43 protein-coding genes (2 of these 43 running past the window's edge) are annotated in these 57,671 nt (G+C 65.5%); 33 read left to right on the top strand and 10 right to left on the bottom strand.

Annotated elements, in window-relative coordinates; all coding sequences use genetic code 11:
* Positions 1 to 325, bottom strand: partial view of a tyrosine recombinase XerC gene (locus HY019_RS00900; protein ID WP_290687603.1) — the 5' end (the start) only. 683 nt of this gene lie to the left of the window's left edge; the window shows 325 of its 1,008 coding nt (coding positions 1-325); the start codon lies at positions 323 to 325; its stop codon lies beyond the left edge, outside the window.
* Between the two features lie 7 nt (positions 326 to 332).
* On the bottom strand, positions 333 to 863 hold the full coding sequence (locus HY019_RS00895; RefSeq protein WP_290687602.1) for a serine acetyltransferase: 531 nt from the start codon (positions 861 to 863) through the stop codon (positions 333 to 335).
* Positions 864 to 1,082: 219 nt separating this feature from the next.
* Here HY019_RS00895 and HY019_RS00890 point away from each other — a divergent pair, with 219 nt between their 5' ends.
* Positions 1,083 to 2,738, top strand: a complete 1,656-nt coding sequence (locus HY019_RS00890; protein WP_290687601.1) for a pyrrolo-quinoline quinone — start codon at positions 1,083 to 1,085, stop codon at positions 2,736 to 2,738.
* Here the strand turns inward: HY019_RS00890 and HY019_RS00885 are convergent, their stop codons facing one another.
* Both HY019_RS00885 and dapF read right to left on the bottom strand, forming a co-directional pair.
* The gene (locus HY019_RS00885; protein ID WP_290687599.1) at positions 2,739 to 3,419 is read right to left on the bottom strand and encodes a DUF484 family protein; all 681 of its coding nucleotides are present in this window, start codon (positions 3,417 to 3,419) and stop codon (positions 2,739 to 2,741) included.
* Between the two features lie 14 nt (positions 3,420 to 3,433).
* Positions 3,434 to 4,297, bottom strand: a complete 864-nt coding sequence (gene dapF / locus HY019_RS00880) for a diaminopimelate epimerase (RefSeq protein WP_290687598.1) — start codon at positions 4,295 to 4,297, stop codon at positions 3,434 to 3,436.
* A 45-nt stretch (positions 4,298 to 4,342) separates the two neighbouring features.
* Here dapF and HY019_RS00875 point away from each other — a divergent pair, with 45 nt between their 5' ends.
* A complete protein-coding gene (locus HY019_RS00875) occupies positions 4,343 to 5,779 on the top strand; it encodes a hypothetical protein (RefSeq protein WP_290687597.1) in 1,437 nt (478 codons plus the stop codon).
* Positions 5,780 to 5,797: 18 nt separating this feature from the next.
* Here HY019_RS00875 and HY019_RS00870 read toward each other — a convergent pair whose 3' ends face one another.
* The 4 genes from HY019_RS00870 to HY019_RS00855 all read right to left on the bottom strand — a co-directional run bounded on the left by HY019_RS00870 (position 5,798) and on the right by HY019_RS00855 (position 10,428).
* The gene (locus tag HY019_RS00870) at positions 5,798 to 7,366 is read right to left on the bottom strand and encodes a methyl-accepting chemotaxis protein (protein ID WP_290687596.1); all 1,569 of its coding nucleotides are present in this window, start codon (positions 7,364 to 7,366) and stop codon (positions 5,798 to 5,800) included.
* Positions 7,367 to 7,469: 103 nt separating this feature from the next.
* Entirely contained in the window at positions 7,470 to 8,384 is a 915-nt protein-coding gene (locus tag HY019_RS00865) for a lipid A biosynthesis acyltransferase (RefSeq protein WP_290687595.1), read from the bottom strand.
* A complete protein-coding gene (locus HY019_RS00860; protein WP_290687593.1) occupies positions 8,384 to 9,292 on the bottom strand; it encodes a lysophospholipid acyltransferase family protein in 909 nt (302 codons plus the stop codon). Before HY019_RS00860 ends, HY019_RS00865 begins: the two co-directional genes overlap by 1 nt.
* A 104-nt stretch (positions 9,293 to 9,396) precedes the next feature.
* Entirely contained in the window at positions 9,397 to 10,428 is a 1,032-nt protein-coding gene (locus HY019_RS00855; protein ID WP_290687592.1) for a cellulose binding domain-containing protein, read from the bottom strand.
* A gap of 457 nt (positions 10,429 to 10,885) precedes the next feature.
* Between HY019_RS00855 and metK the strand changes: the two genes are divergently transcribed.
* Both metK and HY019_RS00845 read left to right on the top strand, forming a co-directional pair.
* Complete coding sequence (metK, locus tag HY019_RS00850) at positions 10,886 to 12,073, top strand: methionine adenosyltransferase (protein ID WP_290687591.1); 1,188 nt, start codon at positions 10,886 to 10,888, stop codon at positions 12,071 to 12,073.
* 76 nt (positions 12,074 to 12,149) lie between these two features.
* On the top strand, positions 12,150 to 12,770 hold the full coding sequence (locus HY019_RS00845) for a DUF2238 domain-containing protein (protein ID WP_290687589.1): 621 nt from the start codon (positions 12,150 to 12,152) through the stop codon (positions 12,768 to 12,770).
* A 12-nt stretch (positions 12,771 to 12,782) separates the two neighbouring features.
* Here HY019_RS00845 and HY019_RS00840 read toward each other — a convergent pair whose 3' ends face one another.
* The gene (locus tag HY019_RS00840) at positions 12,783 to 14,336 is read right to left on the bottom strand and encodes a methyl-accepting chemotaxis protein (protein WP_290687588.1); all 1,554 of its coding nucleotides are present in this window, start codon (positions 14,334 to 14,336) and stop codon (positions 12,783 to 12,785) included.
* Positions 14,337 to 14,605: 269 nt separating this feature from the next.
* Here HY019_RS00840 and HY019_RS00835 point away from each other — a divergent pair, with 269 nt between their 5' ends.
* The 3 genes from HY019_RS00835 to HY019_RS00825 all read left to right on the top strand — a co-directional run bounded on the left by HY019_RS00835 (position 14,606) and on the right by HY019_RS00825 (position 19,143).
* A complete protein-coding gene (locus tag HY019_RS00835; protein ID WP_290687586.1) occupies positions 14,606 to 15,847 on the top strand; it encodes an HD-GYP domain-containing protein in 1,242 nt (413 codons plus the stop codon).
* 81 nt (positions 15,848 to 15,928) lie between these two features.
* The gene (locus HY019_RS00830) at positions 15,929 to 16,345 is read left to right on the top strand and encodes a YidB family protein (RefSeq protein WP_290687584.1); all 417 of its coding nucleotides are present in this window, start codon (positions 15,929 to 15,931) and stop codon (positions 16,343 to 16,345) included.
* A gap of 128 nt (positions 16,346 to 16,473) precedes the next feature.
* On the top strand, positions 16,474 to 19,143 hold the full coding sequence (locus tag HY019_RS00825) for a calcium-binding protein (RefSeq protein ID WP_290687582.1): 2,670 nt from the start codon (positions 16,474 to 16,476) through the stop codon (positions 19,141 to 19,143).
* Between the two features lie 77 nt (positions 19,144 to 19,220).
* Here HY019_RS00825 and HY019_RS00820 read toward each other — a convergent pair whose 3' ends face one another.
* Positions 19,221 to 20,867, bottom strand: coding sequence for a peptide chain release factor 3 (locus HY019_RS00820; RefSeq protein ID WP_290687580.1), 1,647 nt, complete (start codon positions 20,865 to 20,867; stop codon positions 19,221 to 19,223).
* 201 nt (positions 20,868 to 21,068) lie between these two features.
* Here HY019_RS00820 and HY019_RS00815 point away from each other — a divergent pair, with 201 nt between their 5' ends.
* The 26 genes from HY019_RS00815 to HY019_RS00690 all read left to right on the top strand — a co-directional run.
* Complete coding sequence (locus HY019_RS00815; RefSeq protein WP_290687578.1) at positions 21,069 to 21,734, top strand: response regulator transcription factor; 666 nt, start codon at positions 21,069 to 21,071, stop codon at positions 21,732 to 21,734.
* A gap of 38 nt (positions 21,735 to 21,772) precedes the next feature.
* Positions 21,773 to 23,560 (top strand): hybrid sensor histidine kinase/response regulator, encoded by a 1,788-nt coding sequence (locus HY019_RS00810; RefSeq protein ID WP_290687576.1) that lies wholly within the window; start codon positions 21,773 to 21,775, stop codon positions 23,558 to 23,560.
* A gap of 152 nt (positions 23,561 to 23,712) precedes the next feature.
* Positions 23,713 to 25,854, top strand: a complete 2,142-nt coding sequence (locus tag HY019_RS00805) for a CHAT domain-containing protein (RefSeq protein WP_290687574.1) — start codon at positions 23,713 to 23,715, stop codon at positions 25,852 to 25,854.
* Position 25,855: 1 nt separating this feature from the next.
* Complete coding sequence (locus HY019_RS00800; RefSeq protein ID WP_290687573.1) at positions 25,856 to 27,568, top strand: ShlB/FhaC/HecB family hemolysin secretion/activation protein; 1,713 nt, start codon at positions 25,856 to 25,858, stop codon at positions 27,566 to 27,568.
* Between the two features lie 15 nt (positions 27,569 to 27,583).
* Positions 27,584 to 31,276, top strand: coding sequence for a filamentous hemagglutinin N-terminal domain-containing protein (locus tag HY019_RS00795; RefSeq protein ID WP_290687572.1), 3,693 nt, complete (start codon positions 27,584 to 27,586; stop codon positions 31,274 to 31,276).
* Between the two features lie 162 nt (positions 31,277 to 31,438).
* Entirely contained in the window at positions 31,439 to 32,470 is a 1,032-nt protein-coding gene (gene tssA / locus HY019_RS00790; protein WP_290687571.1) for a type VI secretion system protein TssA, read from the top strand.
* Between the two features lie 40 nt (positions 32,471 to 32,510).
* Positions 32,511 to 33,017 (top strand): type VI secretion system contractile sheath small subunit, encoded by a 507-nt coding sequence (tssB, locus tag HY019_RS00785; protein ID WP_035037307.1) that lies wholly within the window; start codon positions 32,511 to 32,513, stop codon positions 33,015 to 33,017.
* A 26-nt stretch (positions 33,018 to 33,043) separates the two neighbouring features.
* Positions 33,044 to 34,537: a type VI secretion system contractile sheath large subunit gene (tssC, locus tag HY019_RS00780; protein ID WP_290687569.1), complete on the top strand. Its 1,494-nt coding sequence runs from the start codon at positions 33,044 to 33,046 to the stop codon at positions 34,535 to 34,537.
* Positions 34,538 to 34,707: 170 nt separating this feature from the next.
* Positions 34,708 to 35,193 carry a type VI secretion system tube protein Hcp gene (locus HY019_RS00775; RefSeq protein WP_290687568.1) on the top strand — a complete coding sequence of 162 codons (486 nt, stop codon included), beginning with the start codon at positions 34,708 to 34,710 and terminating at the stop codon, positions 35,191 to 35,193.
* A 42-nt stretch (positions 35,194 to 35,235) separates the two neighbouring features.
* Positions 35,236 to 35,724, top strand: coding sequence for a type VI secretion system tube protein Hcp (locus HY019_RS00770; protein WP_290687566.1), 489 nt, complete (start codon positions 35,236 to 35,238; stop codon positions 35,722 to 35,724).
* A 20-nt stretch (positions 35,725 to 35,744) separates the two neighbouring features.
* A complete protein-coding gene (locus HY019_RS00765; RefSeq protein WP_290687564.1) occupies positions 35,745 to 36,596 on the top strand; it encodes a type VI secretion system accessory protein TagJ in 852 nt (283 codons plus the stop codon).
* Positions 36,597 to 36,626: 30 nt separating this feature from the next.
* The gene (gene tssE, locus HY019_RS00760) at positions 36,627 to 37,154 is read left to right on the top strand and encodes a type VI secretion system baseplate subunit TssE (protein WP_290687562.1); all 528 of its coding nucleotides are present in this window, start codon (positions 36,627 to 36,629) and stop codon (positions 37,152 to 37,154) included.
* The gene (gene tssF / locus HY019_RS00755) at positions 37,154 to 39,043 is read left to right on the top strand and encodes a type VI secretion system baseplate subunit TssF (RefSeq protein WP_290687560.1); all 1,890 of its coding nucleotides are present in this window, start codon (positions 37,154 to 37,156) and stop codon (positions 39,041 to 39,043) included. Before tssE ends, tssF begins: the two co-directional genes overlap by 1 nt.
* 12 nt (positions 39,044 to 39,055) lie before the next feature.
* Positions 39,056 to 40,231: a type VI secretion system baseplate subunit TssG gene (gene tssG / locus HY019_RS00750; protein WP_290687558.1), complete on the top strand. Its 1,176-nt coding sequence runs from the start codon at positions 39,056 to 39,058 to the stop codon at positions 40,229 to 40,231.
* Between the two features lie 16 nt (positions 40,232 to 40,247).
* Positions 40,248 to 42,977, top strand: coding sequence for a type VI secretion system ATPase TssH (tssH, locus tag HY019_RS00745; protein ID WP_290687556.1), 2,730 nt, complete (start codon positions 40,248 to 40,250; stop codon positions 42,975 to 42,977).
* A gap of 23 nt (positions 42,978 to 43,000) precedes the next feature.
* Positions 43,001 to 44,302, top strand: coding sequence for a hypothetical protein (locus HY019_RS00740; protein ID WP_290687555.1), 1,302 nt, complete (start codon positions 43,001 to 43,003; stop codon positions 44,300 to 44,302).
* Positions 44,303 to 44,330: 28 nt separating this feature from the next.
* Positions 44,331 to 45,485, top strand: a complete 1,155-nt coding sequence (locus HY019_RS00735; RefSeq protein WP_290687554.1) for a hypothetical protein — start codon at positions 44,331 to 44,333, stop codon at positions 45,483 to 45,485.
* A 111-nt stretch (positions 45,486 to 45,596) separates the two neighbouring features.
* A complete protein-coding gene (locus tag HY019_RS00730; RefSeq protein WP_290687553.1) occupies positions 45,597 to 46,973 on the top strand; it encodes a tetratricopeptide repeat protein in 1,377 nt (458 codons plus the stop codon).
* Positions 46,974 to 47,052: 79 nt separating this feature from the next.
* Positions 47,053 to 49,341 (top strand): type VI secretion system tip protein TssI/VgrG, encoded by a 2,289-nt coding sequence (gene tssI, locus HY019_RS00725; protein WP_290687552.1) that lies wholly within the window; start codon positions 47,053 to 47,055, stop codon positions 49,339 to 49,341.
* Positions 49,342 to 49,361: 20 nt separating this feature from the next.
* Positions 49,362 to 49,943: a DUF6484 domain-containing protein gene (locus HY019_RS00720; RefSeq protein ID WP_290687551.1), complete on the top strand. Its 582-nt coding sequence runs from the start codon at positions 49,362 to 49,364 to the stop codon at positions 49,941 to 49,943.
* An 18-nt stretch (positions 49,944 to 49,961) separates the two neighbouring features.
* Positions 49,962 to 51,017, top strand: coding sequence for a DUF2169 domain-containing protein (locus tag HY019_RS00715; RefSeq protein ID WP_290687549.1), 1,056 nt, complete (start codon positions 49,962 to 49,964; stop codon positions 51,015 to 51,017).
* Between the two features lie 2 nt (positions 51,018 to 51,019).
* Positions 51,020 to 52,090, top strand: coding sequence for a beta-ketoacyl synthase N-terminal-like domain-containing protein (locus HY019_RS00710; RefSeq protein WP_290687547.1), 1,071 nt, complete (start codon positions 51,020 to 51,022; stop codon positions 52,088 to 52,090).
* Positions 52,091 to 52,112: 22 nt separating this feature from the next.
* Positions 52,113 to 53,009, top strand: coding sequence for a DUF4150 domain-containing protein (locus tag HY019_RS00705; protein ID WP_290687546.1), 897 nt, complete (start codon positions 52,113 to 52,115; stop codon positions 53,007 to 53,009).
* 38 nt (positions 53,010 to 53,047) lie between these two features.
* Positions 53,048 to 53,977: a type VI immunity family protein gene (locus tag HY019_RS00700; protein ID WP_290687544.1), complete on the top strand. Its 930-nt coding sequence runs from the start codon at positions 53,048 to 53,050 to the stop codon at positions 53,975 to 53,977.
* Positions 53,974 to 54,714: a hypothetical protein gene (locus HY019_RS00695; RefSeq protein ID WP_290687542.1), complete on the top strand. Its 741-nt coding sequence runs from the start codon at positions 53,974 to 53,976 to the stop codon at positions 54,712 to 54,714. The genes HY019_RS00700 and HY019_RS00695 overlap by 4 nt, the downstream gene beginning before the upstream one ends.
* Positions 54,715 to 54,847: 133 nt before the next feature.
* Positions 54,848 to 57,671, top strand: the 5' portion of a protein-coding gene (locus tag HY019_RS00690) for a PAAR-like domain-containing protein (RefSeq protein WP_290687541.1). It continues 884 nt past the right edge of the window; the window shows 2,824 of its 3,708 coding nt (coding positions 1-2,824); its start codon is at positions 54,848 to 54,850; its stop codon lies off the right edge, out of view.

Here is a 57,671-nt window from a genome sequence, read left to right as displayed (position 1 = left end):
GCAGCGGCTTGGGGCCTTTCGGGGGCTTGATGCCGTCCACCGGGTTGAGCTGCACCAGGCCCTCGCGGCCCATCCACTTGAACAGGCCTCGCCAGGCGGCCAGCGTGATGGCGATGCTGCGGGGCCCCAGGCCTTGCGCATGCAGCCGTGCCGTCCAGCCGCGGACATGGTGGGGGCGCACACCGGGCAGCAGCACTTGTTCTTTTTCGCACAGCGTGATCAGCCGCTTGAAGGCCTCGCCGTACATGGCCAGCGTGCGGTCGGCCAGGCGCCGTTGCACGCGCAGATAGTCCAGGTGGCGGTCTATCGTCGGGGAGGTGGGCACAGTGGGGTCAGGGCATGGTGTGATCAGCGCTATTGTCAACCGCCTGGCTGGCCTTGGGCGCCAGGACACGGGCGGGGATACCCACAGCCGTGCAGCCTGCCGGCACATCGGTCAGCACCACGGACAGGCTGCCAATGCGTGCCCTGTTGCCGACCGTGACGGCACCGAGCACCTGGGAATGGGCACCCAGATCCACGTCATCGCCCAGAACCGGAGACGGCCCGTCGTCATAGCGGCTGCCCAGTGTCACCCCTTGTCGCAGGGTGCAGTTGCTGCCGATGACCGTCTGGCGGTTCACGAAGATGTTGCCGAAGTGCCAGATGCGCAGGCCACCGCCAACCTGCAGGCCCAGCGGCAGGCTGATGCCCAGCACCGATTCAAGCAGCTTGAAGACCGCATACCAGGGGATGAGAAACAGCCGCCTCAGCAGCCTGGGCTGGATGCGCAGCAGGGCGCAACCCAGGCGGAACCACAACACGGCCCACAGGGACTGCTCATGCAGCAGGGCGCCCCAACCACCATAGCGTGCAACGTCCATGCGAACGCAAGGCCATATGCCATGTTTGATGTTGTGCTCCACGACCTACTGCCCACCACGTACTGCTTTTCAAGACGCTGGAGATCATGCCCAACAAACCCGGGATCACCTAGGAAGAACGGCATACATTACACAGCGCAAAGCAACTTTACAAAGAGGCGCTGGCACCCTTTATGCTGGCCGCTCTTCACAAAACGAAATCCATATCAGGAGGAAAACATGACTGACTCAAGTCGGGGTCTGCTGGCGCGTGGGCGCTTGCTGGCCTGTGTGGTGGCGCTGGGCCTGTCGGCCTCGGCCCATGCCGTTGATGTGCTGACCCAGCATTACGACAACGCCCGCAGCGGGCTCAACGCGGGTGAAACCCGCCTGACCACGGCCAATGTCTCGGCCAAGGGCTTTGGCAAATTGTTCACGCATCAGGTGGACGGGCAGGTCTACGCCCAGCCGCTGTATGTGGCCCGGCTGAGCGTGGCGGGCAAGGGCACGCGCAACGTGGTGTTCGTGGCCACGCAGGCTGACACCGTGTACGCCTTTGATGCCGACAACGCGCGCGGCAGTAACGCCCAGCCGCTGTGGCAGGCCAGCCTGGTGGATGCCGCCCACGGCGCCGCGCCCGGTGCGACGGCCGTGCCCGTCACCGAGCTGGGTGTCAACGCGCAAGGGCAGGCCCTGTGCACCGACATCGCCCCGCAGATCGGCGTGACCGGCACCCCCGTCATCGACCGGGCTTCGGGCACCTTGTACGTGGAGGCCAAGTCCAAGGAGGGCGGGGCGATCGTGCACCGCCTGCATGCGCTGGACATCAGCACCGGCCTGGAAAAGCCCGGCAGCCCGGTGGCCATCCCCGGGGCTTTGCCCATGCCCCAGCCCTTCGACCCGCTCTGGCACATGAACCGGCCGGCCTTGTTGCTGGATCACCAGACCGTGTACGTGGCCTTCGGCACGCATTGCGACGGGCTGGAGCAGCACCCCTACCGCGGCTGGATGTTCTCGTTTGACGCCAGAACCCTGGCGGCCAAGGCCTTTATCCCCATGACCACGGGCCAGGCCAATGCCGGCAGCATCTGGATGTCTGGCGCAGGCCCGGCGGCCGATGCACAAGGCCAGGTCTATGCTGTCACCGGCGATGGTGATTTCGATGGCGTGCATAACCTGGGCGACAGCGTCGTCAAGCTCAATGGCAGCACCCTCGCTTTGACCGACCTGTTCAGCCCGGCCGACAACGCCGCACTGGATGCGGTGGACTCGGATCTGGGTTCAGGCGGCACCTTGCTGCTGCCCGACCAACCCGGCGCCAACCCGCGTCTGCTGGTGCAGGCCACCAAGGACGGGCGCATCTACCTGCTCAACCGCGATCACCTGGGGGGCTTCTGTGCCACCTGCACGCCGGTGCAGGCCCTGCCCAAAGGCACGCTGGGCGCGGCCACGCCACCCGGCTTCCCGCAAGACTGGTCTGGCTTGTTCGGCCTGCCCAGCTACTGGAACCAGAAGCTGTACTTCTGGGGCGTGAAGGACGTGCTCAAGGTCTTCACCCTGAACAATGGCCTGCTGGACCCGACCCCGCAAAAGGGCACGACCACCTATGGCTACCCTGGCGCCAACCTCAGCATCTCGGCCAATGGGCGCAGCAACGGCATCGTGTGGGCGATCAAACCCGCGTTCGGCAGCGATGGGGCCTTGCAGGCCTGGGATGCCACCACGCTCAACCTGCTCTACAGCAGTGACCAGCAGGCGGGTGACGAGATGGGCCCCTCGGTCAAGTTCAGCACCCCCGTGGTGGCCAATGGCAAGGTCTTCGTGGGCGGCGGCGACCGGTTGACCGTCTATGGCCGCCGCTTCAAGCTCTTCGGGGTCTGGTACCCGCTGTATTGATCAGTCCAGCAAGCGCGCCAGCGCCGCGCTGGCGATGTCGCTGACCTGGTGCAGGAAGTCCACGCCCATCTCGGCGGTGTAGCGCGTCGGGTCGGGCGAGCCCAGCACCAGCAGGCCGAAGGTTTCGCCCTGGTGGTGCAGGGGCAGCAGGGCCAGCGAGGTGATGGTGGCGCTGTCGTCCAGCCATTTGCTGGCTTCAAAGCCGGCGTTCAGGCCGCAATAAGGTACGTTGAGGCTGCCGGCAAAGCTGCGGGCGTCGTCGCTCACAGGCTGGGCGATGGGCAACTCGTTCAAGCCCTCGCGCAAGGCCTGGCTGGGCGTGCCCCAGATGCGCACGGCCGCTTGCGGGATCATGAACTCGTGGCGCAGGCGGTCGATCATGACGTCGGCCAGCATGGTGTCGTCGTGGGCCAGCAGCACGGCGCGCACCCAGCGGTGCAGGCGCTCGGCGATGGCCTCGTTCTCCTGGCCATGGCGGATCATGTCCATGATCCGGCGCTCCAGGCCCTTGATGCGGTCGCGCAGCATCTCCATCTGGCGCTCTTGCAGCGAGACGGCGCGCTGGCCGTGCGGGCTCGTCAGCTGGATGGAGGCCAGCACCTGGGCGTTGCGCTCGAAGAAACCGGGCGTGTGCACCAGGTAGTTGACGATCTCGTCTTCGGTGATGCCTTGCAGGGTCATGTCTTGTACTTGGTTCAGAGTTCGGGAACGTCGATTTCGCCGTCAAACACCTTGACGGCCGGGCCGGTCATCAGCACGTGTGTGCCGGGGCCTTCCCAGCTGATGCTCAGGCGGCCACCGGGCATGTCCACGTGCACGGTCTGGTCCAGCCAGCCCAGGCGGATGCCGGCGACCACGGCCGCGCAGGCGCCCGAGCCGCAGGCCAGGGTCTCGCCCGAGCCGCGCTCGAACACGCGCAGGCGGATGTGGTTGCGGGCCACCACTTCCATGAAGCCGGCGTTCACGCGGCGCGGGAAGCGGGCATGGCTTTCGATCTGGGGGCCGAGTTCTTCCACCGGGGCGTGCTCGACGCTGTCCACGCGCATCACGGCATGCGGGTTGCCCATGGACACCACGGCCACCTCCACCGGGTGGTTGGCCAGCTCGATAGGCCACAGTTCGCAGCCGTTGACCAGCTTGGGCGTCAGGCCCTGGCCATCAAAGGGCACCTCGGCGGGCACCAGGAAAGGCGCACCCATGTCCACGGTCACCCGGCCATCGGGCTGCAGGTGCGGCTCGATGATGGCTTTCATGGTCTGGACGCGGAGGGTGTCCTTGTCGCTCAGGCCCGTGTCGTGCACGAAGCGGGCGAAGCAGCGCGCGCCATTGCCGCATTGCTCGACCTCGCCGCCATCGGCGTTCATGATCCGGTAGGTGAAGTCGGTGCCATTGGCCGGGTTGCCGGGCTCGACGATCAGGATCTGGTCTGCGCCGATGCCAAAGCGGCGGTCAGCCAGAAAGCGGTACTGGGCCTCGCTCAGTGGCAGCGGCCCGCGGGTGGCGTCGAGCACAACAAAGTCGTTGCCGGCGCCGTGCATCTTGGTGAAGCGAAGCTTCATATAGAGTGGTCCTGGTGGAAAACTGATCAACTCGGAGTAGTTTGTATGGCACCAGTCGCCGCTTTATTGGCCTTGTGGGCGTTCGTGGTCACGTGCATGGGGCAGACGGGCGGCATGCTCGTGTATTCGCTGGACGACCCCTACATCCACCTGGCGCTTGCGAAAAACATCCAGCAAGGATCATACGGTATCAACCCTGGCGAGTGGGCATCCCCTTCGTCCAGCATTGCCTGGCCTTTCCTGCTCGCACTGGCGCCCGCCAGCGTGGCCGAATGGCTGCCCTTGCTCATCAACGGCGCGGCCTGTGTGCTGTCCGTGTGGTGCCTGGCGAGGGTGATCCGCCGCGCGGGGGGGCCGGTCTGGTTGCCCACGGTCGGGGCGCTGGCCGTGGCCTTCGGGCTCAACCTGTTTGGCCTGGTCATGACCGGCATGGAGCATTCGCTGCAGGTGTTGCTGGTGGTCTTTGTGGCCATGCGCCTGATCGAGCAGCGACGTGATACCTGGTTCTACGTGGCGCTGGGCCTGATGCCGCTGATCCGTTATGAATGCCTGGCCATCAGCCTGCCCGTGGGCGCCTACCTGTGGGTCACGCAGGACAAGGTCCGCCCGGCTGTGGCGCTGGGTATCTCGCTGGCCATCGTGGCGGCGTTCTCGGCCTTCCTGCATGCGGTGGGGCTGCCGCTGCTGCCCTCGTCGGTGCTGGCCAAGACCCTGGAGCCGCCGTTCATGACGAACTACACCACGCACCCCACCCTGGTGATGATGTTGGCCTGGCTGGCGTACGCCTGGCGTGATCGACTGGGGCAGTGGGCCATGTTCATCGGCTTGCCCACGCTGGCTTTCATGATGGAGGGCCGTGTGGGCTGGATGGGGCGCTACGAGGTCTTCATCCTGGCCTGGCTGGCCATGTTCGTGCTGGCCTCGGTGGGGGAGATGGTGTCCAAGGGGGCGGCGGGCGAGGGGCGTGCGGCACCGGCGCTCATCCTGAGCTGTGCGGCCTTGGCCCTGTCCTTCCCCACCTTGTGGCAGATCACGTTGCAGACCCCGGGGGGGTGCCAGAACGTGGCGCAGCAGCAGATGGTGACGGCGCGCATCGCCCGTGAACTGGGCATGCGCGTGGCGGTCAATGACATGGGCCTGGTGGCCTTGAGATCCGGGCAGTACGTGCTCGATCTGGTCGGCCTGGCTTCGCCCGAGGTGCTGGAGGTTCGCCGGCATGGCCAGATGACGGGGCCGTGGATTGACGAGCTGGCCGCACGCAAGGGCGTGGAGATCGCCTTCATCTACGACAAGTGGTTCCCGCAATGGTCCAAGGAATGGATCCTGGTGGCCAGCGTGGAGCTGCTCGGGCCCAAGGTCAGTGCGGGCGAGTCCTCCGTGCAGCTGTACGCCCGTACGCCCCAGGCGGCAGTCAGGCTGCATGCCGTGGCCCAGAGCATGGCCGCGGACCCCAATGTGCCCGCCACGATCCGGCTGTATTGAATCCGCCTTGAAGGGCGGTCAGCCCTCCAGCTGGAAGCGCTGCACGGATTTGGACAGGTCGATGGCCTGTTGACGCAGGCTGTCGGCGGCGGCGGCCGATTGCTCGACCAGCGCGGCGTTTTGCTGCGTCATGTGGTCCAGCTGGGTTACCGACTGGCTGACCTGGCCGATGCCGGCCGACTGCTGGCGCGTGGCGCCGGCGATCTCGCTCATGGCCTGGGTCACGCGGCGGATCGCGTCCACGATCTCGTTCATGACCTCGCCGGCCTCGCGCACCTTCTGCGAGCCTTGCTCCACGCGCTCGGTCGACTTGCCGATCAGCGACTTGATCTCCTTGGCGGCCTCGGCACTGCGTTGCGCCAGGGAGCGCACCTCGCCGGCCACCACCGCAAAACCGCGGCCTTGCTCGCCCGCACGGGCCGCTTCCACCGCGGCGTTCAGCGCCAGGATATTGGTCTGGAAGGCGATGCCATCGATCACGCCGATGATGTCGAAGATCTGGCGTGAGGCGGCGCTGATGTCCTGCATCTGCGTGACCACGCTTTCGACCACCTGGCCGCCTTGCTCGGCGCGCTGGCTGGCGGTGTCGGCCAGGGAGTTGGCCACATGGGCCGATTCGGCCGAGTGCTCCACCGTCTTGCTCAGCTCGTCCATGGACGAGGCCGTGTCCTGCAGGTTGGCGGCTGTTTGCTCGGTGCGTTGTGACAGGTCCTGGTTGCCGGCAGCGATCTCGGTGGACGCCGTCAGCATGCTCTCGGAGGACTCGCGCACCGAGGCCACCATCTCGCGCAGGCCGTTCTGCATGTGGGCCATGGAGGTCAGCAGGCGCCCGATCTCGTCCTGGCCCTGGGTGTCGATGTGCTGGGTCAGGTCCCCGTGGGAGATGGCCTGCGTGATCGCTTCGGCCCGGCGCAGCGGTGCCGTGATCGACAGGATGGTCAGGCCCATCAGGGGCAGGAACACGATGCCGGGCGACATCAGCAGGCCCCACAACCACATGATGGCGTGGTTGGCGGCCTTGCCCGCATTGGCGCGGCGGGCCTCGGCCACCTTGGTGACGGCGTCATTGAGCTTGGCCGTGATGGCTTCGACCGCATCGGCTTCGGCACGCGCCGGCTCGCTCGACTGGTAAGCCTCGGCCGACGAGGTGAGGGCGGACGAGGTGATCAGCTCCAGCGTGGGCTCCAGGCCCTTGCCATAGCTGTTGAGCTTGCCTTCCAGGGCCTGGGTCTGTTGCTTGATCTCAGGTGTGGGGGCGGCTTCAGCGAGCGCCTTGGTGGCCTTGAGCGTGGCGGCCAGGGCGGCTTTCCAGGCCTTGAACTGGTCGGCGGCGGTCACCGAGTCGCCCGTGGCGATGATGGTGGTTTTTTCCCGGCCGCGCAGCTCACCCAGGCTCAGTGCCAGCGTGGCCATGCGCTGCGTGGCCGCGAACTCCTGGCTGGCAAACGAGTCGAGTTCACCCTTGAGGGACAGCAACTGCCAGCTCATGGCGCCACCAATGGTGCACCCGATGCCCACGACCAGCGCCATGCAGGCCAGCAGACGCGAGCGAATAGAAAAACCGCGAAGCCATGCGATCCAAGCCATGAGCCCGAACTCCTCAAACTTATACAAGCTTCGGGTTCTATCGGTTCATGGCGTCCTCAACTTGAGGCGAGGCAGGGTAATCCTTGCGTCAGATCAGCTCGGCTCAATACAGGCTGGTTTCGCCCTCGGGCCGGGTCTTGAAACGCTTGTGCACCCAGAGGTACTGGGCCGGCTGCTTGAGGATCTCGCCCTCAATGAAGCGGTTCATGCGGGCCGTGTCGGATTCCGCATCTTTGGTGGGAAAGTCCGCCAGCGGCGCCATGAAGCGCACGCGCCAGCCGCGGCCACCCGGCAGGATTTCCGCGATCACCGGCTGCACGACCATGTTCATCATGCGGGCCATGCGCGAGGGTGCCAGCAGCGTGGCCGCCGGCACGCCAAAAAACGGCACAAAGGCCGCGTCTTTGGCGCCAAAGTCCATGTCGGGCAGGTTGAAGAAGCCGCGGCCGTCCTTGATGGCGCGCAGCAAGGGCTTGACCGAGTCGCTGCGCGGGAAGATCTCGGCATTGCCAAAACGCAGGCGGCCGCGCTTCATCAGCTTGTCCATCAGCGGGTTGCTCTGCGTCTGGTAGATCGAGGCGCCGGGGCGCTTCTGGCACAGCAGGATGGCGGCGCCGGCCACGTCCAGGCCCACAAAGTGCGGGCACAGCCACATGGTGGGGCGGCCGCTGGTCTGCATCTCGCGCTCGGCCAGCTCGATGTCGCCCTCAACCTGGATCAGCCGCTTGATGCGCGCGGGCGAGGCCCACCACAGCACGGCCCGGTCCAGCAGGCTGTGCGTCAGCCAGCCAAAGTGCGCGCGCAGCAGGGCCTCCCGCTCTGCCAGGGGCTTGTCAGGGAAACACAACTCCAGATTGCGCAGGCCGATGCGGCGGCGTGACCGGGCCAGCTTGTAGAGCAGGGCGCCCATGCCGCGCGCGATGGCAGCCAGCACGGGCAAGGGCAGCCAGTGCAGCAACCACAGGATGGCCAGGGCCAGCCGGATGCCTGTTTGAGACAGCGCTTGCTTGATCATCATCAGGTTTGCGCTTCGCCGCCCGCGGCCGAGGTCAGGATCTCGGCGCGGGGCTGTTTGTAGCGGTTGTAGCCCCACAGGTACTGCTCGGGTGCTTGCATGATCATGGTTTCCATCAGCCGGTTCACGGCGGCGGCGGATTGTGCCGCATCACCCGAGGCCAGCACTTGTTCAATGTCAGGCGCCACGCGGGTGGCGTGCACGATGTAGTCGCAGCCCTGGCGCCAGCGCGCCAGCAGCCCCAGGCGCTCGCCGCGCAGCAGCACCACGGCGCAGCGGGTCTGGGCCACCAGCTTGGCGGCCATGGTCATGGTGTAGGCGGGGCGGCCAAAGAAGTTGGTCCACACGCCCATGCCCTCGGGCGGCACCTGATCGGGCAGCAGGCCCACGGTCTCGCCCTTTTTCAGCGCACGCAGCATGTTGCGCACCCCGCTGAGCGTGGCGGGACTGGTCAGCATGCCGGGGCGGTTTCGAGAGTCGCGCATCATCTCGGCCAACCAGGCCTGCTTGGCCGGGCGATACAGGGCCGTGATGGGTTTGAGGCCACCAAAGCGCTCGGCATAGGCCTGCGCGGTGATCTCGAAGCAGCCCAGGTGAGGCGTCAGCAGCAGCAGGCCGCGGCCTTCGGCCAAAGCTTGATCCACGGCCTCGGGGTGAGCCCACTGCACCGTGTTGCCCAGGGCCTGTTCACGTGGGCGCCCCCACAGGCGCGGCAACTCGCCCACCATCTTGCCGGCGTGGGCCACGTCGGCCCAGCGCTGCCAGATGCCCATGCCCACGGCCCGCGTGTGCGCCTTCAGGCGCCGGCGGTAAGAGGGCGACAGCAGGTAAGCGAGCCAGCCCAGCAGGCTGCCCAGGGGGTGCAGCACGGCCAGCGGCCAGCGAGACAGCATGAAAAACAGGCGGGACATGGTGGGCGATTCTGCCCGATGCCGTTCGCTCAAAAAAAAGCCCGGCCGTGGTGGACCGGGCTGAGTGACGGCGTTCAGGCGCCGTCAGGGTGATGCCGGACGATTTACGGTGCGCTCACTGCACAGGTCTGCCCGTCCAGTGTGGCTGTCAGATCGCTGACAGCAGGCGCGCCACCGTTCGCATGACCGCGGAAGCTGAACGTGGTCGAGCCACCAGCGGCGATGCTGGCGTTCGTCGCGGTGGGCAGGGCCGTGTAGTTGGTCAGGTACTTGTTGGTGAGCTTGGCGTTCTTGACGTTGAGCAAGAGTGTGGGCTTGCTGTAGTGCCAGTTCACCTGCCAGCCAGTGGCGGCATTGCTGCCGGTGTTGTTGACCGTCACTTCGGTGGTGAACAGCGCGGCATTCTTGTCAGTGGTCTTGAGGCTTACCGAGCACGCCGTTTGCGGCGGCACGGCTGTCGAGGTGACGCTCATCGAGATGCTGCCAAAGTCGCTGACCGCCGCCAAAGCGGCCTGACCCAGCCTGGCCAGGCCCAGTGAGCTCACGACCTTGCTGTTGCCATCTACCGTGAGGTGCAAGCCTTGCACGGTCAGATTGAACACGCCGCTGCCGTTGGCTGGCAGGGCAATGTTGGTCGGGCCCAGGACGGTGTCAATGTCCCACAAGGGCACATTCGTCACGGTGCCCACACCATTGGCGCCGACCACGGTCGCGTAGACCTTCTTGGCATTCAGGTCCACGTTCAGGTCCGTCAGCGTGATGGAGCCGCCCGTGGAGATCGCGCGCAGAACGGGCGCTGTCACGGTGATGCCGCCGGTTGCGGCCAGTGATTGCAGGTCATCGGTCACGCCGTCCACGTTCAGCGACACCAGCGGGGCCGCCATGGTGATGCTGGTGTAGTAGCCGTCGCTGTCCTTGGTGGAGACGACGGTGCTGACGCCGCTGGATGCGACGCTGCCCTTGATGACGTCGAGCCAGGACGTGCCGTCGGGGCTGAAGGTCAGCGTTTCGCTACCCGACAGCGTGTGGCCCTTGTAGACCGTGCTGCCCAGCGTGACGGTCACGGTGGCGGCGCTGGCGGCACCTGCCGCGATGAATGCGGCAGCCGCAATGAGGCTCTTGAAAGCAACTTTCATGGTTTCTCCCTGAAAAAAAATCGATCCTTTTGGATGTCATGGCAAATCAGCAGAGGCGATCGAGGTTCCCCTTGCCGACTTGCTGATGCACCGTCCCCCAGACCTGTTTGATCGGCCTGTGGCAGACGGTCGTTCGTTATACAGCGCACGCCATTCAGAGACTTTTGCAAGCTGTAAATGGCGGCCTATCGCAAGCGGCAATTGACAAGCTGGCCGTGATGGCCGACCACGCCTGCGTGGACCAGACTCGGGATATCCCGCCCCTTTTCCTGGGTTTACGACCTTTTCAGCCTGATCGAATCCACTACACTTGCTGCCATCGCCGAGTTAACAGGACAACTTGCGGGGCGATCCACAAATGCCGCTAAAGCGTTCGCCGCTGCGAAGAGCCCCATCAGGACAACTCACCAGCCCCGGCGACGCCGAGGGTCTTTTGTCTTTTATGGAGCAATTCATCGTGTCGAACGATTTCCTTTTCACCTCTGAATCCGTATCGGAAGGTCACCCCGACAAGGTGGCTGACCAGATCTCCGATGCCATCCTGGACGCCATCCTGGCCCAGGACCCCGTCTCCCGCGTGGCCGCCGAAACCCTGACCAACACCGGTCTGGTCGTTCTCGCGGGCGAAATCACGACGCAAGCCAACGTGGATTACATCCAGGTCGCGCGTGACACCATCAAGCGCATCGGCTACGACAACACCGAGTACGGCATCGACTACAAGGGTTGCGCCGTGCTGGTCGCGTACGACAAGCAGTCCAACGACATCGCCCAGGGCGTGGACCGCGCCTCGGACGACTACCTCAACATCGGTGCTGGCGACCAGGGCCTGATGTTCGGCTACGCCTGCGACGAAACGCCCGAGCTGATGCCCGCGCCGATCTACTACGCCCACCGTCTGGTGGAGCGCCAGGCCCAGTTGCGCAAGGACGGCCGTCTGCCCTTCCTGCGCCCTGACGCCAAGAGCCAGGTCACGATGCGCTATGTGGACGGCAAGCCCCACAGCATCGACACCGTGGTGCTGTCGACCCAGCACAGCCCGGACCAGTCCGAGTCGGCCACGAAGATGAAGGCCTCGTTCACCGAAGCCATCATCGAAGAGATCATCAAGCCGGTGCTGCCCAAGGAATGGCTGAAGGAAACCCGCTACCTGATCAACCCGACCGGCCGTTTCGTGATCGGTGGCCCGCAAGGTGACTGTGGCCTGACCGGCCGCAAGATCATCGTGGACACCTACGGTGGTGCCTGCCCTCACGGCGGCGGCGCCTTCTCGGGCAAGGATCCCACAAAGGTGGACCGCTCTGCCGCCTACGCCGCCCGCTATGTGGCCAAGAACGTGGTGGCAGCCGGCCTGGCCAAGCAGTGCCAGGTGCAGGTGGCCTACGCCATCGGCGTGGCCAAGCCCATGAACGTGACGGTCTACACCGAAGGCACGGGCGTGATCCCTGACGACAAGATCGCCGAATTGGTCAATGCCCACTTCGACCTGCGTCCCAAGGGCATCATCCAGATGCTGGACCTGCTGCGCCCGATCTACCAGAAGACGGCTGCTTACGGCCACTTCGGTCGTGAAGAGCCCGAGTTCACGTGGGAGCGTACAGACAAGGCCCAGGTGCTGCGGGACGCAGCAGGCCTGAAGGGCTAAGCCCTGCGGGGAGCGGCCAGGCTCCTCACCCACCAAAGGCGTATCCTCCCCGGGTACGCCTTTTTTCTTTGCCTGCATGATCAACAAGATCTCAAAGGGAACGCAGCTGTGGCTGGCCGCCATCGTGGTCGGCCTGGTCTGGTCCTTCGTGGGTGCCTATGACCGTGGCGTGTGGGTGATGGAGGTCTTCCCCATCTTCATCGCCGTGCCCTTGCTGGCATTCACCCGTTCAAGCTTTCGGCTCACCACGCTGGTCTACGTGCTCATCGCCATCCACGCCTGGGTGCTGATGATCGGTGGCCACTACACCTACGCGCGCGTGCCCCTGGGCTTCTGGATGCAGGACGCGTTCCACTTCACCCGCAACCACTACGACCGCATCGGGCACCTGGCGCAAGGTTTCATCCCGGCCATGGTCGCGCGCGAGATCCTGCTGCGCAAGACGCCGTTGCAGCGCGGTGGCTGGTTGTTCTTTCTCGTGAGCTGCGTGTGCCTGGCCATCAGCGCCATGTACGAGTTCATCGAGTGGGGTGCGGCCGTGGCGCTGGGGCAGGGCGCCGACGAGTTCCTGGCCACCCAGGGCGACCCGTTCGACACCCAGTCCGACATGCTGATGGCCTGGATCGGTTCCTTCCTGGCCCAGCTGCTGCTGGCGCGCTGGCATGACCGGCAACTGGCCGGCCTGATGTGGCGTTGAAGTGGCGCTGATTCAGCCCCGCACACCACCCGTGCGGAACACATTGACCGCTTCGGACAGCTTCTGCGCCTGATCGCGCATGCTGGCTGCCGCGGCAGCAGACTGCTCGACCAGCGCGGCGTTCTGCTGCGTCATCTGGTCCAGGTGCACCACCGCCTGGTTGACCTGGCTGATGCCATCACTTTGCTCCGAGGCCGAGGCGCTGATGTCGCTCATCATGTCGGTCACGCGCTGGATCGCGCTGACGATCTCGCCCATGGCCTCACCGGCCTCGTTGACCAGGCGGGCGCCTGAATCCACCCGCTCACCCGAGGCGGCGATCAGGCTCTTGATCTCGCGCGCCGCATTGGCCGAGCGCTGCGCCAGGCTGCGCACCTCGCTGGCCACCACGGCAAAACCACGGCCCTGCTCACCGGCGCGAGCGGCTTCCACGGCCGCGTTCAGCGCCAGGATATTGGTCTGGAAGGCGATGCCATCGATCACGCCGATGATGTCGTTGATCTTGCGCGACGAGGCGGCGATGTCTTCCATGGTGGACACCACCTGGCCGACCACCTGGCCACCACGCTGTGCCGCATCGCTGGCCGAACTGGCCAGTTGATTGGCCTGTTGCGCGGCCTGGGCAGACTGCTGCACCGTGCCGGTCAACTGCTCCATTGACGAGGCGGTTTCCTGCAGGCTGGAGGCGGTCTGCTCCGTGCGGTTGGACAAGTCCTGGTTGCCCGTGGCGATCTCGGCCGACGCGGTTGTGATGCCCTCGGTGCTTTCGCGCACATCGTGCACCAGCGTCGACAGCGAGTGCGTCATGCCCTGCAGGGCGTGCATCAGCTCACCAAACTCATCGTGGTAGCCGGTGTTGATGCGCACGGACAGGTCACCCTGGGCGATGTGCGAGGCCACTGTCACGGCTTCCTGCAGCGGTGTCTTGATCGAGCGGATCAGGAAATGTGCCCCCACTGCGATGCCCACCAGCACGCACAGCACCATGATGGCGGCCATGGCCGTGGTGGCGCGGCGGTCTGCGGCCAGTTGCTCGCGCAGTTCAGATGCATGCTTTTCCTGCATGCCGGCAAAGGCGTTGAGCGCGTCCGCATAGCGGTTGGCGGCCGGCACGAACTCACCCAGCGCTTTGGCGCGGGCCTCGTCGATCTTGCCTTCGGCCTTGAGCGCCTTGATCTCCTTGTCGGTGCTCAACACGACCTTGCGCAACTCGGTGATCTTCTCCAGTTGCTGCTTGTCCTCGTCGGTCAGCGGCATGGCCTTGAGGCCTTTCTGGATCTCGGTGATCTGGGCGATCGCCTCCGAAATGGGCTTGGCAAAGGTTTGCGCCACGAAGGGGTCCGAGCTGAGGGCGGAGGCCACCACGCGGGTGATGGCCACGGTGCTCATCCCCGCCCAGTCGTGGGCGGCGTGCAATTTGGCGTCATTGGCCTTGAGCGCCACGTCCATGGCCTTTTGCTGCACCACGGCGCGCCACGCGGCCAAGCCTACGATGCTCGTCAGGGCCAAGATCAGGGCGATGACCGCTGCCCACAACTTACCTGCAATGCCCATTTGTCTGATCATGTCGCCAACCTCGCTGCAGCCATGACGGCCTATCCCGGTACATGAATGGAGGGGTGCAGTCAGAACCGGGTGTCATGCCTGCATCGATACCTGTGCCGGTATCGTCGATCTTTATCGTCAGGTCGCACCGAATCTGTAGGCCGCGTGTTATCGACAAAATGCCGCAACTCCGGTCTTTTTGACGGATCAACGCCACCCGGCTCGGCATAGCATCGTCAGATAAATGCCCACAAAAGGGCCCCACGTGGGGGCTCGGCCAGAACCACGTCATGCTCAGGAAGATCCCGATCCAGCAAGTGCGAATAGGCATGCATGTCCATGAGGTGTGCGGCTCGTGGCTGGACCATCCTTTCTGGCGTGCCTCCTTCAAGATCGCCGATGCCCGCCAGCTCAAGCAGCTGGCCGTGGTCAAGGAGGTGATCATCGACACCAGCAAAGGGCTGGATGTGGACGCGTCCGGCGCCCACATGGAGCTGATGGACGACATCGAGGTCTCGTCCACCGAGGCGGTGACCCAGGCCGTGGAGCTGGACGAGGACGAGACCCCGCTGGCCATGAGCGTGAGCTTCCAGCAGGAAATCGCGCGGGCCTCGCGCATCGTCGAGCAGTCGCGCGGCGCCATGAAGTCCATGTTCAGCGACGTGCGCATGGGCAAGGCCGTGGACACCGAACACTGCCTGCCCCTGGTGGACGACATCACCCAGTCGGTGTCGCGCAACCCCGGCGCCATCGTCAGCCTGGCCCGACTGAAAACCAGCGACGACTACACCTACATGCACTCGGTGGCCGTGTGCGCCCTGATGGTGGCCCTGGCCAAGCAACTGGGCCTCAATGAAGCGGACACCCGCGAGGCGGGCCTGGCCGGCCTGGTGCATGACCTGGGCAAGGCCCAGATGCCGCTGGAGGTGCTCAACAAGCCAGGCGCCCTGACCCCGGCCGAGTTCGCCATCATGAAAGGCCACCCTGAGGCCGGGCACCGCATGCTCGTCGAAGGCAATGGCGTGGGGCCCATCGCGCTGGATGTCTGCCTGCACCACCACGAGAAAATCAACGGCAAAGGCTACCCGCATGGCCTCAAGGGCGAGGAGATCAGCCTCTTCTCCCGGATGGGCGCGGTGTGTGACGTGTATGACGCCATCACCTCCAACCGGCCCTACAAGGCGGGTTGGGACCCGGCCGACTCTGTCCAGAAAATGGCGCAGTGGGCCAAGGACGGCCACTTCGACGAACGCATCTTCCAGGCCTTCGTCAAGAGCGTGGGCATCTACCCCACGGGCTCGCTGGTCAAGCTCAAGTCCGGCCGGCTGGGCGTGGTGGTGGAGCAGGGCGGCAAGTCGCTGCTCAGCCCCGTGGTGCGCGTGTTCTTCTCGACCAAGGCCAACGAGCCCATCGTGCCGCAACTGATTGACCTGGGCGATGGCAGCACCACCGACCAGATCGTGTCGCGCGAGTCACCCGCGACCTGGGGCTTCAAGAACATCGACCAGTTCTGGATGCCGCCGTCGAACTGAGGGCCAGGTTTTCTGCTTGCCCTGCGGACCGTGCTTGTGTATCTTGCAAGCCTTGTGCTGCTTGTCCGACTGGAGTCTGCCATGGGCTTGTTTGATTCAATTGCCGGTCAGGTTGCCGGTGCGCTGGGCGGCGGTGCCCCAGGCCAGCAAGGTGCTTTGCTGGAGGCCGTGATGGGCCTGATCAACAACCCGCAGACCGGTGGGCTGCAGGGCTTGATCCAGTCCTTCGAGCAGAAAGGCCTGGGTAATGTGATCTCGTCGTGGGTTGGCACCGGGCAGAACCTGCCGATCTCGGCCGAGCAACTGCAATCGGTGCTGGGCAACGCGCAGGTGCAGGCCATGGCGCAGAAGCTGGGCCTGTCCCCGGAGGCCATCACCAGCCACCTGTCGCAAGTGCTGCCTCAGGTGGTCGACAAGGTGACCCCCGATGGCACCGTGCCGCAAGGCGGTGATGCCTTGCAGTCGGCCATCGGCATGTTGGGTGGTCTTTTCAAGTAAATGCTGTAACTCACCCCGCATGTGAGGGGTGGGTCATCCCGCTTCGTTCGCGCTGTCGTCCTGCCTAGACTTGTGCCGGGCTGGCCATGAGGCCTGCCTTCATATACACAAATCAGAAGGAGGACCACATGGTCATCACAGGCGGAAGCGGCGACGACAAGCTCATTGGCACCACGGGTGACGACACGCTGGACGGCGGTGTCGGCGTGGACACACTCACTGGCGACACCGGCAACGACACCTATCTGGTCGACAACACCGGTGACGTTGTCCAGGAATACAACGGTTTGAACGACGGCGTGGACACGGTCATCAGCACCGTGGACTACACCCTGCCTGGCAGCGTCGAGAACCTGACCGTCCAGGCCATGACCAATTTGTACACCTACAGGCCCATCACCGTAGGCGGCAATGACCAGGACAATGTGTTGATCGGGCAGTCTGCCAAGCAGACAGGCCTGTACACGATCTACGGCCCCCATGGCACCTCGCAACTTGGTGGCTACTATTTCTTTGACAGCCATGCCATGAGCGGTGGCGGCGGCAACGACAAGCTGATCGCCGGCGATGGCAACGACACGCTGGACGGTGGCTCGGGCGCGGACACGATGTCGGGTGGGGCGGGCGCCGATGTGTACTACATCGACAACGCCGGCGACCGCATCGAGGGGGAAGGCGCGGCCCAGGACTGGCAGTACTCATCCTCCTTCTACACCTACAGTGACGTGGACCAGGTGTTCTCTTCGGTGGACTACAGCCTGGGCGACTACCTGGAGAACCTCACCTTGACGGGCGCCGCCTTGTCGGCCACCGGCAACGACATGGGCAACGTCCTGACGGGCACCGATCAGGGCAACACCTTGTCCGGCATGGCTGGCAATGACACCTTGTTGGCCGGCCTGGGCGACGACACCCTGGTTGGCGGCATCGGCAACGACGTGCTCAGTGGTGAGGCCGGCGCCGACACCTACCGCTTCGCCGCGGGCGACGGGCAGGACCTCATCCATGCCGATGCGGCCGACACCATCACCCTGGCTGCGGACCTCAACCGTGCCGACCTGCATGTGGCCTGGGCGGCCAACGGCGAGGCCAAGCTGGTCCTGCAGCTCAATGCCACGGGTGACAGCATCACACTGGATCAGATCGACCAATGGCAAAGTGGCCTGGCCGTGAACTGGGCCAGCGGCGGCAGCCTGAGCGGGGCCGATCTGCTGGCGCTGGCGCAACCTGCGCCCATCATCGGCACGGACGGCGCCGATTCGCTCACGGGCCTGGCTGCCAATGACCAGATCACAGCGCTGGGTGGCAATGACACGCTCAATGGTGGTTTTGGCGCTGACACCATGGCGGGCGGTCTGGGCGACGACGTGTACTACGTGGATCAAGCTGGTGACAAGGTCAACGAAGATGCGGACCAAGGCACCGACACGATCATCAGCAGCGCGGCCAACTGGGCCCTGACAGCCAACGTCGAGAACCTCACCGTGGCCACGCCTGGCAGCACGGGTACGGGCAATGACAAGGCCAATGTGCTGATCGTGCAGGACCAAGGGCCGTCGGCCAACGGTTCGACACTCTACGGACTGGAGGGCAATGACAGCCTGGAGGCGCATGGCCGTGACACGCTGTACGGTGGCGTGGGCAATGATGTGTACGACATTTACGCGGGCTACGAGGTTTATTACGACCCCTACACGGGCAGTCACCCAACACAGTTCATCCGTGAGTCGGTCATGGAGAACGCTGCGGAAGGCACGGACGAAATTCGTTTGCATGGCATCTTGAGCGCCTGGTTCACCGGCGGCAGCTATGTGCTGCCCGACAACGTCGAACACCTGACCCTGGTCAACGATGGCATGGCCTTGCCCACCGTAGAAGGCAATGACCTGGCCAACCGCATCACCGGCAATGACCTGGCCAACACCATGTACGGTGGCGCGGGCAATGACACCCTTTTCGGTGGCGCTGGTGGTGATTACCTGCGTGGTGGCCTGGGCAACGACGAACTCACAGGCGGCGACGGCGTCGACACCTTCAACTTTGCGCGCGGTGACGGCCAGGACCTCATCCATGCCGACGCCACCGACACCATCGCGCTGGACGCCAGCATCGTCCGGGGCGACCTGGTGTTTGGCAAGCTGGGGGCCTCAGGCGCCGACACGCTGACCATCGGCATCAAGGGCAGCACCGACAGCATCACGCTGGACCATGTCAGCCAGCTCGATGCGCTCGTCGTCAACTTCGGCGCCGATGGCAGCTCTGCCACACTGGGCCAATTGCGCACGTCGTTGAACCTCACCGGCACCGCAGGCAAGGACACCTTGACCGGTGGGGTGGGCGATGACACCTTGACCGGCCTGGCAGGCAACGATGTGCTGGCCGGCGGCAAGGGCAAGGACCTGCTGGTGGGCGGCAAGGGCAACGACACCTACCTGTTCAACCGCGGCGATGGGCAGGACACCATCGTCGACACCGACAGCACCTGGTTCAACGCCGACCTGCTCAAGGTGGGTGACGCCAAGTCCAATCAGCTGTGGTTCACGCGCTCGGGCAACAACCTGGACATCAGCATCATCGGCACGACCGACACGGCGACCATCCAGGATTGGTTTGTGAGCAGCGCCAACCGGGTCGAGAAGATCACGGCGCTGGGTGATGGCAAGTCCCTGAGCGCCGCCAAGGTCAACAACCTGGTCAATGCCATGGCGTCGTTCACGCCGTCGGCCATGGCCTCAACCACCCTGCCGGCCGATACGCCAGCCAGCATCACCAAGCTGATTGCGTCCAGCTGGGCGTGAGCCCTGCATAAGCGGGAAACGTCAGAAACACGTGGGGCCCCTCGGGGCCCCACTGCGTTTGTGGCGCGGCTCGCGCCTTACTGTGTCGACAGGCTCAGCCCCGCATGCTCACGCAGTGGGTGGAAGTGCACCAGCGGGTGGCGCTCGGCCGTCAGGCGCAGGTCATACGCCGAGGTCATCATGTAGGCCAGGGTGTCGGCGGCGTCCAGCGCCAGCTTGCTGGCGTTCTCGTCGGTGAACTTCTTCATGGCTTCGGGTGTGTCGGCCGTGATCCAGCGGGCGCCCACGAAGCGGCAGGGCATCAGGCGGATGTCCACGCCGTATTCGGCCTTCAGGCGGTGCTGCACCACTTCGAACTGCAGCTGGCCGACCGCACCCAGCAGCATCGAGCCGCCCACTTCGGGCCGGAAGACCTGGATCGCGCCTTCTTCACCCAGTTGCAGCAGGCCGGCTTGCAGCTGCTTGCTCTTCATGGGGTTGGCCAGCTCGACTGTCTGGAACAGCTCGGGCGCAAAGAAGGGCAGGCCGGTGTACTGCAGGGTGATGCCATCGGTGATGGTGTCGCCCAGCTGCACGCCGCCGTGCGTGGTGAAGCCGATGATGTCGCCAGCAAAGGCCTCGTCCACCGCTTCGCGGCGTTGTGACAGGAAGGTCACCACCGAGGTGGGGCGCAGCTCCTTGCCCGAGCGCTGCACCTTGAGCTTCATGCCCGGGGTGTACTTGCCCGAGCACACGCGCACAAAGGCAATGCGGTCACGGTGCGAGGGGTCCATGTTCGCCTGCACCTTGAACACCACGCCCGAGAAGTTCTCCATCTCGGGCAGGATCTCGGTGTGCGAGCCGTCCTTTTCGGTTGACAGGCGAGGGCGGGGCGAGGGGGCCAGGTCCACCAGGGCGTCCAGCACCTCCTGCACACCGAAGTTGTTCACGGCCGAGCCGAAGAACACCGGGGTCTGCTTGGCGGCCAGGAACAGGTCCAGATCGAAGGTGGGGGCGGCTTCGGCCATCAGCTCCATATTGGCCTCGGCCAGTTCCCAGTCGTGGCCAAAGCGGGCGTGCAGCTTGTCGCGCTCACTCAGGGGCACGACCTCGTCGTCGCCGCCGCGCTTGTCGGCACCGGCGTCGAACAGGCGCATGCTCTGCGTGCGCAGGTTGACGATGCCGCCAAAGGTCTTGCCCTGGCCCACCGGCCAGGTCATCGGCACGCAGGGCATGCCCAGCTCCTGCTCGACCTCATCGAGCAATTCGAGCGGGTCGCGGCCTTCGCGGTCCATCTTGTTGACGAAGGTGATGATGGGCGTGTCGCGCTGGCGGCACACCTCGATCAGGCGCTTGGTCTGCGCTTCCACACCGTTGGCCGCGTCGATCACCATCAGGGCCGAGTCCACGGCCGTCAGCACGCGGTAGGTGTCTTCCGAGAAGTCCTTGTGGCCCGGGGTGTCCAGCAGGTTGACCACGTGGTCGCGGTACAGCATCTGCATGACGGACGAGGCCACCGAGATCCCGCGCTGCTTTTCGATTTCCATCCAGTCGGATGTGGCATGGCGCGAGGCCTTGCGCCCCTTCACGGCACCCGCGATGTGGATGGCGCCCGAGAACAGCAGCAGCTTTTCCGTCAGCGTGGTCTTACCGGCGTCAGGGTGGGAAATGATGGCGAACGTGCGACGGCGGCCGGTTTCGGGCGCGAACGGCGAAGACGGCGATGGGGATGCAGAGGTAGACACGACAAGGAGCTCCGGGCGAACCCGACATGCTAGCTGATTCGGCCGAACTGAGGGCAGCCTGAGGCAGGGGGCGGGGCTGCTTCACCGGGTTGTCGTTTCCGTCATGCAAAATGGGCGTGACAAGTTAGGGATTGTTCTGCCGTGGAACATCCGTGAAACTCAAAGGCTGCCATGTCCGATCAGCGTAGTCACGACCACATCATGGGATCCGTTCAACCCCCGCCTCTGGGCACGTTCAAAGTCCTGCTTGTGGACGACCACGACCTGGTGCGGGTCGGTCTGCGGACCGTCCTCAACGAGGTCGAGGACATGAAAATCCACTGGCTGGAAGCCGACAACCTGCATGACGCCATGCGGCTGTACGGTGCCGAGCCCGATGTGGCCCTGGTCCTGCTGGACCTGAACATGGCCGACTGCAAGGGCCTGCAGGGCCTGCGCCAGTTCATCGAGGCTTACCCTCAGGCGCGCGTGGCCGTCATGAGCGGCACGCAAGATGAGTTCGTCATCGGCCAGGCCAAGGGGCTGGGCGCCGTGGGTTACCTGCCCAAGGCCTATTCCCCTTCGCTGACCCGCTCCAGCATCGTCGGCCTGCTGACCGAATACTCCTATGCCGCGGCCGTGGCCACGCCCGCCGGTGCCTCGGCCGTGCGCTTTCCGCGTGCGCCCTCGGCGTCCAGCTATGACCGCGTGGCCGAGCTGGGCCCGCGCCACCTCGAAATCCTCGAGCTGGTGCTGTCGGGCTGCTCCAACCAGGAAATCAGCAACTCCACCAAGCTGTCGCTGGGCACGGTCAAGAACTACGTCTCGACCATCCTGTTGGCACTGGACGTCAAGTCCCGCTCGCACCTGATCAGCCTTTTCCGCTGATGCCGTGCTGATGTCTTGCTGACCACGGCGGCCCGCGCGTGACCTACCGCATTGCCCAGGACACGGGCCCGAGCGCGTCCGAGCTCATTGCCGAGAGCAACAGCCAGCAGCGCAACGACCTGCTGCTGGCGCAGATCCACGCGCTCTACAGCACGAACTGGTTCACCTCGGCGGGCGCCATCGTCACGGCGATGACCTTCTGGGTGGCCTATCTGGCCTACACCGGCGACCGCCTCGTGCTGATCTGGGCGGCCATGGTGCATGCCACCCAGGCCGTGCGCATCCTCAATGGCTGGGTCTACCAGCGGGACGACCGCGCCTGGCAGCGCATGCTGGTGTGGCGTCGGCGTTTCATGGTCGGCTTGCTGGCGTCGGGGCTGGTCTGGGGTTCGGCGCCCCTGTTCGTGCTGCCCACGCCCGATCTGGCCACCGTTTGCCTGATGATGCTGGTGATGCTGGGCATGGGCTCGGGCGGCATCGGGGTCATCGTGGCCTACCGCCCCGCGATCTGGGCCTGGCTGCTGCCTTTGTTGCTGCCCTTGCCGGTCCTGCTGCTCTGGTTCGATGCGCCGCTCAAAAGCCCGCTGGCCATCTTCTCGCTGGCCTACCTGGGGGTGAACCTGGCCTTTGCCTTCGGGCAGAACGCGCTGCTGGTCAAGGCCCTGAAAGCCCAGTTCGACAACGCCGAGCTGGTGGCCCAGTTGCGCCACCAGATGACCCTGGCGGCCCAGGCCGACAAGGAAAAGAGCCGTTTCGTGGCCTCGGCCAGCCATGACCTGCGCCAGCCCATGCACGCGCTCGGCCTGTTCGCCAGCGCCCTGGAAAAGCGCCTGGCCGGCACCTCCGAGGCGCCGCTGGTCAGCAACCTCAACCGCTGCATCGAGTCGCTGGACCGCTCCTTCAATGCCATGCTGGACATCTCCAAGCTGGACGCCGGCGTAGTGGAGCCGCAGCTGCAGTCCTTCCCGATCCGCGATGTGTTCCGCCGCCTGCACATGCACTTTGCCGGCCAGGCCGAGGGGGCCGGGCTGCACCTGCGCTTCAAGCCCGGTGGCAAGCACGTCACCAGCGACCCCCAGCTGCTGGAGCGCATCCTCAGCAACCTGATCCAGAACGCCATCAAGTACACCCGTGATGGCGGCATCGTCGTGGTGGCCCGCAACTCGGGCCCCAACGTCAACATCGAAGTCTGGGACACCGGCATCGGCATCCCCGAGGCCGAGCTGCCCCGCGTGTTCGACGAGTTCTACCAGTTGCACAACCCCGAGCGTGACCGCAACCGGGGCCTGGGCATGGGCCTGGCCATCGTCAAGCGTCTGGCCTTGCTGCTCAACCACCCGCTGACCGTGGCCTCCACCGTCGGCAAGGGCACGATGATCCGCCTGGCCGTGCCGCAGACCGACCTGAACGCGCTGCATGGCATGAACCTCGAAGCCGAGACCGTGCCCTCGCCCATCGGCAATGCCCGCACGCTGCTGTTCATCGACGACGAAGAAGACATCCGCGACAGCATGGCCTTGCTGCTGCGGGAGTGGGATTACGAGGTGCTGGTGGCCAGCAACATCAACGAGGCCTGCCTGCTGGCGGCCAACCACCCCGAGCCCATCCACGCCGTGCTGTCCGACCTGAGGTTGCGCAATGGCGAGGACGGCCTGCAGGCCATCAACGCCATCCGCCATGTGCTGGGCTACCAGATCCCGGCCGTGCTGGTCACGGGGGACACCTCGCCGGACCAGGTCAAACGGGTGCACGACAGCGGGCACCGTGTGCTGTTCAAGCCCGTTTTGCCCAAGGAGCTGTTTTCCATGTTGCGGCAGCTGTCCTGAGCCGGGCCCCCGTGGTCCAGGGGTAACCCACCCCTAGCCCTTGGGGGATCGTCACCTAGGTCACTTGCCTGAGTGTGAACTAGTTCATAGTCTGCGGCCTTGTGCCTGCAATTTTGTCTGCACCTTTTGCTGTGCTTTTGAGGGGAGCCCGGATGCCGCGGCGAACACTGTTTGAATCAGCCAGGCGGCCTGCGGGCCTCCTGTCCACCTTGACCTTGGCCGTGCTGACGCTCGCCAGCGGGGCAGCCATGGCCCAGGCCAATGTCGGCGGGGATGCCGAAGGCCGCCAGACGGCCCAGGCCTTGCTGCGTGTGCGCGAGGCCACCCAGCCGCGCACCCTGGTCAACGAAGGTCAGGCCCTGCTGGACCGCGATGTCATCAAGCTCGACGGCTACGCGTATTGCGGGCAGGCCACCAGCCTGGCCGAGCAAGGGGACTTCCGCCAGAGCATCCGCGCGGCCAGCAAGGCCCTGTTCCTGGGCGAGCGCGACAAGAAGCCCGACTTGCAGGCCCTGGCCCACCGTGACCTGGCCATGGCCTACCTGTACGCCGGCAAGATCGACGAGGCCGAGCAGTACGCTCGCAGCGCCCTGCTGTTCCCTGGTGCCAGCCCCGAGCAGGTGCTGGCGCCCGCGCACAAGATCCTGGGTGACGTGGCCGCCCGCCGTGGCAACCAGGCCGTCGCCATCACCGAGTACAACGATGCCTTGAAAACAGCCAGCGAGCGCTACCGCCCGCAGATCTTGGTGTCTCTGGCCAATGCGCTCAACGCCTCGGGTCAGCCCAAGCAGGCCCTGCAACAGCTTGATGCCATCGGCCCCGAGGCCCGCGCCGCGCTCGCCAACTTCTACCTGCGCAGCCGCGCTGCCGCCCTGCTGGCCGATGACCAGCCCGAAGCCGCCCTGGCCGTGTACGACCAGATCGCCACCGGTGACCAGACCGCCGACTCCGAATACCAGCGCCTGTGGGCCCTGGTGGGTGTGGGCAAGGTGCACCTCAAGCGCAACGACAAGCCGCAAGCCCTGGCCGCCTTCCTGAAGGCCACCACCCTGGCCAACGGCCTGCGCGCCAAGTTCCGCAGCGAGGAATTCCGCACTGGCCTGTTCGGTGACCTGCAAGCCGTGTTCGACCAGGCGCTGGCCCTGGCCGTCGAGCAAAAGGACTTCGTCACCGCCTGGAACCTGTCCGAAGACTCGCGCTCGCGCCAGTTGCTGGACTCAGTCCGTGGCCGTGCCGATGATGCGCTGGGCGGGCGCCTGTCGCTGCCCCAGTTGCAAGCCCTGCTGCGCCCCGATGAAGGCGTGCTGGAGTTCCACGCCGTGGGCGACCAGCTCGTGGTCTGGACGATCCGTGCCAACAGCTTCGAAGGCCGGGCCCTGGCCCTGCCGCAAGCGGCCCTGGCACGCGAGGTGGACGAGTTCCGCCGCAGCATCATCGAGCGCAAGCGCGATGTCGATGCACAAGGCCAGGCGCTCTACAACAAGCTGATGGGCTCGGTGAAGCTGGGTGACGGTGCCAATGCCACCACGCGCCTGTTCATCGTGCCGCATGGCCCCTTGCACTACCTGCCCTTCCAGGCCCTGCATGACGGCCAGGGCTACCTGATCGCGCGCACCGCCATCGCTGTGTGGCCTTCTGCCTCGGTCGGTGGCCAGCTCTGGTCGCGCCCGAGCAAGACCGTCAGCGCCTTGCTGGCTTTTGGCAACCCCGCCACGCAAGAGAACGTGCCCCTGCCGGGTGCCGAGCGCGAGGTCAACGAGGTCTCCGCGCTGTTCAAGCAAAAGCAGATCTTCGTGCAGCGTGATGCCACCAAGATGACCTTCAAGCTGCGCGCCAACCAGTCGGCGGTGCTGCACGTGGCCGCGCACGCCGAGGTCGACGATGTGGACCCGCTGTTCTCGCGCATCCTGCTGGCCAATGACGGCCAGGACCGCGGCCTGCTCGAAGCCCGAGAGGTCTACGGCCTGGACATGCACAGCGTGAGCCTGGTCACCCTGTCGGCCTGCGAAAGCGGCTTGGGCAAGGTGCAAAAGGGTGACGAGATCGTGGGCTTCACCCGCTCCTTCCTGTCGGCCGGTGCCAGCAGCATGGTCGCCTCCCTGTGGCCGGTGGCCGACGACTCCACCGAAGCGCTGATGACCCGCATGTACCAGTCCATGAGCGAAGGTGCCGACCTGATGGACGCGATGCGCACGGCGCAGACCGAGGTGCAGAAGCGCCGCCGTTTTGCCCACCCCTTCTTCTGGGCCCCCTTCAACGTGATCGGCAATGGCCGCATGCAACTAGGAAGCTGAGATGTCACGTGCAGCCGTATCTTTTGTCCCGCTGGCCCTGATGGCCGCGCTGCTCCCGCTGGGCACGGCGCAGGCCCAGGTGGCCGCCGCCTCCCCGGCGCCCCGCGCGGGCGACATCCTGCGTGATGTGCCCACCGAGCCCGCCATGCCGGCCTTGCCCAATGTGGCCCCACTGGAGGCCACCGCACCCGTTGACAAGGCCCCGGCCGTCAGCTTCGTGCTGCGCCGCTTCGAGGTCCAGGGTGCCACCGCCTTCACGCCCCAGCAGCTCTCGATGCTGGCCGAGCCCTATGTCGGCAAGACGATGTCCGAGGGTGATCTGTCCGCCCTGATCGGGGCCCTGCGCAAGCGCTATGAAGACGCCGGCCTGGGCCTGGCCTCCATCGGTTTCCCCACACAGGACGTCAGCCAGGGCGTGCTCAAGGTCGAGGTGGTCGAGCCCAAGCTGGCCCGCGTCCAGGTGCCGCTGGGCGCCGACGCCCCCGTGAGCGAAGCCCGCGTGCGGGGCCTGCTCAACACCTTCTGCCTGGGCTCGGGCCGCCTGCTCAACACCCAGTCGCTGGAGCGCGTCATGTTCGCGCTCAACGACAGCCCGGGCGTGCAGGCCAAGGCCACCTTGTCGCCCTCGGGTGACGAAGGCACCTACAACCTGGCCATCCAGGTGACGCCGCGCCGCGCCTGGGATGCCTCGCTGGCCGTGGACAACCAGGGCGTGAGCTACGCCGGCCGCTGGCGTGCCACGGGCCTGTTCCGCTTGAACAACCCCCTGAAGATCGGCGACAACCTGGACCTGCAGGCCGTGCAAAGCACGGGTGGTGGCGTCAAGGTAGGCCGCATCGCGTATGAGATGCCCGTGGGCTACACCCCCGCGCGCCTGTCCATGGCCTATGCCCAGGTCAACTACGCCTTGCGCGGTGAATTTGCCGAGCTGAACCCTTATGGCACCGCCGATGTGGCCGAGGTCAACCTCAGCTATCCCCTGGTGCGCGCCCGCAACCGCACGGTGGTGGCCCGTCTGGGCTACGACGAAAAGTACCTGCGCGACCACCTCACGCTGCCCTTCCTGGGTGAGCAGGTCTACAGCAAGCACGTGCGCGGGGCCGTGGCCGGCCTGAACATGGAGTCCCGCGATGGCTGGATGGGCGGCGGCTTCAACGGCGCTTCGGCCCAGTTCCACTGGGGCCGCCTGCGCCTGAACTCACAGGACGACCAGGCCTGGGACGACAGCCTGGGTGAGCTGGGGCACGCGGGTGCCTTCGGCAAGGTCGAGTTGCAGTACTCGCGCCTGCAGGCTGTGGCGCGCCAGGTGTCGCTGTACGCCAGTTTGAGCCAGCAACTGGCCTCGCGCAACCTGGACCCGGCCGAGAAGATGTCCCTGGGCGGCCCGCGCGGTGTGCGTGCCTACCCATCATCTGAAGGTGCCTCTGACGAAGCCACCCTGTTCACCAGCGAACTGCGTTTGTGGCTCAACCCGAACTGGACCGTGTTCGCGCTGTACGACTGGGCCAAGGGCCGCCGTGAGCGCGATACCGATCCGGTCAACTTCAGCAGCAACGACATCCAGTTGCGCGGGGCCGGGCTGGGGTTGGCCATCAGCTACCCCGACATCGCCACCATCAAGGCCACCGTGGCCTGGCGTGGCCAGCGCGCCGTCGAGACCGAGCCGGGCAACGACAAGGTTCGTGTGTTCGTGCAAGCCCAGCATGCCTTTTGATTCATGAGGCTCGTGATGCAGACTCTTTCTTCCTCCAAGCGCCACAGCCGGGCTCTCGTCCGCCTGCGCCCTCTGATGATCGCCTTGTGCGCGGCGGGGTATGCCTCGGCGACCCTGGCGGTGTTGCCCTCGCGCACCATCGATGCCCAGACTGTGCCGGAGGTGGGCAACACCTACGGCGGCATCACCTCGAATGTGTCGACCTCCGCCAACGGTGCAGTCACGCTCACCATCAACCAGAGCACCGCCACGGGCGTGGTTGAAGTCAGCCGAAGCACCGCCAACGGTCAGTACCAGATCTCCGGCTTGAGCGTAGGCCGCAATGCCAGTGTCGAGGTGTTCGCCCCCACGGCCAGCTCACTGACGGTGCTGCGTTCTTTGGGGCAAGACCCCAGCTACATCTATGGCCGCATCACGGCCAATGACCGCCTGTTCGTGATCAACCCCAATGGCATCTACGTTGGCGCCACGGGCAGCGTCAGTGCAGCGAGTCTGGTCATGTCCGCCTTGGATCTGTCTTCAGACTATGTGGCCAACAACTACGCCAAGCTGTTCGCCGACACCCACGTGGTGTTCACCGCTGGCGCATCGGGTTATGGCTATGGTTCGTATGGCAGCCCTGTGGTCGAGATCGAAAAGGGCGCCACGCTCACGGCCACCGATGGTGGCGGCGTGATGCTGATCGGTGACCGCGGTGTGCGCAACGCCGGTGGCATCTCTGTGGGCTCGGGTGGCGACATCACCCTGGTGGCCGGCGCCACGGTCGAGGCCAACATCGGTGACAGCGGCTACATCAAGCTCAGCACCGTGGCCGATGCATCGGTGCCAGGCCAGGTCACGGACTTCACCGGCCGCTCGGTGGTCAACACCGGCACACTGGATGCGCCCAACGGCACCGTGACCTTGCAGACCAAGGGCGATGGGTTTGGGGGCAATGTGTTCGGGGACCCCACCAGGCTCAGTGGCCTCGTCACCGAAGGCTCGCTTGCGGGCGTCTTCAACGCCGGTACCATCCGTGCCAATGGCGTCAACGGTGGGCAAGGCACGGTCAAGCTGATCGCTGAAGGCCCTGACGCCGCGGCCATGAACTCCGGCACCATTGACGTCAGTGCCAAAGATGCCCGCTCACTGGCCGGCAGCATCCTGATGTCGGCCTCGACCGTGATGGTGGGCAACCGTGATGGTGGCAGTGCCCAATTGCTGGCTGAGGGCCCGTTGGGTGGTGGCACGATCACGCTGAACAACGCCACGGTCACGGGCAGCGAATCCAGCAGCCTCATTCGGGTTGAATCCAGCTCGACGCTGTCTGCCGACGCGACCGACAACGGCAGCGGCGGGCGGATCACGTTGTCCAGCTTCGATGGGCTGACTGAGGCGCAGTTGAGCAACGATGCCAACATCGGCACGGTGCGCGTCTATGGCACCTTGCAAGCGCGTGGTGGTGTCAACGGCGGCAACGGCGGCACCGTCGACACCGTGGGCACCTATGTCAACGTCCAGGACGTCAACCTGGGCCGCGCCAGCATCTTGGTGGGCGCGCGGGCGGCGGGGGCCGTCGGTGGCGTGTGGTCCGTGTATGCGCCGGGCCTGACCATCGGCGCCAACGTGCCCAGTGTCAGCCAGGGTAGCAACCAGTCCGAGACCTACATCACCGATACCGACATCAACGCTGTGCTCAACAGCGGTGGCAATGTGGCCATCTCGACCAGTTTCAAGGCCTTGGCGGCTGATACCAAGGCGACCGTGAACCTGAGTGGGGGCGTCTTGACCGTCGCCAGCGGGACGCAGATCCAACAAAGTGAAGGGCTGGGCGGCAACCGGCTCCACCTGCAATCTGCGGGTGATCTGACGGTGGAGGGTGGTGTCACCGTGGCCTCGACAGCGGGCCCACTCAATGTGTCGTTGATGGCCGATTCCTACGGTACGGGTAAAGGCAGCGTGATTCTGGATGGCGCGAGCCGGTCTGTGGATACCAGGCAGGGCCTGGAAGTTGCACCCGAAGGTGGCATCGTCATCCAGACCAATGGCGGCAACCTCAATCTGATTGGCGCGACGAACCCGGCCGTTGCGGGTACCGCGTCCGTCAATGGCAATCCGGGTGTGTCCATCAATGGCACGGTGATCAGCACCGTTGGCAGTGCTGGCCGCGGCGACGTGCTCGTCAAGGGTTCGGGCGGCGTGGCGGGCGACAGCGTCAGCCTCGATACGACCGTGGCCAGCCAGATCGGTGTGGCCATTGGCGGCGGCACGACCATCGACGCTGGCAACGTCACCATCCTGGGCAACAGCACCTCGGTGGCCGGTGTCAGCCTGGCCAACACGACCATCAGCACCGACAAGGGTGTCATCGACATCCGCGGCGTGTCCGAAGGCGGTCGCACGGTGCCCTTCAGGGAGCAGCCCATCGGGGTGGACATCGGCGCGGGCGTGACACTCAATGCCGGCCAGGGTTCCGTGCGCATCCTGGGGCGTGGTGTGCGTGAGGCGGGGGCCACCCTGACGGGCCTGGCCGATACCTATGGCGTGCGGGCCAATGACTTGCTGGTCACCACCAGCGGCGTCAACCCCGGCCAGCAGATCACGATCGTGGGGCAGTCGGTGGGCTCTGCCGGCGCGGGCATCCAGGTGGATGCAGGTCAGCCTGGCATCCAGGTCTATGACCAGGCATCCACGAGTGGTGCCCTGATTGCATCGAACGCCGACATCGTGATGGGCGCCAGTGCCGATGCCGCCGCGCCGCAGGCCTTGAACCTGGGCACGCCCACGTTCAACACAAACGGCCGCCTCAACTTCCGGCCGGCCGGTGTGAGCGCGGACGGCAATCTCACCGAAGCCACGGCTACGGCGATCCGCGTGGGCACAGTGGCGGGCGCCATCCCCACCAACTTCATCGTGCAGCCAGGCTGGTTCAACGCGGCGGTGAACCCTGGCGTCTCGGCTGGGGTGACCACCGTCATCGGCTCGAACGTCCATTCGGGGCAGATCAGCGTGGAAGATGGCGCCCTCAACGGCGCTGGCAAGGTGACGCTGCAGAACCAGAACGAGCAGGCGAGCGCCTCGGCCAGTGGCAGCGGCAGTGGCAACAAGACCGCTGCGGCCGCCGCCCCAGCGCCTGGCGGCATCGACCTGGGCGCCCAGACCGGAGCAAACCCTGCGCTCAACCTGACGCTGGCCACGGCCGGTGACATCACGCAAAGCGGGCCCATCAACGTGGCTTCGCTTCAGGTGATCGGCGCGCCGGGCAGCAAGGTCCAGTTGAACAACCCGGGTAACCAGATCAGCAGCGCCATCTTCAACAACGGTGTGCTGGCGCCACAGATCAATGCGCAGTCCCTGCCGCAGTCCACGACCACGGCCACGGCCATGGGTTACAGCGTGAACACGGGCGACACCGCGAGCAATGCCTTTGTGCCGCTGGCCATCAACTTCACGACCAACCGCAACGAGGGGCCTTACCTCCCGCCCGAAGACCGCCCCAAGCTGCCCTTCGAGTCCGTGGATGCCCTCAACGAGCTGCGCACCGACGTCTACCTGCACGGCCAGTTCTCGCGCCCGCAGCTGTGCACGCCAGCCAACACGCTGGCCGCAGCCACGGCAGGCGCGGGTGGGGCTGACCCGCTCTCGCTGGAGTGGACCAAGGTGCGCCGCGGCGCCCAGCTGAGCAACTGCTCGGGCGTGCAGGCCGACGGCAACTGCTCGGCCTTCTGACGAGGGTCAAGAAACAGGGGGGATGTGGTGCCCGGCGCAACGCAACCCCCTAGTTTCAGCCCCCCTTCAGCTGCACATGACTTTTGGCAGGTGTGAGGCCCTCTTCTCGAACCTAAAGTGCGTGTCATCCTCTGATAACGCAGTGAAGAGTCGGAACACACCATGGCCCTGATTGATGTCGATACCCTCCTGGCACCGGTTGGCGAGAGCGAACCCTGTGGCCCGGATCTGGAATACGACAGCGCCTTCCTGGCCCTGGACGAAGCCGCGCGTGGCAAGCCCGAGCAGCAGTTCGGCGACACCATCATCCCCGCAGAAGAGCCCGACTGGCGCAAGGTCCAGACCCTCTCCAGCGAGCTGATGACCCGCACCAAGGACGTGCGCGTGGCGGTTCACCTGCTGCGCTCGTCCACCCGGCTGCAAGGCCTGGGCGCGGCGGCCGATGGCCTGCGCCTCCTGCACGGCCTGCTCACCCAATACTGGGACCACGTCCACCCCATGCTGGACGCGGACGACGACAACGACCCCACCATGCGCCTCAATGCGCTGGCCCCCCTGGTTGATGGCGCCGGTTTCCTGGCCGATGTCCGCAAGTCCGGCCTGGGTGCCGGCCGCAGCAGCATCACCGGCCGGGATTTCGAGCTGGCTGCCGGCAAGGCCCAGCCTTACGAAGGCGAGAGCGTCACCCCGCTGGCCGGTGTGATCGCCGCGCTGCAGGAGGCCGAAGGCCAGCAAGCCGGCCTGCTGGCCGCGCTGGCCGGCATGGCCGCCACCGTGGCATCCATCGACGCCCTGGTCACCGAAAAGGCCACCATCTCCGGCCCCGAGTTCCGTCCCTTGCGCCTGCTGTTGCAGGTCATCGGTGATGTGGCCACACAGGCCTCGGGCGCGGCAGCCGGTGCCGACAATGCGGCGGCAGCAGATGTGGGCGGCGATCCCACCTCGGCGACAGGTGGCGCCGCCCACGTTGCTGTGGCCGCTGGCGTGCTGCGCACCCGCGACGACGCGGTGCAGGCACTTGAAAAAGTCTGCGAGTGGATCGAGCGCAACGAGCCCTCCAACCCCGCCCCCCTGCTCATCCGCCGCGCCCAGCGCCTGATGAGCAAGAACTTCATGGACATCATCCGCGACCTGGTCCCGGACGGTGTCGACACGATTTCCAAGCTGGCTGGCGTCCCTAACGACCAGTACTGATTCTCAACGCCATTGAAACCCAACGACCCAGGAGCGAAGCATGGCCACCAGTAGTCAAAAATTCATTGCCCGTAACCGTGCGCCTCGCGTGCAGATCGAGTACGACGTCGAGCTCTACGGCGCTGAGAAGAAGGTTCAACTGCCCTTCGTGATGGGCGTGCTGTCCGACCTGTCGGGCAAGCCGGCCGAGCCGCTGGCCCCGGTGGCCGACCGCAAGTTCCTGGACTTCGACGTCGACAACTTCGACGCCCGCATGAAGTCCATGAAGCCCCGCGTGGCCTTCCAGGTGCCCAACACCCTGACCGGTGAAGGCAACCTCGCCATCGACCTGACCTTCGAGAGCATGGACGACTTCTCGCCCGCCGCGGTGGCCGCCAAGGTGGACGGCCTCAAGCAGCTGCTCGAAGCCCGTCAGCAACTGGCCAACCTGGTCACCTACATGGACGGCAAGACCGGTGCCGAAGAGCTGCTGGCCAAGGTCCTCAAGGACGAGGCCCTGCTCAAGTCCCTGGCCTCTGCCAAGAAGCCCGAAGACGGCGCTCAATAACAAAGCCCTAGCTAGGAGTTGACGACATGTCCGAAGCACAAGTTCAAAGCGCAGCCCTGCAGGGCGTTCAATACGAAGGCGGTGATTTCGCCTCCTTGTTGAACAAGGAATTCAAACCCCAGAACGACAACGCCAAGTCGGCCGTTGAACAAGCCGTTCTGACCCTGGCCCAGCAAGCGCTCTCGCAGACCAAGCTGATCAGCAGCGACGTCATTGGTTCGATCGAAGCCATGATCGCCGCGCTCGACCAGAAGATGTCCGAGCAGGTCAACAAGATCCTGCACAACCCCGAGTTCCAGCAGCTGGAATCGGCCTGGCGGGGTCTGAGCTACCTGGTGAACAACACCGAGACCGACGAAATGCTGAAGATCCGTGTCTTCAACATCTCCAAGAACGACGTGGGCAAGACGCTCAAGAAGTTCAAGGGCACGGCCTGGGACCAGAGCCCCCTGTTCAAGAAGGTCTACGAAGAGGAATACGGCCAGTTCGGTGGCGAGCCCTTCGGCTGCCTGGTGGGTGACTACTTCTTCGACCACACGCCACCCGATGTCGAGTGGCTGGGTGAAATGGCCAAGGTCTGCGCCGCAGCCCACACGCCTTTCATCGCCGCGCCTGGCCCTGGCCTGATGGGCATGGAGTCCTGGCAAGAGCTGGCCAACCCGCGTGACCTGACCAAGATTTTCACCACGCCCGAGTACGCCGCCTGGCGCTCGCTGCGCGAGTCGGACGACGCCCGCTATATCGGCCTGGCCATGCCCCGTTTCCTGGGCCGCCAGCCCTACGGTGCCAAGACCAACCCCGTGGAAGCCTTCGACTTCGAAGAAGACATGGCCGGCGCCGACCACACCAAGTACAGCTGGGTGAACTCGGCCTACGCCATGGCGGTCAACATCAACCGCTCGTTCAAGATGTACGGCTGGTGCTCGCGCATCCGCGGCATCGAGTCCGGTGGTGCCGTCGAGGGCTTGCCCACGCACACCTTCCCGACCGATGACGGCGGCGTCGACATGAAGTGCCCGACCGAAATCGCCATCAGCGACCGCCGCGAGGCCGAGCTGGCCAAGAATGGCTTCATGCCCCTGGTGCACAAGAAGAACTCGGACTTCGCCGCGTTCATCGGTGCCCAGTCGCTGCAAAAGCCGGCCGAGTACGACGACCCGGACGCCACGGCCAATGCCAACCTGGCGGCCCGCCTGCCCTACCTGTTCGCCACCTGCCGCTTTGCGCACTACCTCAAGTGCATCGTGCGCGACAAGATCGGCTCCTTCAAGGAGCGTGGCGAAGTCCAGCGCTGGCTGCAGGACTGGATCATGAATTACGTGGACGGGGACCCTGCTCACTCCTCCGAGGAAACCAAGGCCCGTCGCCCTCTGGCTGCCGCTGAAGTGGTGGTCGAAGACGTCGAAGGTAACCCTGGTTACTACACATCGAAGTTCTTCCTGCGCCCGCATTACCAGCTGGAAGGGCTGACCGTGTCGCTGCGTCTGGTTTCGAAACTGCCTTCGCAAAAGGCAGCCTGATCAGTCAGGCCAACTGACCTGGGCGCCAGAAACAAGCGTTCCATCGGGCCGGGATCAACCTGGCCCGGCTTCAACACGCCGGTGGTGCGGGGTTCTGACCCATCTCTGCACCAGTCCCTACCGGTTCATTCATTTCAAATCGGGTCGCTCAACTTAACTGGAGAAGCATCATGGCAGTGGACATGTTCATCAAGATTGGTGATATCAAGGGCGAGTCGAAAGACGAAAAACACGCCGACGAAATCGACGTGCTGGCCTGGAGCTGGGGCCTGTCCCAGTCCGGCTCTGCCCATTCGGGCACGGGCGCTGGCGCCGGCAAGGTCAATGTGCAGGACATCTCGCTGACCAAGTGGGTGGACTCCAGCTCGACCGCCCTGATCGTGGCCGCCTGCAAGGGCACCCACATCAAGGAAGCCAAGCTGACCGTGCGCAAGGCTGGCGACAAGCCCCTCGAGTACATCAAGATCACGCTGACAGACGTGCTGGTGTCTTCGGTGCAGACCGGTGGTTCGGGTGGTGAAGACCGCCTGACCGAAAACGTCGTGCTGAACTTCGCCAAGTTCAAGGTCGAGTACACCATCCAGACCAAGGAAGGCGGCGCAGGTGCCACTTCCACGGCTGCATGGGACATCCCCGCCAACAAGCCGCAAGGTTGATAGCGCGCTGAGCCAGGCTACCGACAGACGCAGGAGCAAGCCATGTCCCTATCCGACATGTTCCTCAAGATCGAGGGCACCAAACAGGGCCCGATCAAGGGAGATTCGACCGTGGCAGGTCACCTCGACGAGATCGAGGTGATCGGCTGGAACTGGGGCATGGACGTGTCCGCTGCGTCTTTCGGTGGCGGCTCGGCCCGCACCACCTTGCAGGAGATGGTGGTGCGCAAGCGGGTCGACCGCTCGTCCACCGGCCTGATGTCGGCGTTGCGTAACAACGAACCGCTCAAGGCGGTGACCTTGAGCGTGCGCAAGGCCGGCGGCACGGCCGCTGTGGACTACCTCAAGATCAAGATGGAAAAGGCGCGGCTGATGTCGCACAAGATCGCCTCTGTGGGCGACGAGTTGCCCGAGATCCACGAGGAGTTGCGCATTGCCTTTTTCAAGGTGTGTGTGGAATACCAGGTGCAGACGGCCGCTGGTGGCAGCGGCGGCGCCAGCACCTTTGAAACCGAAATCACCCCGGGCTGATCGCCCCAGGAACCCAAACCATGAACACGGTTGAAGCAGCTGAACAGGCACTCAAACTGGGCGATCTGACGCAGGCCTTGCAGTACCTGCAGGAGGGCGTGCGCGCACAACCGACGCACCCCAAGCTGCGCATCTTCCTGTTCCAGTTGCTGGCGGTGGATGGGCAGTGGACGCGTGCCATGAACCAGCTCAGCGTGTGCGGTGAGCTCGATGCCGGCACGCTGGCCATGGTCAACACCTACCGCGAGGCCATCAAGTGCGAAGCCTTGCGCGACGCCGTGTTCAACGGCCAGACCACGCCCATGGTTTTTGGCCAGCCCCAGGCCTGGGTGGCGCACCTGGTGGAGGCCGTGCAGGCCGATGCCCGCGGTGACCATGCCCTGGCCAAACACCTGCGCGAGCAGGCCCTGGAGGCCGCGCCCACCGTGAGCGGCGCCCTCAATGGCGAAGCCTTCGAGTGGGTGGCCGATGCGGACTCGCGTCTGGGCCCGGTGCTCGAAGTCATCATCAATGGCAAGTACGGCTGGCTGCCGTTCTCGTCAGTCGCCTCGATCACCTTCGAGCCGCCCAGCGACCTGCGCGACATGGTCTGGCTGCCTGCCGCGCTGGCGTTCCCCAACGGCGGCGGCACCGTGGCCCTGGTGCCCACGCGTTACGCCCCCATGCCGGAAGGCTCGGACAACCTGGTGCGCCTGTCGCGCCGCACCGACTGGATCGAGATGTCGCCCGGCCAGTACCGCGGTGTGGGCCAGCGCCTGCTGACGACCGACCAGAGCGAGGTCGGCCTGCTGGATGTGCGCACCCTGATCCTCAACGTGGCCAGCGCCGAAGGCGAGGGCGCCGACAAGGCCTCCGGCCAGGCGGCAGCCTGATCCGTTGTTTGAACACGCGAGCAGCAGTCCATGGCCACGACCGACCTGCGTGACCGCCTGCAGCCCGCGCTGCTGGACCGTCTGACCGACGAGCAACCCGATGTCACCCATGATGCGGACGACAAGCGGGTGCTCAACAAGAACCAGTTGCGCCAGGCCGTGCTGCGTGACCTGAGCTGGTTGCTCAATGCGGTGCAGCCGCTGGGCAAGCAGGGGGCCGATGCGCCTTATGCGGCCGACTCCGTATTGAACTACGGCTTGCCGCCGCTGTCGGGGCAACTGGCCTCGAAGGTGGAGGTGCCCACCGTGGAGCAGGCACTGCGCGAGGCCATCCTGCGCTTTGAGCCCCGCATCCTCGAGCACTCGCTGAGCGTCAAGGCCGTGGACGGGGGCGCCATGCTCGACTCGCACAACGTCATCGAATTCGAGATCCGCGGCTTTCTGTGGGCGCAACCGATTCCGCTGGAGTTGCTGCTGCGCACCCAGCTGGACCTGGAGGCCGGGCAGGTCAAGGTGCGTGATGGCAGCCCCGGCACACTGGATGGAGGCCGCCGCTGATGGATCCCGGACTGCTCAAGCTCTACAACCAGGAGCTGGCTCACCTGCGTGAGGTCGGCGCCGAGTTCGCGCGCGAGTTCCCCAAGATCGCTTCCCGGCTGACCATGGACGGCCTGGAGGTGGCCGACCCCTATGTGGAGCGCCTGCTGGAGGGTTTCGCCTTCATGGCCGCGCGCACCCAGCTCAAGCTGGATGCCGAGTACCCGCGCTTCATCCAGCACCTGCTGGAGACGGTCTACCCCAACTTCCTCTCGCCCGTGCCCTCGATGATGGTGGCGCGCCTGCAGCCCGATCTGGCCGACCCGGCGCTGGCCAAGGGCTTCACGGTGCCACGCCACGCGGTGCTGAGCAGCGAGGTGGCGCGCGGGCAGGGCACACGCTGTACTTTCCGCACGGCGCACGAGGTCACCATGTGGCCACTGGAGCTGGTCAATGTCCAGTACTTCAGCCACGCACCCGATCTGCCGCTGGCCCAGTTGCCCGTGGCACGCCAGGTGCGCGGCGGCCTGCGCCTGCGCTTGCGTGTGCAGGGCGGCCTGATGGCCCACCAGTTGCCGGTCGATGCGCTGTCCTTCTACATCAGCGCGCCCGATGAAACCGCCTTGCGCTTGCACGAACTGTTGACCACGGCCACCCTGGGCACCTGGTTGCCGGTGGACGCTGCGCAGGCGCGTGCCCAGTGGGCGCACGCCGACAGCCTGCAGCAGCAAGGCTTTGATGACGATCAGGCCTTGTTGCCCGAAACCCTGCGTGGCTTCTCTGGCCACCGCATGCTGCAGGAGTTCGCGGCCATGCCGCAGCGCCTGATGTTCGTGGAGCTGTCTCAACTGCGGCATCGCATGCAGCGCATCAAGGGCAACGAATTCGAGGTGGTCATCCTCCTGTCCAAGGGCGACGCGGCGCTGGAGTCGCTGGTCGATGCGGGCAGCCTGTCGCTGTACTGCACGCCGGCCATCAACCTTTTCCCCAAGCGCTTGGACCGCATCGCGCTGACCTCCTCGCAGGTGGAGCACCACGTGGTGCCTGACCGCACCCGCCCGCAGGACTTCGAGGTCTACAGCGTTGAGGCCATCACGGGTTACGGCACAGGCCGTGTCGCCGAGCAGGTCTTTCATCCTTTGTACGCGGCCTTTCACATCGAAGGCAGCGAGCACCCGGCCTACTACACGGTGCGCCGCGAGCCCCGCATGCTGTCGCAACGCCAGCGCGAGCAGGGCACACGTTCGTCCTACATCGGCAGCGAGGTTTTCGTTTCGCTGGTAGACCCGGCCAATGCGCCTTACCCCGAAGAGCTGCGCCAACTGGCGGTGTCGGCCATGGTCAGCAACCGCGATCTGCCCATGCTCCTGCCCGGCGCCGGCCAGCGTGATGCCAGCACCGGCTCGCAAGCCTGGGGGCTGGATGCCACCGGGCCCGTCAAGGACGTGCAATGCCTGCGAGGGCCCACGCCCGTGGTGCAGCGCCTGGTGCGGGGCGATGTGGGCTGGTCCCTCATCAGCCAGCTCACGCTCAACTACCTGTCCATCGCCGGTGAAGACCCGCAGAAGGCCGCCGCGGCCCTGCCCAGCTTGCTGAGCCTGCACGGGCCCGAGGGCGATGCGGGCTGGCGCAAGCAGGTCGACAGCATCCGCGCGGTCACGGCGCGGCAGGTGGCGCGCCGTCTGCCCGGGCCGGGGCGCCTGGCCTTTGGATCGGGCGTGCAGATCGATCTGGAACTCGATGACATGGGCCTGCAAGGTACCAGCATCGTGCTGCTGGGCAGCGTGCTGGAGCACTTCTTTGCGCGCCACGCGGCCATCAACAGCTTCACCGAAACGCGCTTGCGCACCGCCTCACGCGGCCTGGTCATGCAATGGGCGCCCCGCATGGGGCAGTCCGCCATCCTGTAAGGGGCCCGGGCCATGAGCACGTCCTTGCCCCCTTCATCCAGCGAGCCCCTGGACGACCTGGCCCCGCCTTCGGTGATGCTGCCCTCGCGCTCGCCCACCGCGGCCAGCTCGCATGATCAGGCGGCCTTGCAGCAACTGTGGGCCGAGCTGGCCCAGGCCCCTTATGCGCACGACCTGTTTCAGGTGCTGCGCCGCGTCCAGGCCCACAACCCCAATGTGCCGCGCCTGGGAGATGCCCTGCGCCCGCGTGATGAAGCCGTGCGCCTGGGGCAGGACCCCGAGCTGGCCTTCGCGCCGGCCAACATCCACTCGTTCACGGCGGGTGAGGGCGCTCCGCCCCGCATCGGGCAACTGGGCTTTGGCCTGTTCGGCCCCATGGGCCCGATGCCCCTGCACCTGACCGAGTACGTGCGCGAGCGCGCCCGCGGCCATGGTGACCCGACCATGATGCACTTTGCCGATGTCTTCCACCATCGTGCCGTGCTGCTGTTCTTCAAGGCCTGGGCGCAGTCCCGCCCCGTGGTGCACCGTGACCGCCCCTGGGACGACGATTTCTCGCGCTGGGTCAGCGCCCTGTTCGGCCAGGCCGGCAAGCCCTTTGCGCAACGCGATGTGCTGCCCGATGACGCCAAGCGCTTGCATGCAGCCGCCTTGTCGCGTGGGCCGCGTAATGCCGAAGGCCTGGTCAAGATCCTCCAAAGCTACTTCGGTGTGAACGTGGCCCTGGATGCCTCGGTCGGCCATTGGCTGGACCTGCAGGACGAAGACCGCAGCCGCTTGCTGCCCAGTACCGCACCGGGGCGCAACACGGCCCTGGGGCAGCGCGCCGTGCTGGGCAAGCGCGTGTGGGATCGGCAGTCCAACTTCCGCCTGCGCATCGGGCCGCTGAGCTACGAGCAGTACCAGCGCTTCTTGCCCGGCCAGCCGGCCCGCAAGGCCTTGCGCGACTGGCTGCGCCAGTACCTGGGACTGAGCCTGTCGTGCGAGATGCAGCTGGTGCTGCAAGGCCACGAAGTGCCCCGCCTGCAGATCGGGCGGCGCTGCGTGCCCCCCACCCCGTCCACCCTCCAGCCAGCCGCCACACCTGTTCGCGGCGGGCAACTGGGCCTGAACGCCTGGTTGGGCCGCCGTGGCCCACATCCTGATCGCGCGGACCTGCGCTTGCGGCTCGAAGCCCACACCCATTGAATTCAAGGAGATCCTCATGGCAGAAATCAGTCGCACCGCCCTGTTTGGCAAACTCAACCCACTGGCCTACAAGGCCATCGAAGGCGCCACGGTCTTTTGCAAGTTGCGCGGCAACCCCTATGTCGAGCTGCAGCACTGGTTTGCGCAGATCCTCAACAACCAGGACTCCGACCTGCATCGCATCATCCGGCAGTACGAGCTGGACACCTCGGCCCTGACGTCCGACCTGACCGCCTCGCTGGACCGCCTGCCGCGCGGCGCCTCGTCCATCACCGACCTGTCCACCTTCGTCGAGAACGCCGTCGAGCGCGCCTGGGTGTACGGCTCGCTGATGTTCAACGACCGCCAGGTGCGCACCGGCTACCTGGTCATCGGCATGCTCAAGACACCCACCTTGCGCAATGCCTTGATGACCATCTCCAAGCAGTTCGAGCGCATCAAGCTCGATGACCTGATCGACAACTTCGCCAGCTTCCTGGCCACCTCGCCCGAAGCAGCCCAAGGCGCCACCGAATCCGGCGGTGTGCCCGGTGAAGCCAGTGATGCCATTGCGCCTGCGGCCATGGGCAAGCAGGAAGCCCTCAAGCGCTTCACCAGCGACCTGACCGAGCAGGCCCGTGGCGGCAAGATGGACCCCATCGTGGGCCGCGACGACGAGATCCGCCAGGTGGTCGACATCCTGATGCGCCGCCGCCAGAACAACCCCATCCTGATCGGCGAAGCCGGTGTGGGCAAGACGGCCGTGGTCGAAGGTTTTGCCCAGCGCATCGCCCGTGGCGACGTGCCGCCCTCGCTCAAGGACGTGTCCCTGCTGACGCTGGACGTGGGCCTGCTGCAGGCCGGCGCCAGCATGAAGGGCGAGTTCGAGCAGCGCCTGCGCTCGGTCATCGACGAGGTGCAGGCCTCGCCCAAGCCCATCATCCTGTTCATCGACGAAACCCACACCCTGGTGGGTGCGGGCGGTGCCGCCGGCACGGGCGATGCGGCCAACCTGCTCAAGCCTGCCCTGGCCCGTGGCCAGTTGCGCACCATCGGCGCCACCACCTTTGCCGAGTACAAGAAGCACATCGAGAAAGACCCGGCACTGACCCGGCGCTTTCAGAGCATCACGGTCGACGAGCCCGACGAGCCCAAGGCCCTCTTGATGATGCGCGGCGTGGCCTCCACCATGGAAAAGCACCACAAGGTGCAGATCCTGGACGAGGCCCTGGAAGGCGCCGTCAAGCTCTCGCACCGCTACATCCCAGCGCGCCAGCTGCCCGACAAATCCGTCAGCCTGCTGGACACGGCCTGTGCCCGCGTGGCCGTGAGCCTGCACGCCACGCCCGCTGAAGTGGACGACAGCCGCAAGCGCATCGAAGCCCTGGAGACCGAGCTGGCCATCATCGGCCGCGAAAGCGCCATCGGTGTGGACACCGTGGCCCGCGAGGCCAATGTCCAGCAGATGCTGACCGAGGAACACGCCCGCCTGGACGAGCTGGACAAACGCTGGGAAGCCGAGAAGGCCCTGGTGAACCGCCTGCTGGGCCTGCGTGCCAAGCTGCGCGGCGTGGTCGAGCCGGTAGAGGGCACCAGCAGCGCACTGGAAAAGAAGGTCGAACAGACGGGTGAACAGGCCGCCGCGGCCGAGCTGCACCCCACCTTGACCGAAGCCGAACGCGCCGACGCCATGGCCGAGCTCAAGGCCGTGCAGGCCGAGCTCACCGCCTTGCAAGGCGAGAACCCCCTGATCCTGCCCACCGTGGACTACCAGGCCGTGGCCAGCGTCGTGGGCGACTGGACGGGCATCCCCGTGGGCCGCATGGCCGCCAACGAGATCGAGACCATCCTCAACCTGCCCAAGGCCCTGGCACAGCGCGTGATCGGCCAGGACCACGCCATGGAGATGATCTCCAAGCGCATCCAGACCTCGCGTGCCGGCCTGGACAACCCCAACAAGCCCATCGGCGTGTTCATGCTGGCCGGCACCTCCGGCGTTGGCAAGACCGAGACCGCACTGGCCCTGGCCGAAGCCATGTATGGTGGCGAACAGAACCTCATCACCATCAACATGAGCGAGTACCAGGAGGCGCACACCGTGTCCACGCTCAAGGGCGCGCCTCCGGGCTACGTCGGTTATGGCGAGGGCGGGGTGCTGACCGAGGCCGTGCGCCGCAAGCCCTACAGCGTGGTGCTGCTCGATGAGGTCGAAAAAGCTCACCACGACGTGCACGAGATCTTCTTCCAGGTCTTCGACAAGGGCTGGATGGAAGACGGCGAAGGCCGCGTCATCGACTTCAAGAACACCCTGATCCTGCTGACCACCAACGTGGGCACCGAGACCATTGACGCGCTGTGTTCGGACCCCGAACTGCGCCCCGATCACGAAGGCATGGCCAAGGCCCTGCGCGCACCGCTGCTCAAGGTCTTCCCGCCGGCGCTGCTGGGCCGCATCGTGACCATTCCCTACTACCCGCTGACCGACGAGGTGCTGGGCCTGATCGCCAAGCTCCAGATCGGCCGCATCAAGAAGCGCGTCGAGCAGCGCTACAAGGTGCCCTTCACCTACACGGAAGACGTCATCAAGCTCATCTTGTCGCGCTGCACCGAGACCGAATCCGGTGGCCGCATGATCGACGCGATCCTGACCAACACCATGCTGCCCGATGTGTCGCGCGCCTTCCTCAACCGCATGCTGGAAGGGCATCCCATTGACAGCGTCAGCGTGGACGCCAAGGACGGCCAGTTCGTCTACCACTTTGACTGAGTCGCGCAGCAGGAGTAGTTTTCATGGCGACATTCACTGTCTATTGCCACGGCACGGGCTTCAACAGCGTCAAGGGGCGTGAGAAGGGTGAGTTGGTGGCCTGGTTCCACGACCACACCGAGGGTGGGATGGCCCAGCTGCAAGGCTCGCTGGTCACGCCCGGCAGCTACATGATCAACGAAGGCCCGGGCCATGGTGGCTCGGGCGGCATCGCCCTGGCCCAGCAGGTCAACCCCATGACGGGCGACGCCAAGACCGATCGCACCTGGGGCCAGCGCCTCAACCCCTTCACCTCGCCCTCGTTCGCCGACCATGCCAAGGGCAATACCGGCGGCAAGACCAAGGTCGCCCCCGATCTCAAAGGCAAGCTCGCCGGGGCCGGCTGGGACGAGAACGTGCTGCGTACCGTCAACATCATCCAGGACCTGCAGTTCGAAAAAGGCCTGGGCATTGACCGGGTCAACCTGGTGGGCTGGAGCCGCGGCGCGGTGACCTGCATCCGCATTGCCCACAAGATGTACGAGGTGTTCGGCGACTCGATCGAGTGCAACATCTTCGGTGTGGACCCGGTGGCCGGCATGGACGCGGGCTTGAAGATGATCGACACGCAGGTGCTGCAGCCCAATGTGCGCCGCTATGTGGGCATCCTGGCCATGCACGAAATGCGCGAGAGCTTCAAACCGCAGGACTGGAGCCGCCTGGCGCTGGACCCACAGAACACCACGGCCATCTTGCTGCCCATGCCCGGCGTGCACAGCGCGCAGGTCATCCCCAGCAACCCGGTGGACTCGGCCTACATCACCCGCAACCTGGCTTGCGCGCTGCTGCGCGACTGGGGCAGCCGCATCAGCACCACGCCTTATGGCCACCTGAACACGCCCGCCGAGATGTGCGAGGCCTATGGCCGCCTGGTGCTGTCCCTGTCAGAGCACAGCAGCTACCAGACCAAGGGCATCGGCAACCGTGCCATGGGCCTGGGCCTGCGCCGTCGGGATTTCGCCAAGCATTCCAAGATGGACACCTACACGCGTGGTGGCAAGGAAAGCTACTGGATCAACGAGCACCACCGCGCCTGTTTCCGCGCCGCTTATGGCCCGGCTTACCAGGCCATCTTCGAGAGCACGGGCCACGGCCAGCGCTCGCTCAGCGAGGTCGACCCGCAGCTGTCGCGCGCCCTGGTCAACCGCCCCGCGACCAAGGCCTCGCTGATGGCCAAGGGCCTGCTGGTGGACTACCCCGCCTACCTCATCGAGCTGGGTGGCGGGCGTTACGCCAAGGACGTCGCCGCGATCGCCTGGCCCGATGCCTTCCCGCTGAACGCATGAGTTCGTCCGGATTCAGTCCTATCCCAGCATGATCAGCTACTACCAACTGGGCGCCGACAAGCGGCTCAATGAGATCGTGATGGCCGGCAGCCACGACGCCGGCATCACCAGCGGTGCATCCAACGTGCAGACGCAGGACCTCGACATCCGCGGCCAGGCCGAAGCCGGCGTGCGTGTGTTCGACCTGCGCATCGCCGCCCAAACCATCACGGGCATCGGCGGCAAGGACGCCATGCTGCGGTCCTTCCACGCCGATGGCATCCTCAAGAAGGACGAAACCAAGTCCCGCTTCGTGATGGACGTGGGCCGCCAGGAAGACATCACCCGCACCAAGCTGCGTGGCGGCGCCTTTGGCCTGGGGCTCACGCGCATGCTGGCCGAAGCCCGCGGCTTCGTGCAGGCCCACCCCGACGAGTTCCTGATCCTCAAGTTCGACAAGTGCAGCAACTGGGCACTGATCGCCGAGACCTGCGTCAACGACCTGGGCGCCTTCATCTACAAGGGCACCGGCAACCTCAATACCAAGACCCTGCGCGACCTGCGTGGCAAGGTCATCGTGCTGTTCACCTCCGACGGCATCATGGCCGTGCGCAAGCAGTTCCCCGTCAACAGCGGCATCCTGGGCATCCGCAACCTGTACGCCAAGGATGGCGGCAAGACCTACTTCCCGGCCTATGACGGCCTGCAGTACTTCGGCAAGGGCGGCACCTCGGTGGCCAAGCCTTTTGGCAAGGTCGGCCAGAACGAGCGCAAGCAGGCCAAGCTGATGAAGCAGGGTGGGGGCAGCAACCCCGACGTCATGGGCATGATGTACTGGACCAGCACCGGCATCCTGGAGAGCATCAAGGACCGCAATGACCTGATGTGGTCAGGCTCGAACGTGGCCGCGCTCAAGCGCATGTGGAAGAAGGGCCTGTCGGACGCCATCGACGCGCGCATCGCCAACCACGTGGACCCGACCGCCCATGCCTTCGGCAATGTGCTCAAGGCCTTCATGCCCAATATCGTGATGATCGACTTTGCCGATGCGAGCAAGTGCAAGACCATCTACGAGCTCAACCACGTGGCCGCCACGGCCCTGACCGACGCCGCCCGGGCGCTGGACGACGAAATCCAGCAGCTGCAGGCCAATTACGCCCAACTGCAGCAAAACGTCCGCCACCGCGGCGGCCGGCTTGCCTGAAACCGGCGCCGCCCTGGCGTGACTTTGGTCGCTTGGCCGATTTGACGCCTTGCGCTCCACTGGCGGGATGATCCGGGCTGCCATCAGCCCCCGCCAGAGGAGATTGCGCCCATGAACCAAGCCACCGCCCAGACCGACGCGTCGACCGGCGCCCCGAACAACGAGCCGAACAACGAACCGCAAGAGGTCACCTTCGACGACGCCCTGCAGATGGCGGTCCAGCTGCATCGCAACAACCAGCTCGAAGGCGCCGTGCAGCTCTACCAGCGCCTGCTGGACGCCGTGCCCGGTCACCCGGACGTGCTGCACCTCATGGGCATGGCCCGCCACCAGATGGGCCAGTCCGACGAGGGCGTGAGCCTGATCGAACGCGCCATCGAGGTCGAGCCCAATTACGCTGGTTACTTCAACAACCTGGGCAACATCTACATGGGCCGCGGCGAGGTGCTCAAGGCGCTGGGCGCCTACCAGCAGGCCGTCGAGCTGGACCGTGACAACGCCGACCTGCACAACAACCTGGGCGCGCTCTACAAGGCCCAGCGCCAGTTCGACGAGGCCCACGCGTCTTACGAGCGCGCCATGCAGCTCAACCCGGCGCACGTCAGTGCCCACAACAACATGGGCCTGCTGTACGCCGAAAAGGGCGACCGCACCGGCGCCATCACCTACTACATCAAGGCGCTGGAGCTGCTGCCCGGTGATTCTTCCGCGCGCCGCCTGCTGGGCACCACCTACTACGCCATGGGCCGCATTGCCGACGCCGGCGAGGTCTACCGCCAGTGGCTGGAGCAAGAGCCCGAACACCCCACGGCGCGCCACATGTACGCCGCCTGCACCGGCCAGGGCGTGCCCGAGCGTGCCCCGGACGACTATGTCGAGCAGGCCTTCGACCACTTTGCCGAGAGCTTCGAGTCGGTGCTCAACGAGCGCCTGAACTACCAGGCTCCCCAGCTGTGCGCCGACATGCTGGCCCGCCACCTGCCGCCGCCCCAGCACCAGTTCGTGATGCTGGACGCCGGTTGCGGCACCGGCCTGTGCGGACCCCTGATGGCCCCCTGGGCCAAGGCGCTGGCCGGCGTGGACCTGTCCAAAGGCATGCTGGACCGCGCCCAGACCAAGGGCGTCTACAGCGACCTGTACAAGGCCGAGCTGACCGAGTTCCTGACGCTCTCGCCCCGCCAGTGGGACGTGGTGCTGTCGGCCGACACCCTGTGTTACTTCGGTGACCTGGGCAAGGTCATCCAGGAGGCGGCGACCTCGCTCAAGCCGGGCGGCACCCTGATCTTCACGGTGGAAGCCCTGCCCGACGAGGCCGAGCTGGCGCACCAGATCCAGCCCCACGGCCGTTATGCCCACCACCAGCAGCACATCGTCGAGGTGCTGAGCGCCGCCGGCCTGAGCCTGCTGGACATGGACGGCGTCATCCTGCGCGAAGAGGGCGGCAAGTCGGTCAATGGCTGGCTGGTGGTGGCGCGGCAACTGGCCTGATGGCCGGCATCCAAGGTGCGGCAGGCGGGTGACTTTGGTCGCTTTGCCTGGCTGCCCGACTGAGGTCCACTAAGGCACCATGGCGACCCAAGCACCCATCACGCTCAGCTCCCCCCTGCCCGCAGCCGACCTGTTCCTCGAATCGATGAACGTGTCGGAGGGCTTGAGTCAGCTGGGCGGCATGCAGCTCAACCTGTTGAGCGAAAAATCCACCCTGGCCCCCAAGGACCTGCTGGGCAAACCCGTGACCGTCACCCTGCACCTGCAGGATGACGAAAAGCGCTTTTTCCACGGTTACGTCACCCGCTTCGGCCTGGGCACGCCCCGTGGCCGCTACTTTGCCTACCAGGCCGAGGTCCGCCCCTGGTTGTGGTTCCTCACTCGCACCAGCGATTGCCGCATCTTCCAGGAGATGTCCGTCCCCGACATCGTCAAGAAGGTGTTCGACGACCACGCCAGCGTGGCCCAGGTCAAGCTCAAGCTGTTCCGCAGCTACCGCCCCTGGACGTATTGCGTGCAGTACCGCGAAAGCGATTTCCAGTTCGTCACCCGCCTGCTCGAGCGCGAGGGCATTTACTGGTACTTCGAGCACACCGACGGCAAGCACGAACTGGTGCTGATGGACTCGCTCAGCGCCCATGACCCCATCACCGGCGCCAGCACCGTTCGCTACATCGAAGACCCCAGCAACGCGCCGCCGGACCAGGAATACATCTCGAACTGGACCTTCAGCCAGGAGGTCAAGACCGGCAAGATGGTGCTGACCAGCTACGACTTCGAGCGCCCCTCGACCTCGCTGCAGGTCGACGCCAGCCTGAGCCGCTCGCACGACCAGGCATCGGCAGAGCGTTTTGATTTCCAGGGCGACTACATCCAGTCGGCCGATGGCAAGCAGTTCGCCGAAGACTGGCTTGACGAGGTCCAGGCCCGCCATCACCGCCTGGAGGGGGCGGGCAATGCCATGGGCCTGGAGGCCGGCCGCACCTTCACCCTGGCCAAACACCCGCGTGAAGACCAGAACGCCCAGTACCTGCTGACCAGCGTGAAGATCCAGGCCCAGGTGGCCGTGTTCGACGCAGGCGAGAGCGGCAGCCAGTACAAGGTCAGCTTCGAGGCCATCCCCGCATCCCAGCAGTTCCGCCCACCGCGCCACACGCCCAAGCCCTTTGTGCAGGGCCCGCAGACGGCGGTGGTGGTCGGCCCCGGTGGAGAGGAAATCTTCACCGACAAGTACGGCCGCGTCAAAGTGCAGTTCCACTGGGATCGGCTGGGCCAGAAGGATGAGAAGAGTTCGTGCTGGGTGCGTGTGTCACAGCCCTGGGCCGGCCAGAACTTCGGCTTTGTGCACATCCCGCGCATCGGCCAGGAGGTGGTGGTCGACTTCCTCGAAGGCGACCCGGATCAGCCCTTGATCACCGGCCGCATCTACAACGCGCAGCAGATGCCCCCGTGGGATCTGCCTGCCAACGCCACGCAGTCCGGCGTGCTCTCGCGCTCGTCCAAGGGTGGCGCCTACGGCAATGCCAATGCCCTGCGCTTCGAGGACAAGAAGGGCAGCGAGCAGGTCTGGCTGCATGCCGAGAAGAACCAGGACATCGAGGTCGAGAACGACGAGACCCATTGGGTGGGCCACGACCGCACCAAGACCATCGACAACGACGAGACTGTGCACGTCAAGCACGACCGTACCGAGACGGTGGACAACAACGAGACGATCACCATCGGTGTGGACCGCAAGGAAAAGGTCGGCAGCAACGAGACGATCGACATCGGCGCCAACCGCACGGAAACCGTGGGGGCCAACGAGAAGATCACCATTGCAGCCAACCGCACCGAATCGGTCGGCGCCAACGAGTCGATCACCATTGCTGCGAACCGCAGCATCACCGTGGGCAGCAGCGAAACGGCCACCGTGGCCATGCAGCGCACGCACACGGTCGGCATCAACGAGACCATCGCCATTGGTGCGGCGCAGGAAGTGGCCATTGGTGCCGCGCAGTCCATCAACGTGGGCGCCAACCAGTCGACCAATGTGGGTGCGAGCCAGAGCCTCAATGTGGGCTCGGGCCAGACCATCAGTGTGGGCGCGGATCAGAAGACCACGGTGGGTGGGGCCCAGAACGTCAGCGTGGGCAAGGCGCGCAGCACATCGGTGGCCGAAGACGACTCGCTCAAGGCGGGCAAGAACGTCGTCATTGATGCCGGCGATTCGGTCACCATCAAGACGGGCAGTGCCAGCATCACGATGAAGAAGGACGGCACGATCACCATCAAGGGCAAGGACATCACCATCGATGGCAGCGGCAAGATCAATGTCAAAGCCAGCAGCGACGTGGTGATCAAGGGCTCCAAGGTGGGCGTTAACTGAAACCCACGGGGCAAGCAACCATGAACGCGATGACCGACCCCTTCATGTCGCAGGAGTCTTTGGCGCCCTTGACGCAGTCAGCGTCTCGCGACGCCGACTTCAGCCGCCTGGAGCAACGCCCCGCCACCCTGGCCGCCACTGGCCACGTGACGCCCGCTGAACCTATCCTTGCGCCTGCCGTGGGGCGACTGCAAGGCTTTGACCTGTTGGATCAGCCTCTCGTGACCGGGCTGGCAGCCTTGCCTGGCGAGGTGCTGGTCGCCCGTGCGGCCACACCGCTTCGCCATGGCATGGTTGGCCATGAAGTGGTCGTCTGCTTCGAGAACGGTGATCCGCGGAAACCCATCATCATGGGGGTGCTGCAACTCGGGCCATTGCAAGAGACGCCCGCCGTGCAAAACACGCAGGACGCACCGGGCTTGCAGGTGCTCGCCGATGGCGAGCGCCACACCATCCAGGCCGAGCGCGAGATCGTCCTGCGCTGTGGCGATGCCAGCATCACCCTGACCCGCGCAGGCAAGGTCATCATTCAAGGCAACTACATCTTGAGCCGCTCGACCGGCTACAACAAGATCAAGGGTGCCGCCATCGACATCAACTGAGCGGGCGATCGGCTGGCTATGTGGCAGATCGAGAACCGCACCCCCTTTGCCGCCGAACGAGGCTGGGTGCGTGACCGCGACGGTGCGGAAGTGTGGCTGGTGGCCGTGAAGGCCACCTTCGACATCCTTCCTGACGGCGGCACCGTGCCCAGCTCGGTGCAACCACCCGTGTTGCGCGTGGCCGAGCACCACGGCGAGCCAGGGCACAGCAGCATCAAGTACGAAGCCGATCTGGTGCTGACCAAACGCACCACCGACATCATCGTGGTGGGCCATGCGCATGCGCCGGGCGGTGTGCCAGCCAAGGAGCTTGACGTGGGCTTCAAGGTCGGTCCTGTGCAGAAGATGCTGCGCGTGTTCGGGGATCGGCACTGGGGTGCCTTCGGGGCCACTGGCGCGGAGCCCTTCGTGAAGATGCCGCTGGTCTATGAACGGGCCTATGGCGGCGTGGATCGCCAGTCCGGCAGCCCCGACAAGGACTGGGAGTGGCGCAACCCCGTGGGTACCGGTTTCGCTGTGTCGGGCGGCAACGCCACCGGGCTGGCCCTGCCCAACGTGGAGCATCCCGACGACCTGATCGGCTCGTGGCGCGACCGACCGGCCCCGGCCGGATTTGGTGTGGTGGCCAGCCATTGGCAGCCGCGTGCGGGATGGGCTGGTACGTATGACGAGCGCTGGATGAAGACCCGGCAGCCCTTGCTGGCCGAAGACCTGGACGATCGGTTCTTTCAGTGTGCGCCAGCCGACCAGCAGGCGCCAGATTTCCTGCTGGGTGGCGAGCCCGTGGTGCTCTTGCGCATGGCGCCCGGCGGCGGTGACTTGCGCTTTAACCTGCCTCGTCTTCACCTGGGCTTCGAGACCCGGTTCACCGATGGCAGTCGCGAGATCCACAAGCAGCGGCGCCTTCACACCGTGATTCTCGAGCCCGACTTCCCGCGCGTGTCCTTGGTCTGGCACACCGCCTTGCCGTGCCACTTCAAGGTTCAGAAGCTGGAGCGTACCGTCGTGACTTTGAAGACCTCGCTGAATGCCGCGCAGCCTGCAGGTGCCGAGGCCATGGTGGACGGATCCTGATCATGAGGGAGGCCGTCTACATCGTCGCCATGGGCGCCCGCACCCCGCTGGGCAACGACGCCTGGTCCACGGCAGCGGCTGTGCGCGCGGGCATCAGCGCCTTCTCGCAGCACCCTTACATGATCGACACGGCGGGCCAGCCCATGCGCGTGTCGATGTCACCTTCGATTGATCCAGCCCTGCAAGGCGTGCAACGGTTGGAGGTTTTGTTGTATCCGGCGATCGAACAGGCTCTTCGACCGCTGTCGACCGGTGGCCATCCAGCACCGCGCATGGCGCTGGCGCTGGCGGTGTCTTCCCCGCGTGCGGGCGTTTCTGCGCAATGGCCGCAGCAACTGCTGCAAGGCATCCAACAACGGCATGCGAGGCAGTTTCAGGCGGCTGCGGTGTTTGCGGCGGGGCATGCCTCGGCGCTGTTGGGCGTGAACGCGGCCTGCGCCAAGCTGCGCCAGGGCGAGTTGGATGCTTGCCTTGTGGCAGGCGTGGACAGCCATCTCGAACCGGAGACGCTCGAAGCCCTGGAGGCCGATGACCAGCTCCATGGTGCTGGCCCCTTGAACAACGCATGGGGTTTCATTCCCGGCGAAGCAGGCGCTGCCATCCTGCTGATGCGCGAGTCCGTGGCCCGCGAGCGCGGGCTGGTGCCATTGGCCACCGTGCTTGGCACCGGCGTGGCCAGCGAACCCAAGCGGATCAAGACGGAGACGGTCTGTCTGGGCGAAGGGTTGACGCTCGCTTGTGGTCAGGCGTTGACGGCACTGCCCGCGGGGTATCGGGTCAGCGACATCTATTGCGACATGAATGGCGAACCCTACCGCGCCGACGAGTACGGGTTCACGGCTTTGCGTCTCAAGGAGCATTTTGAATCGGCCAGCGATTTCGTGGCTCCGGCAGATTGCTGGGGCGACTTGGCTGCTGCCGGCGGCGTGTTGCACCTGATCCTGGCCTGTGCCGCCAATACCAAACGGTATGCGCGCGGGCCGCTGGCCTTTGTCTGGGCCAGCTCTGAAGGTGGCGAGCGGGCCGCCGTGTTGATGGCGGCCGCACAGACCGTGCAACAACAGGCTGCCTGACAACCGACCAGGGAGCGATCTGATGCCAGTCACGGTCAAGGTCAACGGTACGGTCAACTCCCTCGTCCACAAGGGCAGCAACCATTTCTCGATGGCGACGATACCCGACGTGTGCAAGACACCGTCGCCGGGCGGCCCCATCCCGCTGCCTTACCCGAACGTGTCCATGTCCAACAGCCTGGCCAAGGGCACGACGACCGTGAAGGCCGACGGCGGCAACATGATCGCCGTCAAGGGCTCGGAGTTCTCCATGAGCCAGGGCGACGAGCCCGGCACGGCGGGGGGGGTCAAGTCCAGCACCTTCAAGAAGGAGTCCACCTGGATCCTCTACTCCTTCGACGTGAAGATGGACGGCAAGAACGCCTGCCGGCTCACCGACAAGAAGTTCCAGAACCATGAAAACACGGTCGACATGATGGGCGCGGGTGGTGCACCGGTGCCCATCACCGCTGCGGAAAAAGCCTTGCAGAAGATGGTGTGCGATTGTGATGACGAGGAAGACAAGAAGACACCCAACGAAACCGATTGCATGGCGCTGGGCGATCGCAAGCACACGTGCGTCGACAAGAAGATCCAGAAGCACAATGAGCAGGGCAAGAAGCCGACCTTGGGCAACGAGGCCGGCTGGACGGCCGACAACCCGCCTGTGATGATCCCCTTCGAGCGCAAGCAGACCTTTCGCTCGGTGCGGCGCGGTACGGACTGGCCCGATGCCGTGTCCTTCGACGCCAATGGCGATCCGGAGCAAATCTTTGACTTCAAGTTCAAGTGCCCGTCGTCCACCTACCCGGGCGAGCCGGCCTGGGGGCGCAAGCGCGACGGGACCTCGCAGAAGACGGCATACCAGAATCTCACGCGGCGCTGGGGGAAGGATCCAAAGCGGTTTCCGCCCCGTAAGATATCTAACACCAACTGCTGACAGACGCAGTCAAAAGACAAGGGATGGCGAGCCTGACCATGAACCTCGATCACTTGATCGCCAAAACTCGCAAAGGCTATTGCCTGGCCAGGCCAACGCTGAGCGTGTTCCTTTACAGTGACGTGCCGGTGCACCAGCTTGGGCCCCATGCGGCCGCTGCCATTGAGGCCTACATCCAGTTCATCGGCGCCGATGTGCTCAAGGTCTGCGTGGGCAACAACGGCGAGTTGCGCCCGTTGACGGCGCGCAAGGTGGCCAAGGACCTGAAGCAGTTGCGCCAGTTTCCCGCCGAGCTGGCAGCGGCCTGGATCGAGTACGACGCCGATCCCCAGGGCTGGGTGGGCGATTTCGGGCTGCTGCTGTATGCGACGAATTTTGCCGTGGTCGAGCATGGCCCGAGCAGCGACAACCTGCTGCGGCTCGACTTCCCGGCGGCCTTCGCCGAGCAGATTGGCATCGATGCCTTCATCGATTTCCTGCTGCGCCTGGTGAAGTTGTTCCCCATCGAATCAGGCAATGCGGGCTTGACCTTCAAGCGCACCTCCTGGACGGAGGGGACGGCCACGGAACACGTCAACCGACTGCTGCCGCGCTATCTGGCTTTCGACCCGTGCTACCAGGACGTCCAGCAGGATCTTCGGGGCCGCACGACCTGGGCGCACTGGATCAACCTGTTGGGCGCTGGCCTGGCCCAGGGGTTGGGCGGCACGGCCCGCATCGCCGCGGCGCTGCCAGGTGCAGACGTGCGCGAACTCCCCGGCGGCGGCTGCTTCATCCGCAACGCCATGCGGCCACCGGTGGGTGACGTCAACCGGCAAGCGCCGGACATCGGGCTGATGCCAGCTTGCGCGCGCCTGCTCCAGCCCACCCGCGTGCGCCTGACAGGCCTGGGTGATCCGGAGTTCGAGCCGGAACCCTGGCTGGCCCGCTTTGACGCCATGCCGGCACGTGACTGGAATCCCGCATGACCGTGGCGCCACCCTTTCCCGTGCGGCTGACGCAGGTGGTGGCGCCTGGTCTGATGGAGGCGCATGTTCATTTCGTGGCGCCACATGCTGTCACCCCCGAGACGATGCAGGCGCTGGCCGGGCTGGCCTCGGCTTTTGCCGTGTTCGGGCATTGGGGTGGGTTCGCCGGCAGTCGTGTGAAGCCTGGGCCGGGCGGCTTCACACTGACCTCCCTTGTGCCAGCCGCCGACGGCAGCTGGCCCTTGCGCTTCACCGATGTCCACGCCGACCCGGGCGTGCTGGGCGTGTTGCTCAAGGCCCTGAGCCGCTTCAGCCTGGATCTGTCCACCATCGAGGCCGTCCACTGCGTGGCCGACGAAGCTTTCGATGCGCAGGGTAATGCGCCATCCAGCTTGGCGCCGCCGCCATTTCCGGTCGAGGACTGGCGTGAGGGCAACCGTTCGATGGTCCTGGAGATCGAGCTTGCCGAACCCACCACACCCGAGTCGCGCCGCCTCGTCAGCGAGGTCTGGGCCGCATGGGCGACGCTGGGTCAATTGGGCGCTTTCAGCGCCGACGACACAGGGTTGGCTTCGGCACAGGTGCTCGTCACCGAACCGCCGCTGTCGCTGGAGGGCGAAATGCGCTTCTTTCACGAACGGCTTCGCATGAGCAGGGCCGGCACACAGTGCCTGGTCAACGCCCTGCACGGCCTGCACGGACGGGCCGTGCACATCGAGGGGGTTGTCCTGGCCTGATGTCTGGTGATGCAGGGCCTCGTGAGTGACCTTCGTTCATTGCCCATTCCAGGGCGCTACGCCACCATGCGCCTTGCATCCCGCCCTCGTGGCGGGCTCGTTTTACTGATCGCACCATCACCAGCAGTCCACCATGCCGGTCACAGTCAAAGTCAACGGCGTCTTCAACTCACTCGTGCACAAGGGCAGCAATGGCATCTCCACGGCCACGGTGCCCGACGTGTGCAAGACGCCGTCGCCTGCCGGGCCGGTGCCGATCCCGTATCCCAATATTTCGCAGTCGGCCATGCTGGCCAAGGGCTCGACCACGGTCAAGGCCGATGGCGGCATGATGATCGCGATCAAGGGCTCGGAGTTCTCGCTGTCCAACGGCGACAACCCGGGCGTGGCCGGCGGGGTCAAGTCGAGCACCTTCATGAAGGAGTCGACCTGGTTGCTCTATTCGATGGACGTGAAGATGGACGGCGCCAACGCCTGCCGCTTCATGGACAAGAAGCTGCACAACCACGAAAACACCGTCAACACGGCGGGCGAACTGCAAGCGCCTGTGCCCATGGTGCCGTCCATGGGCATGGGCCAAAGCGACAAGCCCTGCCCGCATGGCAGCGGTGTGGGCAACCCTGTCAACCCCTTGCTGGGCGCCAAGGTACTGGGCGATGAGCAGGACTTGGACTTTGAATGGCCAGGCGTGTTGCCGCTGGCCTGGCAGCGCACCTACCTGTCATCCAATGAACGCCAGGGCTGGCTGGGGCAGGGCTGGGGCTGTCCACTTGACCTGGACCTTCGCGTGCAGCCCGAGGTTGTCGTCTTCATCGACACCTGGGGCGGGCGCGTGCCTTATCCGCCGCTGGACGTGGGGCAGAGCTGGACCTCACCGGCCGATGCTGCGGTGTTCGCCCGCCCGGATGAGCACACCTATGCGCTGACGCTGCCCGGCGGTCTGCGCCATACCTTTCGCGATGGGCCGCATGGCTGGCAACTGGGCGAGTTGACGGATCGCAACGGCGAGTTTTTGCGCATCACGCGCGATGCGCAAGGGCGCGTCAGCCGTGTCGACAACAGTGCAGGGCGTCGCCTGCACTTCGAGTTCTCGCCTCAAGGCTTGCTGCTGTGTATCCGGGAGCCGCGAGAGGGCGGGGAGCCCATCCAGTGGGTGCGCTACGAATACAACCTCGCGGGTGACCTGACCGCCGTCTTCAACGGGGCCGACCAGCGTGTGCGCGGCTTCGGCTGGCGTGCGCACATGCTGGTGGAACACGTCAACGCCGCGGGCCTGATCTGCCGCTACGAATACGACCGCGAGGCGCCCGATGGCCGCGTGCTGTTGCAGACCGATTCGCTGGGCCGCCGCTGGCGCTTCGACTACCACCCGGGCCACACCCTGGTCACCGATGTGCGCGGCGCTGTGCAGCGCTTCGACTTCGACCGCATGGGGCGCCTGATTGGCTGGACCGACGCCCTGGGCCGCCGCACGCGCCGCTACCTGGACGGCTTCGGGCGGCTGACGGTGCTGGAGTCACCCGCCAAGGCCCGCTCCACCTACGAATACGACGACCAGGGGCGCCTGACCACATTGACCTGGCCCGATGGCACGCAGCAGGCCATGGAGTGGGACGCGGCCACCGGCCTGCGTACCGCCGTCACGGACGAGGCGGGCCAGCGCACCGGCTTCGGGTACGACGAGCGCGGCAACCTGATCACCTACCAGGAGGCAGACGGCACGGCCACCCTTTTCGAGCGCGACGCGCGTGGCCTGGCGGTGAAGATCGTCAACGCCAAGGAGTCCGCTTCGCTGCTGACCTGGACGAAGGACGGCCAACTGGCCAGCTACACCGACTGCTCCGGCCAGCGTACCGCCTACACCTATGACGAGGCCGGCCGGCTCACCTCGATGGTGAACGCGCTGGGCGAGACCACCCGCTACGCCTACGATGCGGCCGGGCACCTGGTCGAGATCACGCAACCCGGCGGCCACGTCGAGCACTACCAGCACGACCTGATGGGGCGCCTCGTGGTGTTCCGCGATGCGGCGGGCCTGACCACCCGCTACGAATGGGCGCCCGACGGCCAGCTCGCCAGTCGGGTCGACACGGGCGGGCGCATGTGGCGCCACGAGTACGACGCCGCCCGCCGGCTGATCGCGCTTGTCAACGAGCAGGGCCGGCGCTACACCTACGAATACGACCAGGCCGACCGCCTCGTCGCCGAGACCAACTTCCACGGCCAGACCGTCCGTTACGAGCTCGATGCCGATGGCCATACCGTGCGCCAGACCGAATGCCCGGACAGCGAAGAGCGCATCGTCACCGACATGGAGCGCGACATCCGCGGACGCCTCAAGCGCCGCGTGCTGTCAGTTGGCGGCGCGGTGCGTCAGGTGTCGGTTTACCGGCATGATGAACTGGGCCGGCTCGTTGAAGGCATCGACGAGAACTCGCGCGTGAGCTTCACCTACGATGCCCTGGGCCGGGTCACCTCCGAAACCGCCTTGCTCAAGACGCCGGATGGCGGGCGCCGTACCATCGCGCTGCAACACGAGATCGACCCGCTGGGCCAGCGCGCCGCCACGGTGCTGCCCGATGGCCGCAAGCTGGCCTATCTCAGCTATGGCTCGGGCCACCTGCACCAGATCAACATCGACGGCCAGGTCATCACCGACATGGAGCGCGATGAACTGCACCGCGAGCGCAGCCGCACGCAAGGCGCGCTCACCAGCCGCCTGAGCTGGGACGAGGCTGGCCGGTGGTCGACGCGTCTGACCGACACCGACGGCGAACTCCGTCGCCGCGAAGCCTTTGAGTTCGATCCCGTGGGGCGCCTGACGCACCATGAACTCGATGGTGTCACCGACCAAGGTGCCGATCGCGCTGACCGCGCAGAGAGCAGCTTCCGCTACGACGAACTGGGCCGGTTGCGCGAGGTGCAGACGCAAGGCGAAGGCGTGCCTTGTCCAAAGG

Source organism: Aquabacterium sp. (assembly GCF_016195855.1).
Classification (GTDB): Bacteria; Pseudomonadota; Gammaproteobacteria; order Burkholderiales; family Burkholderiaceae_C; genus Aquabacterium.
The sequence above is the reverse complement of the archived record's forward strand: the minus strand, read 5'-3'. Positions and strand labels throughout refer to the sequence as shown.

What these genes read in the sequence shown, in the direction of transcription:
- HY019_RS00775 (WP_290687568.1), top strand. Translation starts at nt 34,708, where the DNA reads ATGGCAGTGGACATGTTCATCAAGATTGGTGATATCAAGGGCGAGTCG.
- HY019_RS00895 (WP_290687602.1), bottom strand. Translation starts at nt 863, where the DNA reads ATGGACGTTGCACGCTATGGTGGTTGGGGCGCCCTGCTGCATGAGCAG.
- HY019_RS00890 (WP_290687601.1), top strand. Translation starts at nt 1,083, where the DNA reads ATGACTGACTCAAGTCGGGGTCTGCTGGCGCGTGGGCGCTTGCTGGCC.
- HY019_RS00795 (WP_290687572.1), top strand. Translation starts at nt 27,584, where the DNA reads ATGCAGACTCTTTCTTCCTCCAAGCGCCACAGCCGGGCTCTCGTCCGC.
- HY019_RS00855 (WP_290687592.1), bottom strand. Translation starts at nt 10,428, where the DNA reads ATGAAAGTTGCTTTCAAGAGCCTCATTGCGGCTGCCGCATTCATCGCG.
- HY019_RS00845 (WP_290687589.1), top strand. Translation starts at nt 12,150, where the DNA reads ATGATCAACAAGATCTCAAAGGGAACGCAGCTGTGGCTGGCCGCCATC.
- HY019_RS00860 (WP_290687593.1), bottom strand. Translation starts at nt 9,292, where the DNA reads ATGTCCCGCCTGTTTTTCATGCTGTCTCGCTGGCCGCTGGCCGTGCTG.
- HY019_RS00735 (WP_290687554.1), top strand. Translation starts at nt 44,331, where the DNA reads ATGATCAGCTACTACCAACTGGGCGCCGACAAGCGGCTCAATGAGATC.
- HY019_RS00695 (WP_290687542.1), top strand. Translation starts at nt 53,974, where the DNA reads ATGACCGTGGCGCCACCCTTTCCCGTGCGGCTGACGCAGGTGGTGGCG.
- HY019_RS00885 (WP_290687599.1), bottom strand. Translation starts at nt 3,419, where the DNA reads ATGACCCTGCAAGGCATCACCGAAGACGAGATCGTCAACTACCTGGTG.
- tssF (WP_290687560.1), top strand. Translation starts at nt 37,154, where the DNA reads ATGGATCCCGGACTGCTCAAGCTCTACAACCAGGAGCTGGCTCACCTG.
- HY019_RS00705 (WP_290687546.1), top strand. Translation starts at nt 52,113, where the DNA reads ATGCCAGTCACGGTCAAGGTCAACGGTACGGTCAACTCCCTCGTCCAC.
- tssH (WP_290687556.1), top strand. Translation starts at nt 40,248, where the DNA reads ATGGCAGAAATCAGTCGCACCGCCCTGTTTGGCAAACTCAACCCACTG.
- HY019_RS00865 (WP_290687595.1), bottom strand. Translation starts at nt 8,384, where the DNA reads ATGATGATCAAGCAAGCGCTGTCTCAAACAGGCATCCGGCTGGCCCTG.
- HY019_RS00720 (WP_290687551.1), top strand. Translation starts at nt 49,362, where the DNA reads ATGAACGCGATGACCGACCCCTTCATGTCGCAGGAGTCTTTGGCGCCC.
- HY019_RS00805 (WP_290687574.1), top strand. Translation starts at nt 23,713, where the DNA reads ATGCCGCGGCGAACACTGTTTGAATCAGCCAGGCGGCCTGCGGGCCTC.
- HY019_RS00825 (WP_290687582.1), top strand. Translation starts at nt 16,474, where the DNA reads ATGGTCATCACAGGCGGAAGCGGCGACGACAAGCTCATTGGCACCACG.
- HY019_RS00710 (WP_290687547.1), top strand. Translation starts at nt 51,020, where the DNA reads ATGAGGGAGGCCGTCTACATCGTCGCCATGGGCGCCCGCACCCCGCTG.
- HY019_RS00840 (WP_290687588.1), bottom strand. Translation starts at nt 14,336, where the DNA reads ATGATCAGACAAATGGGCATTGCAGGTAAGTTGTGGGCAGCGGTCATC.
- HY019_RS00765 (WP_290687564.1), top strand. Translation starts at nt 35,745, where the DNA reads ATGAACACGGTTGAAGCAGCTGAACAGGCACTCAAACTGGGCGATCTG.
- HY019_RS00870 (WP_290687596.1), bottom strand. Translation starts at nt 7,366, where the DNA reads ATGGCTTGGATCGCATGGCTTCGCGGTTTTTCTATTCGCTCGCGTCTG.
- HY019_RS00835 (WP_290687586.1), top strand. Translation starts at nt 14,606, where the DNA reads ATGCTCAGGAAGATCCCGATCCAGCAAGTGCGAATAGGCATGCATGTC.
- HY019_RS00715 (WP_290687549.1), top strand. Translation starts at nt 49,962, where the DNA reads ATGTGGCAGATCGAGAACCGCACCCCCTTTGCCGCCGAACGAGGCTGG.
- HY019_RS00815 (WP_290687578.1), top strand. Translation starts at nt 21,069, where the DNA reads ATGGGATCCGTTCAACCCCCGCCTCTGGGCACGTTCAAAGTCCTGCTT.
- tssE (WP_290687562.1), top strand. Translation starts at nt 36,627, where the DNA reads ATGGCCACGACCGACCTGCGTGACCGCCTGCAGCCCGCGCTGCTGGAC.
- HY019_RS00800 (WP_290687573.1), top strand. Translation starts at nt 25,856, where the DNA reads ATGTCACGTGCAGCCGTATCTTTTGTCCCGCTGGCCCTGATGGCCGCG.
- HY019_RS00700 (WP_290687544.1), top strand. Translation starts at nt 53,048, where the DNA reads ATGAACCTCGATCACTTGATCGCCAAAACTCGCAAAGGCTATTGCCTG.
- HY019_RS00770 (WP_290687566.1), top strand. Translation starts at nt 35,236, where the DNA reads ATGTCCCTATCCGACATGTTCCTCAAGATCGAGGGCACCAAACAGGGC.
- HY019_RS00830 (WP_290687584.1), top strand. Translation starts at nt 15,929, where the DNA reads ATGGGCTTGTTTGATTCAATTGCCGGTCAGGTTGCCGGTGCGCTGGGC.
- tssI (WP_290687552.1), top strand. Translation starts at nt 47,053, where the DNA reads ATGGCGACCCAAGCACCCATCACGCTCAGCTCCCCCCTGCCCGCAGCC.
- tssB (WP_035037307.1), top strand. Translation starts at nt 32,511, where the DNA reads ATGGCCACCAGTAGTCAAAAATTCATTGCCCGTAACCGTGCGCCTCGC.
- HY019_RS00740 (WP_290687555.1), top strand. Translation starts at nt 43,001, where the DNA reads ATGGCGACATTCACTGTCTATTGCCACGGCACGGGCTTCAACAGCGTC.
- HY019_RS00875 (WP_290687597.1), top strand. Translation starts at nt 4,343, where the DNA reads ATGGCACCAGTCGCCGCTTTATTGGCCTTGTGGGCGTTCGTGGTCACG.
- tssC (WP_290687569.1), top strand. Translation starts at nt 33,044, where the DNA reads ATGTCCGAAGCACAAGTTCAAAGCGCAGCCCTGCAGGGCGTTCAATAC.
- tssA (WP_290687571.1), top strand. Translation starts at nt 31,439, where the DNA reads ATGGCCCTGATTGATGTCGATACCCTCCTGGCACCGGTTGGCGAGAGC.
- dapF (WP_290687598.1), bottom strand. Translation starts at nt 4,297, where the DNA reads ATGAAGCTTCGCTTCACCAAGATGCACGGCGCCGGCAACGACTTTGTT.
- tssG (WP_290687558.1), top strand. Translation starts at nt 39,056, where the DNA reads ATGAGCACGTCCTTGCCCCCTTCATCCAGCGAGCCCCTGGACGACCTG.
- HY019_RS00730 (WP_290687553.1), top strand. Translation starts at nt 45,597, where the DNA reads ATGAACCAAGCCACCGCCCAGACCGACGCGTCGACCGGCGCCCCGAAC.